General features: G+C 48.2%; 48 protein-coding genes, 1 tRNA gene and 2 pseudogenes (1 of these 51 running past the window's edge). 34 read left to right on the top strand and 17 right to left on the bottom strand.

Annotation, left to right across the window (positions count from 1 at the left end; genetic code table 11):
• The 12 genes and pseudogenes from HGP28_RS13925 to HGP28_RS13870 form a co-directional block, all read left to right on the top strand.
• Nucleotides 1-159 carry the final stretch of a DUF294 nucleotidyltransferase-like domain-containing protein gene (locus HGP28_RS13925; RefSeq protein WP_168837083.1) on the top strand. It extends 1,698 nt beyond the left edge of the window, so only the last 159 of its 1,857 coding nucleotides appear in the window; its start codon lies beyond the left edge, outside the window; its stop codon occupies nucleotides 157-159.
• A gap of 47 nt (nucleotides 160-206) precedes the next feature.
• Nucleotides 207-842 (top strand): 3'-5' exonuclease, encoded by a 636-nt coding sequence (locus HGP28_RS13920; RefSeq protein WP_168837082.1) that lies wholly within the window; start codon nucleotides 207-209, stop codon nucleotides 840-842.
• A 303-nt stretch (nucleotides 843-1,145) separates the two neighbouring features.
• Nucleotides 1,146-3,095 carry an acetate--CoA ligase gene (gene acs / locus HGP28_RS13915; RefSeq protein ID WP_168837081.1) on the top strand — a complete coding sequence of 650 codons (1,950 nt, stop codon included), beginning with the start codon at nucleotides 1,146-1,148 and terminating at the stop codon, nucleotides 3,093-3,095.
• A 391-nt stretch (nucleotides 3,096-3,486) separates the two neighbouring features.
• The gene (gene aroQ / locus HGP28_RS13910; RefSeq protein ID WP_168837080.1) at nucleotides 3,487-3,951 is read left to right on the top strand and encodes a type II 3-dehydroquinate dehydratase; all 465 of its coding nucleotides are present in this window, start codon (nucleotides 3,487-3,489) and stop codon (nucleotides 3,949-3,951) included.
• Nucleotides 3,952-4,007: 56 nt separating this feature from the next.
• Nucleotides 4,008-4,472 (top strand): acetyl-CoA carboxylase biotin carboxyl carrier protein, encoded by a 465-nt coding sequence (gene accB / locus HGP28_RS13905; RefSeq protein ID WP_168837079.1) that lies wholly within the window; start codon nucleotides 4,008-4,010, stop codon nucleotides 4,470-4,472.
• A gap of 14 nt (nucleotides 4,473-4,486) precedes the next feature.
• Nucleotides 4,487-5,830, top strand: coding sequence for an acetyl-CoA carboxylase biotin carboxylase subunit (gene accC, locus HGP28_RS13900; RefSeq protein ID WP_168837078.1), 1,344 nt, complete (start codon nucleotides 4,487-4,489; stop codon nucleotides 5,828-5,830).
• A 124-nt stretch (nucleotides 5,831-5,954) separates the two neighbouring features.
• The gene (gene prmA / locus HGP28_RS13895) at nucleotides 5,955-6,851 is read left to right on the top strand and encodes a 50S ribosomal protein L11 methyltransferase (RefSeq protein ID WP_168837077.1); all 897 of its coding nucleotides are present in this window, start codon (nucleotides 5,955-5,957) and stop codon (nucleotides 6,849-6,851) included.
• 175 nt (nucleotides 6,852-7,026) lie between these two features.
• Complete coding sequence (gene dusB, locus HGP28_RS13890) at nucleotides 7,027-7,995, top strand: tRNA dihydrouridine synthase DusB (protein WP_168837076.1); 969 nt, start codon at nucleotides 7,027-7,029, stop codon at nucleotides 7,993-7,995.
• A 22-nt stretch (nucleotides 7,996-8,017) separates the two neighbouring features.
• The gene (gene fis / locus HGP28_RS13885) at nucleotides 8,018-8,314 is read left to right on the top strand and encodes a DNA-binding transcriptional regulator Fis (RefSeq protein WP_000462885.1); all 297 of its coding nucleotides are present in this window, start codon (nucleotides 8,018-8,020) and stop codon (nucleotides 8,312-8,314) included.
• A gap of 212 nt (nucleotides 8,315-8,526) precedes the next feature.
• Nucleotides 8,527-9,186, top strand: a complete 660-nt coding sequence (locus tag HGP28_RS13880; protein WP_246225726.1) for a 2'-5' RNA ligase family protein — start codon at nucleotides 8,527-8,529, stop codon at nucleotides 9,184-9,186.
• A gap of 59 nt (nucleotides 9,187-9,245) precedes the next feature.
• Nucleotides 9,246-10,181, top strand: a pseudogene (locus HGP28_RS13875) (CorA family divalent cation transporter); the annotation flags it as partial.
• A gap of 342 nt (nucleotides 10,182-10,523) precedes the next feature.
• A complete protein-coding gene (locus HGP28_RS13870; RefSeq protein ID WP_168837073.1) occupies nucleotides 10,524-12,164 on the top strand; it encodes a methyl-accepting chemotaxis protein in 1,641 nt (546 codons plus the stop codon).
• Here the strand turns inward: HGP28_RS13870 and zntR are convergent.
• A complete protein-coding gene (zntR, locus tag HGP28_RS13865) occupies nucleotides 12,161-12,559 on the bottom strand; it encodes a Zn(2+)-responsive transcriptional regulator (RefSeq protein ID WP_168837072.1) in 399 nt (132 codons plus the stop codon). The two genes, HGP28_RS13870 and zntR, sit on opposite strands and share 4 nt — an antisense overlap.
• 446 nt (nucleotides 12,560-13,005) lie before the next feature.
• On the opposite strand from zntR, the gene purH reads away from it, so the two are divergent.
• A complete protein-coding gene (gene purH, locus HGP28_RS13860) occupies nucleotides 13,006-14,598 on the top strand; it encodes a bifunctional phosphoribosylaminoimidazolecarboxamide formyltransferase/IMP cyclohydrolase (protein ID WP_168837071.1) in 1,593 nt (530 codons plus the stop codon).
• Between the two features lie 289 nt (nucleotides 14,599-14,887).
• Nucleotides 14,888-16,180: a phosphoribosylamine--glycine ligase gene (purD, locus tag HGP28_RS13855; RefSeq protein WP_168837070.1), complete on the top strand. Its 1,293-nt coding sequence runs from the start codon at nucleotides 14,888-14,890 to the stop codon at nucleotides 16,178-16,180.
• Between the two features lie 54 nt (nucleotides 16,181-16,234).
• On the opposite strand, the gene HGP28_RS13850 is transcribed toward purD, so the two are convergent.
• The gene (locus tag HGP28_RS13850; protein ID WP_168837069.1) at nucleotides 16,235-16,930 is read right to left on the bottom strand and encodes a DUF1481 domain-containing protein; all 696 of its coding nucleotides are present in this window, start codon (nucleotides 16,928-16,930) and stop codon (nucleotides 16,235-16,237) included.
• A gap of 43 nt (nucleotides 16,931-16,973) precedes the next feature.
• A complete protein-coding gene (hupA, locus tag HGP28_RS13845) occupies nucleotides 16,974-17,246 on the bottom strand; it encodes a nucleoid-associated protein HU-alpha (RefSeq protein ID WP_168837068.1) in 273 nt (90 codons plus the stop codon).
• 257 nt (nucleotides 17,247-17,503) lie between these two features.
• Between hupA and HGP28_RS13840 the strand changes: the two genes are divergently transcribed.
• A complete protein-coding gene (locus tag HGP28_RS13840) occupies nucleotides 17,504-18,697 on the top strand; it encodes a hemolysin family protein (RefSeq protein WP_168837067.1) in 1,194 nt (397 codons plus the stop codon).
• Nucleotides 18,698-18,782: 85 nt separating this feature from the next.
• Here HGP28_RS13840 and HGP28_RS13835 read toward each other — a convergent pair whose 3' ends face one another.
• Nucleotides 18,783-19,370, bottom strand: a complete 588-nt coding sequence (locus tag HGP28_RS13835) for a YjaG family protein (RefSeq protein ID WP_168837066.1) — start codon at nucleotides 19,368-19,370, stop codon at nucleotides 18,783-18,785.
• Between the two features lie 66 nt (nucleotides 19,371-19,436).
• On the opposite strand from HGP28_RS13835, the gene HGP28_RS13830 reads away from it, so the two are divergent.
• Nucleotides 19,437-20,363 (top strand): D-2-hydroxyacid dehydrogenase, encoded by a 927-nt coding sequence (locus tag HGP28_RS13830; protein ID WP_168837065.1) that lies wholly within the window; start codon nucleotides 19,437-19,439, stop codon nucleotides 20,361-20,363.
• Nucleotides 20,364-20,599: 236 nt separating this feature from the next.
• On the opposite strand, the gene pyrE is transcribed toward HGP28_RS13830, so the two are convergent.
• Nucleotides 20,600-21,241 (bottom strand): orotate phosphoribosyltransferase, encoded by a 642-nt coding sequence (gene pyrE / locus HGP28_RS13825; protein WP_168837064.1) that lies wholly within the window; start codon nucleotides 21,239-21,241, stop codon nucleotides 20,600-20,602.
• 165 nt (nucleotides 21,242-21,406) lie between these two features.
• Nucleotides 21,407-22,123, bottom strand: a complete 717-nt coding sequence (gene rph / locus HGP28_RS13820) for a ribonuclease PH (RefSeq protein WP_168837063.1) — start codon at nucleotides 22,121-22,123, stop codon at nucleotides 21,407-21,409.
• Between the two features lie 417 nt (nucleotides 22,124-22,540).
• Between rph and HGP28_RS13815 the strand changes: the two genes are divergently transcribed.
• The 4 genes and pseudogenes from HGP28_RS13815 to HGP28_RS13800 all read left to right on the top strand — a co-directional run.
• Nucleotides 22,541-23,407, top strand: coding sequence for a YicC/YloC family endoribonuclease (locus HGP28_RS13815; RefSeq protein ID WP_168837062.1), 867 nt, complete (start codon nucleotides 22,541-22,543; stop codon nucleotides 23,405-23,407).
• Nucleotides 23,408-23,723: 316 nt separating this feature from the next.
• Entirely contained in the window at nucleotides 23,724-24,737 is a 1,014-nt protein-coding gene (locus HGP28_RS13810; RefSeq protein ID WP_168837061.1) for an HNH endonuclease domain-containing protein, read from the top strand.
• Nucleotides 24,737-25,324 carry a class I SAM-dependent methyltransferase gene (locus tag HGP28_RS13805; RefSeq protein ID WP_168837060.1) on the top strand — a complete coding sequence of 196 codons (588 nt, stop codon included), beginning with the start codon at nucleotides 24,737-24,739 and terminating at the stop codon, nucleotides 25,322-25,324. Before HGP28_RS13810 ends, HGP28_RS13805 begins: the two co-directional genes overlap by 1 nt.
• A gap of 32 nt (nucleotides 25,325-25,356) precedes the next feature.
• Nucleotides 25,357-25,824 (top strand): annotated as a pseudogene (locus HGP28_RS13800) (IS5 family transposase); the annotation flags it as partial.
• 123 nt (nucleotides 25,825-25,947) lie between these two features.
• On the opposite strand, the gene HGP28_RS13795 reads toward HGP28_RS13800, so the two are convergent.
• Nucleotides 25,948-26,733 carry a DUF726 domain-containing protein gene (locus HGP28_RS13795; RefSeq protein WP_168837058.1) on the bottom strand — a complete coding sequence of 262 codons (786 nt, stop codon included), beginning with the start codon at nucleotides 26,731-26,733 and terminating at the stop codon, nucleotides 25,948-25,950.
• A gap of 623 nt (nucleotides 26,734-27,356) precedes the next feature.
• On the opposite strand from HGP28_RS13795, the gene HGP28_RS13790 reads away from it, so the two are divergent.
• Nucleotides 27,357-28,499, top strand: coding sequence for a flagellin (locus tag HGP28_RS13790; RefSeq protein WP_168837057.1), 1,143 nt, complete (start codon nucleotides 27,357-27,359; stop codon nucleotides 28,497-28,499).
• Between the two features lie 355 nt (nucleotides 28,500-28,854).
• Complete coding sequence (locus tag HGP28_RS13785; protein ID WP_168837038.1) at nucleotides 28,855-32,400, top strand: hypothetical protein; 3,546 nt, start codon at nucleotides 28,855-28,857, stop codon at nucleotides 32,398-32,400.
• A gap of 296 nt (nucleotides 32,401-32,696) precedes the next feature.
• On the opposite strand, the gene HGP28_RS13780 is transcribed toward HGP28_RS13785, so the two are convergent.
• From HGP28_RS13780 to HGP28_RS13760, 5 genes are all read right to left on the bottom strand, one after another.
• Entirely contained in the window at nucleotides 32,697-33,590 is an 894-nt protein-coding gene (locus tag HGP28_RS13780) for an ABC transporter ATP-binding protein (protein WP_168837056.1), read from the bottom strand.
• Nucleotides 33,587-34,477 (bottom strand): ABC transporter ATP-binding protein, encoded by an 891-nt coding sequence (locus tag HGP28_RS13775; RefSeq protein WP_168837055.1) that lies wholly within the window; start codon nucleotides 34,475-34,477, stop codon nucleotides 33,587-33,589. The genes HGP28_RS13780 and HGP28_RS13775 overlap by 4 nt, the downstream gene beginning before the upstream one ends.
• 33 nt (nucleotides 34,478-34,510) lie before the next feature.
• A complete protein-coding gene (locus HGP28_RS13770; protein WP_439333864.1) occupies nucleotides 34,511-36,304 on the bottom strand; it encodes an extracellular solute-binding protein in 1,794 nt (597 codons plus the stop codon).
• 276 nt (nucleotides 36,305-36,580) lie between these two features.
• Nucleotides 36,581-37,624, bottom strand: a complete 1,044-nt coding sequence (locus tag HGP28_RS13765) for an ABC transporter permease subunit (RefSeq protein WP_168837124.1) — start codon at nucleotides 37,622-37,624, stop codon at nucleotides 36,581-36,583.
• Nucleotides 37,625-37,636: 12 nt separating this feature from the next.
• On the bottom strand, nucleotides 37,637-38,662 hold the full coding sequence (locus HGP28_RS13760) for an ABC transporter permease subunit (protein WP_168837054.1): 1,026 nt from the start codon (nucleotides 38,660-38,662) through the stop codon (nucleotides 37,637-37,639).
• A gap of 364 nt (nucleotides 38,663-39,026) precedes the next feature.
• On the opposite strand from HGP28_RS13760, the gene gmk reads away from it, so the two are divergent.
• The 6 genes from gmk (at nucleotide 39,027) to HGP28_RS13730 (ending at nucleotide 46,896) form a co-directional block, all read left to right on the top strand.
• A complete protein-coding gene (gmk, locus tag HGP28_RS13755; protein WP_168837123.1) occupies nucleotides 39,027-39,650 on the top strand; it encodes a guanylate kinase in 624 nt (207 codons plus the stop codon).
• Between the two features lie 101 nt (nucleotides 39,651-39,751).
• Nucleotides 39,752-40,024 (top strand): DNA-directed RNA polymerase subunit omega, encoded by a 273-nt coding sequence (gene rpoZ, locus HGP28_RS13750; RefSeq protein ID WP_168837053.1) that lies wholly within the window; start codon nucleotides 39,752-39,754, stop codon nucleotides 40,022-40,024.
• 43 nt (nucleotides 40,025-40,067) lie between these two features.
• On the top strand, nucleotides 40,068-42,188 hold the full coding sequence (gene spoT / locus HGP28_RS13745) for a bifunctional GTP diphosphokinase/guanosine-3',5'-bis pyrophosphate 3'-pyrophosphohydrolase (protein WP_168837052.1): 2,121 nt from the start codon (nucleotides 40,068-40,070) through the stop codon (nucleotides 42,186-42,188).
• A gap of 203 nt (nucleotides 42,189-42,391) precedes the next feature.
• On the top strand, nucleotides 42,392-43,084 hold the full coding sequence (gene trmH, locus HGP28_RS13740; protein ID WP_168837051.1) for a tRNA (guanosine(18)-2'-O)-methyltransferase TrmH: 693 nt from the start codon (nucleotides 42,392-42,394) through the stop codon (nucleotides 43,082-43,084).
• Between the two features lie 90 nt (nucleotides 43,085-43,174).
• Nucleotides 43,175-45,253 carry an ATP-dependent DNA helicase RecG gene (gene recG, locus HGP28_RS13735; protein WP_168837050.1) on the top strand — a complete coding sequence of 693 codons (2,079 nt, stop codon included), beginning with the start codon at nucleotides 43,175-43,177 and terminating at the stop codon, nucleotides 45,251-45,253.
• 251 nt (nucleotides 45,254-45,504) lie between these two features.
• Nucleotides 45,505-46,896, top strand: a complete 1,392-nt coding sequence (locus HGP28_RS13730; RefSeq protein WP_168837049.1) for a uracil-xanthine permease family protein — start codon at nucleotides 45,505-45,507, stop codon at nucleotides 46,894-46,896.
• A 44-nt stretch (nucleotides 46,897-46,940) separates the two neighbouring features.
• On the opposite strand, the gene envZ is transcribed toward HGP28_RS13730, so the two are convergent.
• Entirely contained in the window at nucleotides 46,941-48,275 is a 1,335-nt protein-coding gene (gene envZ, locus HGP28_RS13725) for a two-component system sensor histidine kinase EnvZ (RefSeq protein ID WP_168837048.1), read from the bottom strand.
• A 349-nt stretch (nucleotides 48,276-48,624) separates the two neighbouring features.
• Nucleotides 48,625-49,344, bottom strand: a complete 720-nt coding sequence (ompR, locus tag HGP28_RS13720) for an osmolarity response regulator transcription factor OmpR (protein WP_168837047.1) — start codon at nucleotides 49,342-49,344, stop codon at nucleotides 48,625-48,627.
• A 278-nt stretch (nucleotides 49,345-49,622) separates the two neighbouring features.
• Between ompR and greB the strand changes: the two genes are divergently transcribed.
• Together greB and HGP28_RS13710 are read left to right on the top strand one after the other, a co-directional pair.
• Complete coding sequence (greB, locus tag HGP28_RS13715) at nucleotides 49,623-50,105, top strand: transcription elongation factor GreB (protein WP_168837046.1); 483 nt, start codon at nucleotides 49,623-49,625, stop codon at nucleotides 50,103-50,105.
• Nucleotides 50,106-50,228: 123 nt separating this feature from the next.
• Complete coding sequence (locus tag HGP28_RS13710) at nucleotides 50,229-52,565, top strand: Tex family protein (protein WP_168837045.1); 2,337 nt, start codon at nucleotides 50,229-50,231, stop codon at nucleotides 52,563-52,565.
• A gap of 65 nt (nucleotides 52,566-52,630) precedes the next feature.
• Here HGP28_RS13710 and HGP28_RS13705 read toward each other — a convergent pair whose 3' ends face one another.
• Nucleotides 52,631-53,092 carry an ATP-dependent Lon protease gene (locus tag HGP28_RS13705; protein WP_168837044.1) on the bottom strand — a complete coding sequence of 154 codons (462 nt, stop codon included), beginning with the start codon at nucleotides 53,090-53,092 and terminating at the stop codon, nucleotides 52,631-52,633.
• A gap of 147 nt (nucleotides 53,093-53,239) precedes the next feature.
• Nucleotides 53,240-54,079 (bottom strand): pimeloyl-ACP methyl ester esterase BioH, encoded by an 840-nt coding sequence (gene bioH / locus HGP28_RS13700; protein WP_168837043.1) that lies wholly within the window; start codon nucleotides 54,077-54,079, stop codon nucleotides 53,240-53,242.
• Nucleotides 54,080-54,217: 138 nt separating this feature from the next.
• On the opposite strand from bioH, the gene HGP28_RS19400 reads away from it, so the two are divergent.
• The 4 genes from HGP28_RS19400 (at nucleotide 54,218) to cysQ (ending at nucleotide 57,328) form a co-directional block, all read left to right on the top strand.
• The gene (locus tag HGP28_RS19400; RefSeq protein WP_168837042.1) at nucleotides 54,218-54,925 is read left to right on the top strand and encodes a phosphoribosyltransferase family protein; all 708 of its coding nucleotides are present in this window, start codon (nucleotides 54,218-54,220) and stop codon (nucleotides 54,923-54,925) included.
• A gap of 151 nt (nucleotides 54,926-55,076) precedes the next feature.
• Complete coding sequence (gene nfuA / locus HGP28_RS13690) at nucleotides 55,077-55,661, top strand: Fe-S biogenesis protein NfuA (protein WP_168837041.1); 585 nt, start codon at nucleotides 55,077-55,079, stop codon at nucleotides 55,659-55,661.
• Nucleotides 55,662-55,929: 268 nt separating this feature from the next.
• The gene (nudE, locus tag HGP28_RS13685) at nucleotides 55,930-56,481 is read left to right on the top strand and encodes an ADP compounds hydrolase NudE (RefSeq protein WP_168837040.1); all 552 of its coding nucleotides are present in this window, start codon (nucleotides 55,930-55,932) and stop codon (nucleotides 56,479-56,481) included.
• A 10-nt stretch (nucleotides 56,482-56,491) separates the two neighbouring features.
• Complete coding sequence (gene cysQ / locus HGP28_RS13680; RefSeq protein ID WP_168837039.1) at nucleotides 56,492-57,328, top strand: 3'(2'),5'-bisphosphate nucleotidase CysQ; 837 nt, start codon at nucleotides 56,492-56,494, stop codon at nucleotides 57,326-57,328.
• Between the two features lie 127 nt (nucleotides 57,329-57,455).
• Here cysQ and HGP28_RS13675 read toward each other — a convergent pair.
• Nucleotides 57,456-57,532, bottom strand: a tRNA-Trp gene (locus tag HGP28_RS13675).
• Between the last annotated feature and the right edge of the window lie 139 nt (nucleotides 57,533-57,671).

Raw genomic sequence — 57,671 nt, 5'->3', positions numbered from 1 at the left:
GACCAAACCGAGCCACCGCAAAACCGCGCAACAGGCAGCCAAAACCACGTTGACCTGCATCAGCTTGATCGTACCCAACGCGATTTACTGCGCCACAGTCTGCATGTGGTGAAAAAATTCAAAGCGTTTTTGGCACACCACTACCACATTCGCGACTAACGCATTGGTGCGATCCCAATGGCGCTCTTTTTTAGAAAAAATTCAACATGAACAAGCTACAACGATATTATTGGTCTTATCGCTTGAAAGGCTCGCCTTATCAAGCGCTGTTTCACGACACCGTGGGCGATGAATGTATCTCACTCGATTGTGAAACCACCAGCTTAAATCCCAAACAAGCGGAGTTGGTTTCTATTGCGGCGACCAAAATTTGTGGTAACCGCATTTTAACCAGTCAATCATTCTCAATCACGCTGCGCGCGCCCCACTCACTCAATGCCGATTCAGTGAAAATTCATCAATTGCGCCATCAAGATTTATCTCAAGGGGTCGATGAATTCACCGCGCTCACTCAGTTACTGGCGTTCATTGGCAATCGTCCTTTGGTGGGTTACCACATTCGCTACGACAAAACGATTTTAGATCGCGCCTTTCGCCGCCACTTTGGTTTTCCGCTGCCAAATCGACTTATCGAAGTGAGTCAAATTTATCACGATAAGCTGGAGCAGCAGCTCCCAAATGCGTATATCGATTTAAGTTTGAGTGCGATATGCCACCATCTCGATTTGCCTTGTCATGAACGCCATAACGCGCTGCAAGATACGATTACCGCCGCACTGATTTTTGTGCGTCTGCGCTATGGCGAGCTACCACCGTTTAGCGCCTCGAAACCCCATCCTTAACCCCCTACGCCGACACACATTCATATACTCAAACAACTTGAAAATAGACTGGCTATTTCGCTGCGTTGTTTGCCTTGCTCTCAGCCCAGTGAGCCGGCTCTGAATCCAGCATCTTGAGGTCACTTGGGTATAGTGACTTGATAACGGCTTGCGGCGCATCTCACACCAGTTCGATTTTCATCCTAAAGTCTAATTGTGCAAATCGGCCTGCTCATCGAGAGTTAGGTCTCGTGTTAAGGAAGCTCAACCGATTTAAGAAGCCCAATCACCAGAAATGAATTGCGCCGGATAAGGAGAAAAAGAATGAGTGAAGCCAACGTGTACCCTGTTAAGGACAATATCAAGGCGCACACCCACGCCGACCACGCCACCTACGAAGCCATGTATCAACATTCGATTACCGATCCTGAAGGCTTTTGGGCAGAACATGGCAAAATCGTCGATTGGATCAAACCCTACACCAAGGTGAAAAACAGCTCATTTGATACCGGACACGTTGATATTCGTTGGTTTGAAGATGGCACGCTCAACGTTTCAGCAAACTGTATTGATCGCCACTTAGCCGAGCGAGGCGACGATATCGCTATCATTTGGGAAGGTGATGACCCAAGCCAAGACAAAACCCTAACATTCAATCAATTGCATCGCGACGTCTCGCTTTTTGCCAATGCACTGAAAGCGCAAGGGATTAAAAAGGGCGATGTGGTCTGTTTGTATATGCCAATGGTTCCTGAAGCGGCCATTGCAATGCTCGCCTGTACTCGAATTGGCGCGGTGCATACCGTCGTCTTTGGTGGCTTTTCTCCCGAAGCCCTTGCTGGGCGAATTATTGATTCCGACGCCAAAATGGTCATCACCGCTGATGAAGGTGTCCGTGGTGGGCGCGCAGTACCGCTCAAAAAGAATGTTGATGCTGCCCTTGCGCATGCCGACGTGACGACCATCGACAGTGTGATTGTTTTTCAGCACACTGGCGGTGACGTTGCATGGCAATCTCATGATGTCTGGTGGCATGAAATCACTGCGAATGTCAGCGAGGTGTGTGAGCCAGAGCCAATGAATGCCGAAGACCCATTATTTATCCTTTATACCTCAGGCTCTACCGGCAAACCCAAGGGCGTGCTGCACACCACTGGCGGATACCTCGTTTATGCGGCCATGACCTTCAAATATGTGTTTGACTATCAACCTGGTGAAACCTTCTGGTGTACCGCCGATGTTGGCTGGATCACCGGTCATACGTATCTGATTTACGGCCCACTCGCCAATGGTGCGAAAACCATTTTGTTTGAAGGTGTACCGACCTACCCAAGCACTGCGCGAATGAGCGAAGTGGTCGACAAACATCAAGTGAACATACTCTATACGGCGCCTACCGCCATTCGCGCGCTCATGGCCAAAGGCGATGAAGCCATTGCAGGCACCTCACGAAGCAGCTTACGCATCATGGGATCCGTCGGTGAGCCGATTAACCCAGAAGCGTGGGAGTGGTATTACAAAACCATCGGCAATGAGGCCTGCCCGATTGTCGATACTTGGTGGCAAACCGAAACGGGCGGCATCCTGATTGCGCCTCTTCCCGGCGCCACAGCCTTAAAGCCCGGCTCTGCTACGCGCCCTTTCTTTGGCGTGCAGCCCGCTTTGGTCGACAACCTCGGCAACATCATCGAAGAGACCGCTGGGGAAGGCAATTTGGTGCTCCTCGACTCATGGCCTGGGCAAATGCGCACCGTGTACGGCGATCATGAACGTTTTGAGCAAACCTACTTTTCTACCTTTAAAGGCATGTATTTTACCAGTGACGGTGCTCGTCGTGATGACGATGGCTACTACTGGATCACCGGACGGGTCGATGATGTTCTTAATGTCTCAGGACACCGAATGGGCACGGCGGAAATTGAGTCGGCATTAGTCTCGTACAGCAAAATTGCTGAAGCGGCGGTGGTCGGGATCCCACACGACATTAAAGGCCAAGCCATCTACGCTTACATCACGCTCAATGACGGCGAATTCCCATCTGCCGAGCTGCACAAAGAGGTTAAAGATTGGGTGCGTAAAGAGATTGGCCCTATCGCCACGCCAGATGTTCTGCATTGGACCGACTCTTTACCCAAAACGCGCTCTGGTAAAATCATGCGCCGTATTTTGCGCAAAATCGCCACTGGCGATACCAGCAACTTGGGTGATACCTCAACGCTTGCCGATCCAAGCGTCGTTGATAAGCTGATTGCCGAAAAAGCCGAACTCAGTTAATTCTCGCGCTTCGCTCAAACAAAAAAAAACCGCCACCGGCGGTTTTTTTGTTTTATCCCAATGCCATCTCAATATACCTCTGCAAGAGCGGTTAGCGCCCAACATCGGTAAAAAACAAACGAAACAGTGGCGTTCTTCATAGAAAAAGGGATTGGATTACAAAAACCAACACCCTTTTTGATAACCGTATTACGCATTTTGTTAACTTGATACAGAAACCGAAGGCAAACTAGAGTGATAAGACCAGTAAAATGCTGCTAATTGCGATGAATTAGCTATAATCGTGAGCGATTTTTTAGTTTTTGCTAACTTTACTAAAAAACCGCTGTGAAAAATCTGTCAATCTGGGAATATATGACTTTCACTCACGATAAAGGAAATTAGCAACACGATGTCTGCAAAATCACGAGTTCTACTCCTTAATGGCCCCAATTTAAATTTACTGGGTTTGCGCGAGCCGACCATCTACGGCAGCACCACATTGGATCAAATTGTTGCGAAATTAACACAGCAAGCCAACGCGCTGGGGTGCGAGCTAAGCCACCTGCAATCCAATCGTGAGTACGAACTGATTGACGCGATTCACGCGGCAATGGGGAACATGGATTTCATCATCATCAATCCCGCTGCGTTTACCCATACCAGCGTCGCACTGCGCGATGCTCTGCTTGGGGTCAACATTCCATTTATTGAAGTGCACCTGTCTAACGTCCACGCTCGTGAACCGTTCCGCCACCACTCCTATCTTTCAGATAAAGCGGTGGGTGTGATCTGTGGACTTGGCGCACAAGGCTACGAATTCGCTCTGTCGGCAGCCGCCAGCGCGCTTAACCGCGCTGATGTGTCGGCACAGTAACCGAATACTCTGCAACCTTTCGGTTGTCTTATTCACAAGATAAAGAGAAACAAAACATGGATATCCGTAAAATTAAAAAACTTATCGAATTAGTTGAAGAGTCTGGCATTGCAGAGCTGGAAATTTCTGAAGGTGAAGAGTCTGTACGCATCAGTCGTCACGGCCAAGTCGTGAGCGCGCCAATGCAATACGCAGCGGCCCCTGCACCAGTTGCCGCTCCAGCACCAGTAGCCGCACCTGCCGCGGCACCAGCAGAAGCGCCTGCGCCTGCAGCCGCTGCGCCAAGTGGTCACGCAGTCCTTTCCCCTATGGTCGGCACCTTCTATCGCTCACCAAGTCCTGACGCTAAAGCGTTTATTGAAGTGGGCCAAAGCGTTAAAGTCGGCGACACGCTATGCATCGTTGAAGCGATGAAGATGATGAACCAAATTGAGTCAGATAAAGCGGGCGTGGTTACCGCTATTCTTGCTGAAGATGGCCAAGCGATTGAGTTTGACCAACCTCTTGTCATCATCGAATAAGCGAGGCTTGCCTTATGCTAGATAAAATAGTCATCGCCAACCGCGGTGAGATTGCGCTGCGTATTTTGCGTGCGTGTAAAGAACTTGGGATCAAAACCGTCGCGGTCCACTCTACTGCCGACCGCGATCTTAAGCACGTACTGCTGGCCGATGAAACCGTCTGTATTGGTCCTGCGCGCAGCATCGACAGCTACCTCAATATTCCACGCATCATTTCTGCAGCGGAAGTGACGGGCGCGGTGGCCATTCACCCCGGTTACGGTTTCCTATCCGAAAACGCCGATTTTGCGGAACAAGTTGAGCGCAGTGGTTTTATTTTTGTCGGCCCAAAAGCAGACACGATTCGTATGATGGGCGACAAAGTTTCAGCCATCACCGCGATGAAAAAGGCTGGCGTGCCTTGTGTGCCTGGCTCTGATGGCCCACTTGATAACAACGAAGCCAAAAATAAAGCACATGCAAAACGCATCGGTTATCCGGTGATCATCAAAGCCTCTGGTGGCGGTGGTGGCCGTGGTATGCGTGTGGTGCGTCAAGAAGCGGATCTCATTCAAGCGATCAGCATGACTCGCGCTGAGGCGAAAGCGGCCTTCAACAACGACATGGTTTACATGGAAAAATTCCTCGAAAACCCTCGCCATGTTGAAGTGCAAGTCATCGCGGATGGCCAAGGTAATGCGATTCACCTTGGCGAGCGCGACTGCTCGATGCAGCGTCGTCACCAAAAAGTCGTGGAAGAAGCACCAGCACCAGGCATCACAGAAGAGATGCGTAAGTACATTGGTGAACGTTGTACTCGCGCGTGTATCGAAATTGGTTACCGTGGCGCGGGTACGTTTGAATTCTTGTATGAAAATGGCGAGTTCTACTTCATTGAGATGAATACGCGCATTCAAGTGGAGCACCCGGTGACAGAGATGGTCACAGGCGTTGACTTGATCAAAGAGCAACTGCGTGTTGCAGCAGGTCAGCCACTTTCTTTCACTCAAGATGACATTAAGATCCGTGGCCATGCGATTGAGTGTCGTATTAACGCCGAAGATCCGGTAACCTTCTTGCCAAGCCCAGGTAAAATTGAACGCTTTCACGCGCCGGGTGGCATGGGCGTCCGTTGGGAGTCGCACATCTATTCAGGCTACAGCGTACCACCGTATTACGACTCAATGATTGGTAAGTTGATTACTTACGGTGAGAACCGTGATGTGGCGATTGCCCGTATGCGTAATGCACTCAGCGAAATGTTCATCGACGGGATCAAAACCAACATTCCATTACAGATGGAAATCATGAAAGACGAAAACTTCCAAGCTGGCGGGACCAATATCCACTATCTTGAGAAAAAACTCGGCTTACAGTAACGAGTCAGCATCGTTATAAGTCTGAAAAAAGCGCTCACCTTGATGAGCGCTTTTTTACGACTGATTACCAAACGCACCAATTCTGCTACACTCTCGCCACTTTCTGTTTTGAAGAGCACACGCCATGCCTTGGATCCAAATTAAACTTAATGCCACGAACGAAAATGCCGAAGCCATTGGCGATATGCTAATGGAACAAACTGGCGCCCTTTCGGTAACATTTTTAGATGCCCACGACACTCCGGTATTTGAACCTTTGCCGGGTGAGACGCGTCTTTGGGGGGATACCGACGTTCTTGCGCTGTATGATGCGCAAGCCGACACCGCATGGGTACTGGGTCAAATCAAAGCCAGCGGCCTACTGACAGACGGTTTTGCCTACAAAGTAGAACAGCTCGAAGACAAAGACTGGGAACGCGAATGGATGGATAACTTCCACCCGATGAAGTTTGGTGAGCGCTTGTGGATTTGTCCAAGCTGGCGTGATGTGCCTGATCCTGACGCGGTCAATGTGATGCTTGACCCAGGCCTTGCGTTTGGTACTGGCACCCACCCTACAACAGCTTTGTGCCTTGAGTGGCTTGAAGGGCTCGATCTCACTGGTAAAACCGTGGTCGACTTCGGCTGTGGTTCTGGCATTTTAGCCATTGCCGCGATCAAACTGGGCGCGGCGCGTGTGATTGGGATCGACATTGATCCACAAGCACTGCAAGCGTCACGCGACAACGCACAGCGCAATGGCGTTGCCGATCAATTAGAAGTCTTTCTCCCTAAAGATCAACCCGCAGGTTTGGTCGCAGACGTCGTGGTCGCCAATATTTTGGCCGAGCCACTGCGCGATCTCTCAGACATCATCAAATCGCTCGTCAAGCCAGCAGGTAAACTCGCAATGTCGGGTGTGCTTGATGTTCAAGCCGAAGGTGTAGCCGGTTTCTACCGTGACCAAATTGAGCTAGACCCTATTGCTGAACAAAATGAGTGGTGTCGAATTTCTGGTCAAAAACGCAGCGAAACCGATTAAGACGCTAAAGAGGCTAAAATGGTGCGCGCCCTTTATTGCGCGCACATTGAGTTAATTGATTGAATTACATCCAAATTAGTAAAACATTCACACAATGCTCAAATATTAGTCTTTTCACACCGAAAAAAAATGCGTAAAATGCGCGCCCTTGCTGGTACTAAGCTGTGAAGACGTTTTGAAAATCGGAAATCATCAACTTAAGAACAATCTTATCGTCGCCCCAATGGCGGGTGTCACTGATAGACCGTTTCGTGAGTTGTGCCTTCGTTACGGAGCAGGAATGGCCGTCAGTGAAATGATGTCTGCCAACCCTAAACTGTGGAAAACGTCAAAGTCAAAGCAACGCATGGTACACGAAGGCGAATCGGGCATTCGCTCAGTACAAATTGCGGGCTCTGATCCTCAGCTTATGGCTGACGCTGCGCAATTTAGTGTTGAAAACGGTGCGCAAATCATCGACATCAACATGGGTTGCCCAGCAAAGAAAGTGAATAAAAAGCTGGCGGGCTCTGCATTACTTCAATATCCGGAGCTGATCGCGCCAATTTTAAAGGCCGTGGTCAACGCAGTGAATGTCCCTGTGACATTAAAAACCCGTACGGGCTGGGACCAAGCGCACATTAACTGTGTCGAGGTCGCCAAATTAGCCGAAGACTGTGGCATACAAGCGCTGGCACTGCACGGCAGAACCAAAGCTTGCATGTACAACGGCGAGGCCGAATATCACAACATCAAAGCAGTAAAGCAGGCCATTTCAATTCCGGTTATCGCTAACGGTGATATCGATAGCCCAGAAAAGGCTAAGTTTGTGCTTGAGCACACTGGCGCGGATGCTTTGATGATTGGACGCCCTGCCCAAGGTCGCCCATGGATTTTTCAGGAAATCCACCACTATTTGGAAACCGGCAACACGATGGCTGAACTGACTGTAAAGGAAGTGAAAACCATTATGCTTGGTCATGTTAAGGCGCTGCATCAATTTTACGGCGACTATTTGGGGCCTCGCATCGCACGTAAACACGTGGGATGGTACCTAAAAGAACATGAGCAGGCGAACGTGTTTCGTCGTACCTTCAACGCTCTAGACGCAGCGCCACTGCAGCTTGAAGCGCTTGAGGGTTATTTTGATAACGTTGCATCATAATTAAAGAAGAGCTAGACCGAATATGTTCGAACAAAATCTAACTTCAGAAGCGCTAACAGTAACGACTGTAACTTCACAAGATCAAATCACGCAGAAGCCACTACGTGACTCTGTTAAAGCGTCTCTTAAAAACTATCTTGCTCAGCTTAATGGTCAAGAAGTCACTGAACTATACGAGTTAGTTCTAGCTGAAGTTGAACAGCCACTACTCGATACCATCATGCAGTACACTCGCGGTAACCAAACGCGCGCAGCGACTATGATGGGCATCAACCGCGGTACTCTTCGTAAGAAACTGAAAAAATACGGCATGAACTAATTAATTTTAGTTAAGTCACTGAATTTAAAGCCCAAACGCCGCGTTCGTTTGGGCTTTTTTTCTATGAAACAGTCTTTGCCGTGCCCCTACAATTTAGACATAAATTAATATTTACTTCTAAAAAATAGCGTCTTAATTTAGGTAAAAAATTCATCGCTCATCCGGCCATGCACATAATTTATGATGCTATGTGGAATCAGTTTCGCCATGCTATGACACATAATAGCGCGCAACTTGATCCTTACTTGAATCACCTCGAACAAGATACACGCCGCGGCATCAGCGCGCTTGCTTATCTCAATCAAAGTGCCTCACCGCTACTGGATGAACTGGCCAAGTTTCAGCAATGTATTCGTCTCATTGAGCCCAACCAATATTTTCATCCTCTTGATGAACTTCACCTCACTGTGCTTTCTATTATTTCATGCATCAGCGATTTGACTATGGACCAACTCGACCTAAACCCCTATAGAGAGATATTTTGGGAAGTCATGCAAAAGAGCCGCCCAATTACCGTTCAATATCGTGGTATTAGCGCTTCATCTAATTGCATTGTGGTGCAAGGCTTTGTCAAAGACGATGCGCTGGAACAGCTGCGAGACACACTGCGGCATGAACTACGTGGGGCGCAGCTTCGCTGCAGTTTTGATACGCGCTATAAGTTAATGACGGCGCACAGCTCGCTCATCCGCTTTAAGAGCCCGCTTAAAGATCCAAGTTGTCTATTTGCAACTTGCCAGCGTTACCGTAGCTACGAATTTGGCTCGCTCGATCTCAACCAATTTGATTTGGTCTTTAACAACTGGTATCAAAATCGTGATTGCACCCACCTGCTGGCTCACTATTCAGCAATAACAACCGCCTCACTGTAAATAAAAATCACCTATAGTGTTGTTAATAAGGATAGTTTTGCATTGTAAGTAGGCGACAAATGGACTTTTTGATCACCCATTGGCAATTTGCCACCGAACCGCCCACAGAGCTTGAGAATAACCCTGTGGGACTGAAAGAGGCTCACTGGTATCACTGCCAGCGTAACGCACCCAGTTTGAGACCATGGCTTGAAAGCCTTGAGGTTCCACAAAGCGTCATCGACAGCTTACTGGCCAAAAATACTCGCCCGATGTTTGAGCAATATGACGAGCATAACTGCTTACTCATTTTGCGCGGTATGAACCTCAACCATAACGCGCACCCTGAAGACATGCCGAGTTTGCGTTTGCTTTACTATCATGGCGCATTGATCTCGGCCCACAAGTTTCCCAGCGAGACCTTGAATGAATTTTGCGCTCAACTCAAAACAGGCAATGGCCCACAAACATTGGAAGCCTTAATGCTGGGCATCATTGATGATCTCAACAAAAATATCGACAGTTACATCACGGAGCTTGAGGACCGATTTACTCATCTCAACAAGCTCTATGCTCTCAATAAATATCTCATGCCGACCCATCAAGCGTTGATCAAAATTAAGCGCTTCACCAAGCCTCAGCAATACGCTCTGGAGGATTTTCGCCACGCAGATCTTGAGCTTTCAAACAATCAGCACCTCAGCTTGCGCCACAGTGTCAGTACCATTACTCGATTAAATGACACGATTGATTTTCTTTTGACCGAAATCGAAATTATCAAAGGCGAAATTCGTGAGTACCACGCTGAAAAAATGAATCGCAACACCTACCTTTTATCGGTGATCGCCGCCGTATTTCTTCCCACCAGCTTTCTCACAGGACTATTTGGCGTCAATTTAGGCGGCATTCCAGGCACTGCGGCTCTGTTTGCTTTTGTGATTTTTTGCTGCGCACTTGGCGGCATTTTTTTGCTCGAGCTTTGGCTGTTGCGCCGCTTGGGCTTTTTGTCCTCAAAGCCGCAAAATCGAATAACGACTCGCGCGCGTCGTAAACCAGAGTCTCAGGCTGAGACTGCCGCCAATTCGCCCAACGAAACAGCAGAGAGAGCAGACAAAAACGATACTATCGACTAAAGCGCTCGTTGAGCATCACCGATTGTCATGCAAACAAAACCGCATGACACACCACTGTGTTAGCGCGATCTCACTCGTCTAAGGTCTTATATACCAAATGGAAGACGCTTTGCTAGATTGAACAGATAAACAAAAAAACACTCAACGTTGTCGCAAATAAATCGGTTGTCCGCTGGTGACATTGAGTCGAATGAGAATCGTGTTCAACGACAGGGAGTGCTTGGTATGTCTATATTTCGCTTACGCCAGTTTAAAATAAAACACCGTCTTTTATTGCTTTCGAGCTTATCGTGCCTGCTGCTGATTGCCCCATTGCTGATGCTGTTGCAAAGCTACCAAAACGACTTAATGCTTGCTAAGCAGGTAAAAACCCAACATTTGGTACAAGTCGCCACTGGGATCATGCGCCATTATCACCAACTTGAATTGGTCGGAGAATTGAGCCGAGAGACGGCGCAACATCTCAGCAAGCAAGCGATAGCGTCGCTGCGTTATGGCGCTGATGATTACTTTTGGATTAATGACATGCAACCTAAAATGGTGATGCATCCGTTTAAGCCGGAGCTCAACGGCAACGATCTGAGTAATAGCCGAGATCCCAATGGTAAAGCGCTGTTTCTTGAAATGGTTCAAGTGGCAAGACAACAAGGTGAAGGCGTGGTGCACTATCAATGGCCCAAACCCGGAGCCTCACAACCTGTCGATAAAGTCTCTTACATCAAACAATTTGCCCCTTGGGGTTGGATTGTTGGCTCGGGTGTTTACATCGATGATGTGAATGCGCTGATATGGCAACAAGTCCAAACCGCATTGGCCATTTTGGTTGTCGCCCTTGTGGCTATGATTGCGCTTGCGCTCATCATTGGGCAAAGCATTACCAAACCTTGCCAAGAAACCGAGCGCGCCCTCGCTGACATTGCTCAAGGTGAAGGCGATCTCACCCGCCAATTACCGATTTCTGGGAACGATGAACTGACCCACATAGCTCAAGCATTCAATCTGTTTACCGAAAAAATTCGTCACATCGTACACCAAATCCAACCGATCACTCACCAAGTGACCCATGCAGCAAACGAGCTCAATCAAGTCGCCGAACATGCTTCTTCACAAGCTCATCAACAGCATGACTCGGTGAATGCGCTGGTCGCCGCAATGGAGCAGTTACACAGCAACAATCAAGCGGTAGCCGAAGCGGCCGATCTCGCTAAGCAAAGTGCTGAGCAAGCCAGTCTGCTCGGCTCAGAGAGCGCCAGTGTTATCGAAAATGCGTCACATCACATGGTCAATCTCTCAAGCACCGTCAGTGAAACCCAACAAAATGTACATGCTTTAGCACAAGATAGTCAGAAAGTGGGGTCAGTATTAGAAGTGATCCGTGGCGTGGCAGAGCAGACCAATTTACTAGCGCTCAATGCCGCCATTGAAGCGGCGCGCGCCGGAGACCAAGGCCGCGGATTCGCTGTGGTCGCCGATGAAGTTCGCACCCTCGCTACGCGCACCAGTGCCAGCACCGATGAAATCGAACAAATCATTGTCAGCTTGCAGCAGCGCGCCAGCAGTGTTCAGACCTCAATGAGTCAAACACAAACTCAAGCCGATGCCACTCAAGCTCAAGCGCAACAAGCGCAGCAATCGCTGAGCCATATTGCGCAGCAAATTGACACGATTCTAGAGCACAATCAGCACATTGCTCATGCCAGTAACGAACAAGCCAGCGCGACACATGCCATTCGTCACAGCTTAAGTACCCTTGCCACCGCCAGTGATGCCAGCACCGCCCAGGCCAATCAAATCAACAGCGCAAGCCAAGCGCTAAAACAGAGCGGCCAACAACTCACCACTCAAGTGGAGGTCTTTAAAGTTTAATCGTCCAACGCCGCCAAAATAGAACAGTGACTGGCACTATGCTCATGACCACAACACGCGTCATTAATTTTGCGTAGTGCCTGTTGAATTCGAGTTAACTCATGGATTTTCTGTTCGATTAGGCTCAATTTCGCCGATGTGATCGCTTTTACTTCGGCGCAACTGTGCGCGTTTGGCTCCAATTTAATGTCCAAAAGTTCGCGAATTTCTTCCAGTGTCAGTCCCAGCGCTTTGGCTTTTAAAATAAAGTGCACTTGAGCTTCGTGCGTTGCATCATACAAGCGATAGCCCGAGGCGCTGCGTTGACTTGGCGTAAGCAATCGCTCTTTTTCGTAATAACGCAATGCTTCTGCCGAGAGACCGCAGCGTTTTGCCAATTCCCCAATTCGATACATCTCATTTCCTCGTTTCTCTATTCCCAAACAACTTGAAGATGCAGGTAGGCGGCAAACGAGCAAATCCTCGCAGCCAAATCCTCGAAGCATAGACACACTATGTGATGAGGTTTTTAGAGCCAGCCAACACCGCTGCGACACCAAGTGGCAGGGGGATAAGTCACCATCCACTTAAACAGATATTTAACCACTTGGTGGCGTTATCGTGCTATTAGCGCTGTTTTCCCAATTAATTTCGTTATGCCAAACGATTGCGCGAGCTTTTTTGTAATAAATTGGTTAGAATACGCGCCATCAAATTTTGTGAACAATTTCACTCTCTATCATAAGCGTGAAACGATTCTCTCTAAAGATCTTTACCAAAGTTGGCCAAGCTATCACAACACATGGGTCCATGTTCGGCTTTGGCAAATGTCTTTAACCATGAATTTGAGGAAGATGGCAGAATGAACAACGCTCGCCCTATTCGCCGCGCGCTGATCAGCGTATCAGACAAAACTGGAATTGTTGAGTTTGCCACCGCTCTGGCTGAGCGTGGGGTTGAACTTCTATCAACAGGCGGCACCGCTCGCCTTCTTGCAGAGCAAAATCTCAAGGTCACCGAAGTCTCCGATTACACCGGGTTTCCTGAAATGATGGACGGTCGTGTCAAAACGCTGCACCCGAAAGTACACGGTGGCGTGCTCGGTCGTCGCGGCCAAGACGATGCTATCATGGCCAAACACGACATTCTTCCTATCGATATGGTGGTTGTGAACCTTTACCCATTTGCGCAAACTGTGGCAAAAGAAGGCTGTACTCTTGCAGATGCGGTAGAAAATATCGATATCGGTGGCCCGACAATGGTTCGCTCTGCCGCAAAAAACCACAAAGATGTGGCGATTGTGGTAAACGCTGGCGATTACCAGCGCGTGATTGCCGAAATGGACGCGAATGATGCTTCGCTGACTTTAGCGACTCGCTTTGATCTTGCCATTGCCGCATTTGAACACACCGCCGCATACGATGGCATGATCGCAAACTACTTTGGCACCATGGTCACCTCCTATGGCGAGAACAAAGAAGGTGACGAAGAATCGAAATTCCCGCGCACGTTCAATCAGCAATTCATTAAAAAGCAAGACATGCGCTATGGTGAAAATAGCCACCAAGCGGCCGCATTTTATGTCGAAGCCAACCCACAAGAAGCCTCGGTAGCGACAGCGCGCCAAATTCAAGGCAAAGCACTCTCTTACAATAACATCGCCGATACCGATGCTGCGCTAGAATGCGTGAAAGAGTTCCTCGAGCCAGCGTGTGTGATTGTTAAACACGCCAACCCATGTGGCGTGGCACTGGGTGAAGATCTGCTGCAAGCCTACAACCGCGCCTATCAAACAGACCCGACCTCCGCATTTGGCGGCATTATTGCGTTTAACCGCGAGCTCGATGCCGCTACCGCCAGCGCGATTGTTGAACGCCAGTTTGTCGAAGTGATCATCGCCCCAAGCGTCAGCGCCGAAGCGATGGACATTGTGGCAGCGAAGAAAAACGTGCGTCTTCTTGAATGCGGCGAATGGCAGCAAAAAACCGACCAATTTGACATGAAACGCGTTAACGGCGGCCTGCTGGTACAAGACCGCGACCAAGGCATGGTGTCACTTGGCGATCTCAAAGTTGTCTCAAAGCGCCAACCCACCGATGAAGAGCTTAAAGACGCGCTGTTCTGCTGGAAAGTGGCTAAATACGTCAAATCGAACGCCATTGTTTACGCCAAAGGCGACATGACAGTGGGTGTGGGCGCAGGGCAAATGAGCCGCGTCTACTCGGCAAAAATTGCAGGTATCAAAGCGGCAGACGAAGGTCTGCAAGTGGAAGGCTGCGTCATGGCATCGGATGCGTTTTTCCCATTCCGCGACGGTATTGACGCGGCAGCAGACGCGGGGATCAAATGCGTGATCCAGCCAGGTGGCTCGATGCGTGATGACGAAGTGATTGCCGCTGCCGATGAACATGGTATGGCGATGATCTTTACGGGTATGCGTCACTTCCGTCACTAATTTCCTCTTCGTATTTGGCACTGTGGCGTCGTTAGCGGCTTTTGCCCCACCCCGGTCACATAGCAGACTATGCTCCCGGGGATGGGCTCAATTGCTGCCTAGCCACATCACCAACTACTTTGAGTAAGACTTATAATTTTTTTGTTTTTTTAAATATTCCGATATTTGAAAATGCATAGAGCGAGTCAGTGGCTTTAAGTTCAAGGAAAAAGCGCGCAGTTTATAAACATAAATGAGCACTTTTGACGCAGAAATTAAGATACTGATGACGCTATAAGGATTTTAAAACATGAAGGTATTGATTATTGGTGCAGGCGGTCGCGAACACGCACTTGGTTGGAAAGCGGCGCAAAACCCTAACGTCGAGAAGATTTTTATCGCGCCCGGTAATGCGGGAACGGCGCTTGAGCCAAAACTTGAGAACGTCAATATCGCGGTAGAAGACATTGCGGGTTTGGTCGCATTTGCGCAAGAAAACGCCATTGAACTGACCATTGTTGGCCCAGAAGCGCCGCTAGTCCTAGGAGTGGTTGACGCGTTCCGCGAGGCCGGATTAGCGATTTTTGGCCCTACAGCGGCAGCGGCGCAGCTGGAAGGCTCTAAAGCGTTTACCAAAGACTTTTTGGCTCGTCACCAGATCCCAACTGGCGCTTACGCTAACTTCACCGAAATCGAGCCTGCGCTGGCTTACGTGCGTCAGCAAGGCGCACCGATTGTAGTCAAAGCCGACGGCCTTGCAGCCGGTAAAGGTGTGATTGTCGCCATGACGCTGACAGAAGCGGAAGACGCTATCAAAGACATGCTGGCAGGCAACGCCTTTGGTGAAGCAGGTAGCCGCGTGGTGATTGAAGAGTTCCTTGATGGCGAAGAAGCCAGCTTCATCGTGATGGTTGATGGCGAGAATGTACTGCCAATGGCCACCAGCCAAGATCACAAACGTGTGGGTGACCAAGACACAGGTCCAAACACTGGCGGCATGGGCGCGTACTCGCCAGCGCCCGTTGTGACACCTGAAATCCATAATCGCATCATGGAAGAGGTGATCTACCCAACCGTGCGCGGTATGGCGGCTGAAGGCAACCCTTATACAGGTTTCCTATACGCTGGCCTGATGATCGATCAAGACGGCACGCCAAAAGTGATCGAATACAACTGCCGTTTTGGCGATCCAGAAACCCAGCCAATCATGATGCGCATGCAATCGGATTTGGTTGAACTCTGTTTTGCTGCCATCGAGCAAAAGCTTGATAGCGTTGAGTCACAGTGGGATCCCCGTGCCGCGATTGGCATTGTGCTGGCAGCAGGCGGTTACCCTGGTGACTACAACAAAGGCGATGTGATTTCAGGTTTGCCTCAAGTTGAAACCGAAGGCGAAAAAGTGTTCCACGCAGGAACCGAAAATCGTGACGGTGATATCGTGACCAACGGTGGCCGCGTTCTGTGTGCCACGGCGCTAGGCAACAGTGTGTTAGAAGCGCAGCAGCGCGCTTACGCATTGGCGAAAGGTATCGACTGGAATGGCGCGTTTTATCGCTCAGACATCGGCTATCGCGCGATTGCTCGTGAGCAACAAGCCGATTAGTTTGAGGCTTCTTCTTAATCAAAAGGCGCGTCATGCGCCTTTTTTATGCCAATATTAATCGTCTAGTAATTGCGGCCTTTCAATGCAATCAACATCACCTTCGGCCAATTGTAATAAGGTGCGTATTGCGAGTCGGTCTGCTGCCGCGGAGCCAACAAAGGCGACATAACTGTCAACACTCGCTAGACGCGTAATCACGAAACTCGGCAAGGTTTGATTGAACTCCAAGCCGTTATAATCGCGCCCATCGCAGGTTTCAAAGGTCTCTCCATCCCAATAACCTTGCACCAAACTCTGACCCTCTCGAGCTTGCGCTTTTGTCGCACTGACGATGGTTTGAGCTTCGGCTTGATAGCGCTCGAGCTGCTGAGGTTGCAACGGCAAAATTTTATTGCCCAGACGATATGACTGATACACCGCCTCGCCCGCAGGATTAAAACGAACGTGAATGCGATAACGCTGGATCTCTTGCGCGGGAAGATGCTGTTCGCCTTCGCGAACCAGTTCTCGTAACTGCCCCTGACGCCATCGATATTCACTTTGATACCAGCCATAATCACCTGCGGTGACATAGTCGGCCGCACTTGCTGGCATGTTCAGTTGTTCGGTTAACCAATAAAAGCTGGTCGCATCCCCTGCAGCGTAGCCAGCAGAGTAGTGCGTAAATTGAGTCAAAGTGGGACTAGGAGAAGAGGAGCAAGCGCTCAATACCAGAGTGGCAGTACAAAGAATAAAACGACGAAATGGCATGATAGAATGCACCGAGGAACAAATGACCTCGGCGCAGTGTAACTTAGTTCACTGAATCTTTCAGTGCTTTACCCGCCACAAATGCAGGAACGTTCGCTGCTGCGATTTGAATTTCCGCACCAGTTTTTGGATTACGACCAGTGCGAGCTGCACGGTGGTTTACTTTGAACGTACCAAAACCAATTAGTTGAACCTGATCACCTGATTTCAAAGTGTCAGTTACGCCTTCAAGCGTTGCTTCTAGAGCCGCTTTTGCTTGAGCTTTAGAAAGATCCGCTTTCTCTGCGATGAAGTCGATTAATTGGGTCTTGTTCATTAGGTTTCCCTTCTTGATAGGTTATCGAATTGAGACCACTCTAAAGCATAAATGCCCCATCTGGCAAAGGTTTGTCGCGTGTGAACGGTTTTGATGACGCACTTTTCGCCACAATATGAGTAATAACTCACAATTTGTTACCGATTACTCGTCATTAAGACTTGTATTCATTTCGTATTAGACCAATTTATAGCAGGCCTGAGCGGTGTTATCATGCGCCGTCAGACGACGTCTTATTTCATAAATCAAGGGCTATTATGCTACTGCTCGCTATTTACATCACCATCGCGATTGGTGTTTCTTTCATCTGTTCCGTGCTCGAGGCTGTGTTACTCAGCATCAGCCCCGCTTATATTGCTCAACTGAAACAGCAAGGCCATCCTGCGGCAGAGGCGCTGGGGAAACTGAAAGCCGACATCGACCGCCCATTGGCATCGATTTTGACCCTCAATACCATTGCCCACACCATAGGCGCGGCCACCGCAGGTGCGCAAGCGGCGGTCGTGTTTGGCAGCGAGTGGCTTGGCGTGTTCTCTGCGGTACTCACTTTGGCCATTTTGGTGCTCTCTGAAATCGTACCTAAAACCATTGGAGCCACTTATTGGCGTCAACTCGCCCCCTTTTCAGCCGTAGCATTGCGCTGGATGGTTTGGGCTCTGACTCCTTTTGTTTGGTTTTCCGAGCAGATCACCAAGCGTCTCGCGCGCAATCACGAACAGCCTAAAATGCGCGATGAGCTTTCAGCAATGGCCATTTTGGCTCGTGAAAGTGGTGAGTTTGCCGAAGGTGAGTCAAAAATTCTGAGTAACCTTCTTGGTATTCAAAACGTGCCTGTGACTCAAGTCATGACGCCGCGCCCAGTGGTGTTTCGCGTCGACGCGACCATGACGATTCGCGAATTTCTTGAGCAGCATAACGACACGCCGTTTTCACGTCCGCTGGTCTACGCAGAGCAAAAAGATAACATCATTGGCTTTGTGCACCGTCTTGAGCTGTTCAAACTGATGCAAGCGGGCAGTGGCGATAAACAGCTTGGTGCGGTTATGCGCCCAATCCACGTCATGCTCAACAATTTGCCTCTGCCAAAAGCGTTTGAACAGATGATGGCGCACCGCTTGCAATTGGCGATGGTGGTCGACGAATACGGTGATGTTCAGGGGATTGTTACCCTAGAAGATATCTTTGAACACTTGACGGGCGAAGAGATCATCGACGAAGCCGATAAGAGCACTGACATGCAAGAGCTGGCGTTTGAACGTTGGGAGAAGTGGAAAAAGACCCACGGCATGATTGAAAGCCGCGATGACGATGAGGAAGAAGAAGGCCCATACACCGTCGCGCATATCGATACTGACCAGAGCGTTGATGGTTCCGCTGAAACCGGCAAAGACACAAACGCTAGCGATGATTCACAAGCTGATAAGCCGAATTCTACTGAGCCGAAAGCCTAATCGTTAAAGCTCTATATGAATGTCATAGTGATAACAAAAGGGATGCCTAGTGCATCCCTTTTTCAATATCGATTTAAAAAAGCGATTAAAGCTCAATACCAATATTGCTGATAAGCTCATCGCGCAGCTCAGCACGCAGGTCTTTGATAAGCTCTATATCGCGCTCTGTTGCTTCACGCAGCGGTCGAAAAATAGCCCACTGCACATCCCACTCTTCGCACACCGCTTCATTGGCCTTTTGATTCTCATTAGTGATAGGCTCAGCGCCCTGCGCTTCTTCCAAGTCGGCGACGGTTTTGACCGATTGTTGGCTCACCTTAATTACAGAGTCAAACAGATAGTCACGGTCAAGCAGGCCATGCAGCATAGTCGATAACGCCTGACACGCATCCATAGCAGGGTAAACCAAGTAGATATCGTATTCATCAGCGCTAGGAAACAGCGCTTCGAGTTTCTCAAGCTGACGTTCAAAGTTCACTTTGGCGGTTTTTACCGTCAAAATTTCCCACACGCTGTCCAAAATATCGCGATAGACGCGGGGTTCGGCAAATTCCGTGTTGTCACAAAACATGGCATAGTTAGGGTACATGCGTTCACACAAGCACGCCATGAAGGTAATGTGTTGCCAAGGTTCCAGTTTTTCGAGACGGACCTGCAGTGGATTGTTAAGCATAAGCACTCGATGATTGCGTTAAAAAACAGCGGAAGTGTACTTGATTCGTCACAGGGAAAAAAGCCAATGCCACACTCGACTCACAAGATTTTCATCGCCACAGACAGCAATTCGCTGTATCGCGACTTATTTCATGCCAGTGCATTACCGGGGCTTGAAGAAACTCAGCTCGCCAGTGAGGCCAACATTATTCTGGCCGATCCACCACGCATTGCGCCGCATTTGCATCAATTTTCCGCACTAGCCTGGTTGCAATCTACCTACGCTGGGGTCAATGCGCTACTGCAGCCCAATGCTCGTCAAGATTATCTGCTGACCAATGTGCGTGATATCTTTGGCCCTTTAATTGCGGAATACGTGCTCGGTTACGCCATTGCCCACTACCGCCATTTGCCCCAGTACGCAGAGCAGCAACGCCGAGGAGCTTGGCTCCCAATGCCGTATCGCTCGTTACAAGGCGAAACACTGTTAATCTTAGGAACGGGCAATATTGCTGTCCAACTCGCCCATGTTGCCAATGCGTTTGGCCTGCGTGTACTTGGGGTAAATCGCACCGGCGCTATGGCGCAGCCGCACCCCTTTGCCGAGGTCTTTTCTCTCAGCGAATTGCCACAGGCGATTGGCCAGTGTCAGTTGCTGGTCAATACACTACCAAGCACGCCCCAAACTCAAAATGTGCTCAACCGTGAGACACTGAAACACGCACAAAATATTTTGCTATTTAATGTCGGGCGTGGTGACGCGCTAAACGACGATGATCTTTTAGCTGCCATTGCAGCTCACTCTGTCCAACACGCCTACCTTGATGTCTTTCATTATGAGCCACTTGAAACGCAGCATCCATTTTGGAGTTCACCTAGCGTGACATTAACGCCGCACATTGCTGCCATCAGCTCACCAGAGCAAGTGTGGCAGCAGTTTTGCGACAATTACCAACGCTTTTGTCTTGGCGCGCCGCTCAAACACCTTATTGACTTTGCGCGAGGCTATTAGGTAACACGAACTATACCCAAACAACTTGAAGTTGCAGGTAGGCGGCAAGCGAGCAAAGCCTCTGAGCATAGACGAGCTATGTGATGAGGTTTGTGAGAGCCAGCCAACAACGCTGCAACTTCAAGTGGAAAGGGTATAAACCCAATAAAAAAACCGCTGAATCTCGTGACTCAGCGGTTAGGCTGTTAACTCGCTATCGCTTAAGACTAAGCGATGGCTTTTAAGCAAAAGGACAATTAAATTCCGTACTCGGCGCGGTACGCTTTAACCGCAGCAAGGTGCTCTGCGCTGTCGCCACGCTCTTCCAAAAAGGCAATCAAATCGCCCAGACTGACAATCGAAATCACCGCACAGCCGAAATCGCGTTCCACTTCTTGAATCGCCGATAGCTCGCCTTTGCCTTTTTCCTGACGGTCAATGGCCACCAGCACACCCGCTAAATCTGCGCCATTGGCTTGAATAATTTCCATCGATTCACGAATTGCGGTGCCAGCGGTGATCACATCGTCCACCAGCATGATGCGCCCTTCCAACGCGCTTCCAACAAGGTTGCCACCTTCGCCATGATCTTTGGCTTCTTTACGGTTAAAGCAGTAAGGGGTATCAATCTCATGATGATCAGCCAGTGCGACTGCGGTGGTGGTTGCGATTGGGATCCCTTTGTAAGCGGGGCCAAATAACACATCAAACGCGATACCAGAGTCGGCCAGCGCCGCCGCATAGAAACGCCCCAGACGCGCCAAATCGCGGCCAGTATTAAACAGACCAGCATTAAAGAAATACGGACTCTTACGGCCAGATTTCAAAGTAAACTCACCAAACTTCAATACCTGCTTTTCTAAGGCAAACTCAATAAACTCACGCTGGTACGCTTTCATCTTCTCTCTCTTCTTTTATGATACTAAACACCAAAACACCGCACGTTGGCTCGCACTCGCAGCGTTTCGCTGTATAGGTGGCACCTGTTATGACGCGGCGCATCCACCCGTCAAATTTCATCAGGCAAAAAAATAGCCCCTACATCGTAGGAGCTATTCAAAAAATTAATTTTCTAGCGACGCCTTCTGCGCCGCGACAATCTCGTTAATACCGGTTTTCGCGCAATCCAACAACGCCATCAGTTGCTCGTGAGTGAAAGGCTCACCCTCAGCCGTGCCTTGGATTTCGATCATGCGGCCATCTTCGGTCATCACCACATTCATATCGGTATCGGCGTTAGAATCTTCAACGTATTCCAAATCACACAAGATTTCATCGCCCAAAACGCCGACAGAAACCGCCGCAACATGGCCTTTCATCGGGTTCTTTTTCAACTTACCGTTGTCGATTAAGTATTGGAATGCATCCGCCAATGCCACGCTAGCACCACTAATCGATGCGGTACGCGTACCACCGTCGGCTTGAATCACATCGCAATCCACGGTGATCATAAATTCACCCATGGCTTGCAAATCCACCACAGCACGTAAGCTACGAGCGATCAAACGTTGAATTTCCATCGTGCGACCACCTTGTTTGCCATTGGTCACCTCACGACGCGTACGCGAATGCGTTGCACGTGGCAGCATGCTGTATTCTGCCGTCACCCAGCCTTTGCCCTGTCCTTTCATCCAGCGCGGCACGCTCTCCTCGACAGTGGCGTTACAAAGCACTTTTGTATTGCCAAACTCCACCAACACTGAACCTTCAGCATAAGCAGTATAGTGACGAGTCATTTTGATTGGGCGCACTTGATCCGCAGCGCGATTGTTTGGACGCATAAATGGCTACCTTTAGCAGGGGAAACGTTTGGTTGGCGCAAGATTATATAAGAATTGTTGTTTTGGTGCCAGAGCGCTCGCTCTCTTATACCCAAACAACTTGGAGTTGCAGGTTGGCAAACAAAGCCTCTGAGCATAGACGAGCTATGTGATAAGGTTTGTGAGAGCCAGCCAACACCCCTGCAGCTTTAGGTGGAAAGGGTATATCAAAGGAAGTAGTGACATCCCTGTGATTGGGCGATATGCCTTAGATTGAATTATGCTAGTATAGCCGAACGTTTTTAGTCCGTTGCCATGTGAACCTCCCTACCCAAACAATTTGGCGGATAACTCGGTGGCAAACGAGCAAAGTCTTCGGGCATCGGCATTCACTCTTAAGCGCGCATCCTCGCCGCTTAAACATCACAGGAACATAGCATGATTTACAGCATGACCGCGTACGCGCGCAAAGAAGTCAAAGGCGACTGGGGCAGCGCCGTTTGGGAGATCCGCTCCGTTAACCAACGCTACCTTGAGACTTACTTTCGCATGCCAGAGCAATTTCGTGCGCTTGAGCCTGTTTTGCGTGAGCGTTTTCGCCAACGTTTGGCGCGCGGTAAAGTTGAATGCAGCCTACGTTTTGAGGCCAATCCAGCCGCTCGCGGTGAACTGAGCATTAATGAAGGCTTGGCGGCGCAAGTGATTAAAGCCGCAGAACAAGTCATGCACATGACAGGCGAGCTAAGCCGCATTAACCCTTTCCAAGTGATGCAGTGGCCTGGTGTAATGGAAACACCAGAGCAAGATATGGATGCGCTTAATCACGCTCTACTGAATGCGTTCGATGATACCTTGACAGATTTCATTGAAGCGCGTGGCCGTGAAGGCGATAACATGAAATCGCTGATCCAGCAGCGTCTTGATGCAATTACCGCAGAAGTGGTCAAAGTACGCGCGCGTATGCCTGAAATTCTTGAGTGGCAGCGCGAGCGCTTGCTGAGTAAATTTGCCGATGCGCAAGTGGAATTAGATCCTGCGCGCGTTGAACAAGAGTTGATTTTATTGGCGCAAAAGTCCGATGTGGCTGAAGAGCTTGACCGCCTCGACTCTCACGTCAAAGAGACCAACAATATTTTGCGTAAAGGTGGCGCGGTCGGCCGCCGTCTTGATTTCATGATGCAAGAATTCAACCGTGAATCTAACACGTTAGCATCGAAATCCATCAGCACCGACATCACCGCTTCTGGCGTTGAGCTTAAAGTGCTGATTGAGCAGATGCGTGAACAAATTCAGAACATAGAATAAGGTTTCATACCGTTCCTCACTGCTCACAACAAACACTTAAAGCCCCGTTTTATGGGGCTTTTTTTGTTTATGGCGTTCTAGTTTGTTTCCTGTAGTATCACCCTAAATGGTGACAAGGGTGGTGACTCAGGAGGCTTATTATCGTGAGTGGTTAAGGAAAAAAGATCTCATGGGCAGAGAATTTCGAAATCTCGTAAAAAAATGGGAGAAATCCCAAAGTTACACGTTTTCATAATGGGCTAGTGTTAAAAGGCAAAGTGTCATTTTTCTGTTATTTTAACCACTCTCAATCAATTGATGTTCAGATGGATAAAATATGGATTTTTATGAAGTAGAACCCACGAATGATAACTGTTGGAGAGCCGTTATCTTATTTGGCAAAAACGTAGCTTCATACAAATTTGCTCTAGCTCATTCCCTCATCGATTTGCACGCGCAATCAAATGACTTAATCACGTTAGAGCAACTTGCCATTCCATTCAGTAAGCACCTCTGTGAGCATTTAGAGCACTCACCAAAGCAGATCACATCCAAATCGAGTAAGTTCATCGAAGCTTGTATTGCTCATAACCAAGGGCAAATCGATGACGATACGCTTATTGGTACGACAGTAAAACTTGGTTTTAACAACGTGATTGATGCTTTTCACAACGTAAATGGTGGAGAGATCGTTAATCGTTTCTTTCTTGACGAGCGCAAGCAAAACAAAGGCATTCGACTAACCGATAATTTCTTTCAGCTTACTGAAAGCCCTCAGTTCCAAAACTTCAAACATGAAACCGAGGCTCGCTGGCGATTGGTTGAGCAAGGTTGGCGAATGGGTGTCGCTCGAAGCCTTATCGCAGTGGAATATGACCCTGAATTAAAAACACTCTTTACCTCAGATAAAGAAAGACGAGTAAACATTACAAGCTGTAGAGACAGCCTAAATGGCTATCAAAAGGGTCGCTGCTTCTATTGCTTCGAGGAGATTAGTATTGATAAAGGTGCGGCGAATCTAGCAGATGTGGATCACTTCCTGCCTTGGAGTGCGAAAGATAACTTTAATAACGTAAATGGCGTCTGGAATCTCGTACTGGCTTGTAAGGACTGCAATCGTGGTGAAAACGGTAAATTTGCTAAAGTACCTTCTATCGAGCTGCTACGTCGATTACACAAACGAAACGAGTATTTTATTAACAGCCATTTACCGTTACGCGAAACTCTTATTCAGCAAACAGGCAAGAGCGAACAGCAGCGTAGCTCATTTCTTCAATCGCAGTACAATGCGGCTAAACAAATGCTTATTCAAGAATGGCAACCAGAAGTACGCGGGATTATCACTTTCTAATGACTATCGAATACTACAACCAAAACGCACAAAACTTTGTTAATGGCACGCTCAATGTAGCTATGGACTCATTGTACGCCCCTTTCGTTAAATTACTGCCAAAACAAGCGCTAATTCTTGATGCAGGGTGCGGCTCTGGTCGTGACACTAAAGCATTCTTAAGCATGGGTTTCAAAGTGGAAGCGATTGATGCATCAAAAGAGATGGTCAAACATGCCACCAGCTATACTGGGATTGATGTCCAGCACAAAACCTTTCAAGAGATTAATGCTACTGAAAAATACGATGCAATCTGGGCATGCGCATCACTTTTACACGTTCCCCGCTCTGGGCTACTCGGCGTATTTACCAAACTAGCCGCATCTCTCAAGGCTGGTGGCGTGTGGTATTTATCTTTCAAGTATGGCAATACTGAGCGAGTTAAGGATGGGCGAACATTTAACGATATGGATGAAAAAGCTATCGAGCTTACCCTAAGCCATATGCCAAATCTAAAGCTGGTGGAGATGTGGACAACCGAAGATGCTCGCCCAGAGCGTGATGAGAGGTGGTTAAATATCATAGTGAAGAAGCATAAAACAGGGTAATCCTATCACCGTACTACTACAGTAAGGACACCCCTTTCAGGCTCAAAAAAACAGGATGGAACCCAACCGACAGGAGCAAGCAATGAGTAAAACGAAGCCTGCTGACAGACACTAATGGACTTCCCTTGGTCATCGTCATTACAGAAGCAAATGTGCATGACATTAAACTGGCACTTGATACCGTAGATAATTGTCAGACAGGAATAAAAAATCTACCGTTAAACCTATGTTTGGATAAAGGTTATGATTCTCAAGGCTTAAGAATCTCATTAATGGATCGACACTTCATCCCTCATGTTCGTTCTCGTGGAGAAGAAAAAATAGAGCTTGAAAACTCAGTAGAGAAAAAAGCTCGTCGTTGGGTAGTTGAACGCTCGCATAGTTGGTTAAATCGTCACAGACGAATTCTGGTGAGATGGGAAAAGAAAATAGAAAACTATGAAGCTATGTTGCACTTAGCTTGTAGCCTCATAGTTTGGAATAAAAACCTATCGGGATAGGCTCTAAGATTCCGTACTGCACGCTGGCTCGCGTTGATCTTTCAGGAATCAGGAAATTGGTATTTGGCTAAGAAAATTGTGAGCGAGCTGATGGTCGTTGACGCTTATGGAACTAGATTACTATCAGATGATATGTTGACCTATTCCTGATTTTTTATACTCCATATGACCGGATACAACGTCCGTTAAATCGACGTTATACACACACCCACTACGCTTGCACACAATAGGGTGTAAGCCTATAGGGCTGTCCGCTTTGAATGTGCCGACCGGATAGAGAGTTTTTAAGACGTAATCTCTACTGGAATGGTAATTATAGATTTTCAACTGGGGGTGTATTTGGAATAACTTTTCCCATGCATTTTCTTTTCCTACCGCTCCTCCGAAAAGCATAGCCATTCTTACCCTGTTTCTGGTTTGCAGATTTTCCAAGCAGTGGAAGATCACCCTTGCACCTAATGAATGCCCCATTAGGATAAAGTTCCCCTTCTGACTGTCGAGATAAGTGGCTAACTGTTCGCCCGCCAGTTTTGCATTTTTCATGGCTTTTCGAAATTCGTAAACGCCAGAGCCAAGCGTAACGCCCGCGTATGCCACGGTTCCTAATTTCAGGTAGGGATTGAGCGTGCTACCTACACTTAAACTCATCCTCATGATACTTTTCTTTGCAACAGAGCGGACTGCCGTTTGGGTTAATGTTCCGGAGCCTACTGTTTTAAAAAGCAGTTTACTAGCCTGGCTAGCCGGCCACTGGCAATGGAGCACTGTCTCAGACTTGTACCTTTCATTTAGTACGTTGAGCCAATCTTTAACATCGATCGTTTTCTCTGATAAAAATCCATTAATCACAATAATGGTGTACATGGCATCCGTGTCACCATGGCGCACCTTCTCAATGTTTATTGTCATAGCTCAATCTTACTACGGGGTTAAATTAATCGAATTTGGCATTCTAAGATCCATTATCGATATATCATTTAGGTGTAATGAATAAAATTTGACCCAAAATCGAGTCGAGAACATCGACGATTACAAAGTTCGAAGCTCGTAAAAGATCAACACCATATTATCATAACCAAAAATCGTTAGTGCCAACGACATCAACTTTTAAGCCACTGCTTCATTGGCACTAGCCAGCTGGTGACAAGAATCAGTTTCAAACAAAATAATAAATTTAACCTAATGTTTTAATTAAATTAAAACTCAAAAACCATTTTCAAATTCAGAATATAGAATAAGGTTTCTGCAAGAAAGACCATTCAAGCCCCGACGCTATGGGGCTTTTCTTTTAAGGCTCTCTTAACCTGATTTATTGCGCCAGCTATGATCTGGTTACAAAACCACCTCACACCAAACGGTCAGAAATCACTAAAGAGTTTCGCTTTCAAGGCGATAACCTTTTCATTATAAGGGCGCTAATTGTTACGCCCATTCGTGATCAGCTTGTTTGTCCCCCCTTTTAAATGAGATGACAGCGTGGTTAGACAGCTGCACCTTCAAGTGATTTAGGTGTATTTCATTGGAATCGTTTGATGACCGTAAATGTTCGCACTAATGTCTCCGCTCTCAATACGCAGCGACACCTTGATAAGTCAGCGACCATTCTGCACGCGTCAACAATTCAGCTCGCCTCCGGTAACAAAATCAATAGCGCAAAAGACGATGCGGCAGGGTTACAAATTGCCAACCGCCTGCACGTGCACAATCGCGGTATCGACGTCGCCGTTCGTAACGCCAATGATGGAATATCCATCGCTCAAATTGCCGAAGGGGCTCTTAGCGAAACCAGCGAAATTTTGCAGCAAATCCGCGAATTATCGCTTCAATCCGCAAACGGAGCGAACAGCGATGATGATCGAAGCGCTTTGCAAGAAGAGGTCAAAACTCTTAACGATGAGCTAAACCGTATTGCCAATAGCACTCGATTTGCGGGCAACCCACTACTCAATGGCCAATTTGCCTCCAAGTCATTTCAAATAGGCACCAATAGTGGCGAAGCCACACGACTTCACCTCAAAGATATGCGCTCGCAAAACTTATTAATGGGCGGCACCGTCAATATCCCTATTTCCAGCGGCAAAGATGAAGATTGGACCCTTGCAGCAGACAGCGTGATGGCGGTAAAACGCCATCACCCATCCGATGCCACACGTGATTTCGCTATCTCTTTTGATTTAAAAGCCGGAGACGATATTGAAGAAATCGCTACTCGAATTAACGGTCAACAGTCGATGATGACGGCCTTTGTCGATGAGCATCGGCGTCTGAATCTCTTTTTTGCTCACGACAATGAGCCTGGCAGTCGTCTCGAAGCATCAGGGGATTTTTTTACCGAGAATGGCCCATACAAATTGCAGATGAAAGGCGTCAATGACCTTGATATCTCAACCGTTGGTGGCGCGCAGCTTGGTATTGCCATGGCAGATGCAGCACTCAAATACGTTGATTCCCACCGTGCAGAATTGGGATCGTTTCAAAATCGACTCACCCACGCGATCAATAACTTGGGTCACATTGATGAAAATGTGCAGACATCAAAAAGCCAAATTCGCGATGCGGATATCGCCAAAAGTGCCGCCATGCACACCAAAGCGCAGATCATTCAGCAATCCGCCACATCGATATTTACTCAAGCCAAACAGACGCCAACCTCAGCAATCGGCTTATTGAAGTAAAGTGTAAGTTCCTTTCACGTACAATCCGTGCCACAGAAAGCGAATTACCTATTTCATAGAATTGCAAATGTATTCGATTACTTTCTCACTCACAGCAAATACCACTATTAACAATAGTGTTTTTCTAACCGCCTGATAATTAAATCAAATAACCCATCATTTAGCGTATTTATTATTACTGTCAATTTCATTCATTTCATAGATTTAACTTAATTGATTGAAATTAAACACAAAATCACAAACACCCCTCTGAATTTAACGCATCTCATTCCGTTTTCCTTAGTTTGGATGTGGTTAACATTTTCTGTTATTTGTTAACGGCTTGATGCGTTTTTTTTACAATTTAGAGGGAACTATGCGCAAATCCAACCTTTCTTTCGCCATTGGCCTTGTGATATCAGGTCTACTGGCTGGCTGTGGCGGCGGTAGCAGCGATGGCAACACACCCGCTAGTGGCAATAACAATGATGTGACCATCACCGGGCTCGATGGCTACTTCTATAACGCGCTTATGTTTATTGATAATAACAATAACCGAGCGTTAGATTTAGACACAGACACCATTGTCGGACTCACCAATAAACAAGGCCAAGCCACCGTTTCTGACGATGAAGCGGGCACTCGTGCGATTCAAACCATCGCCTCTGGCAGCGCGCTGCAACAAACCCTAATTGACGGTGGACACATTGCTGATGGTATCTACACCATAGATATGGACTCTCCCGATCAGTCCGTCGCCGATGAACTTATTTTTCTGGCGCCTGGTGGATCTGACATCGTCTCACCTATCACCGATCTCGTCGTGATTGAAATGGCGCAAGGTAAGACAGAGCAAGAAGCAAAAGATGCGGTGACGGATGCGCTCGGCCTAGAGCAAGGCGCTGATCTCTATTTTGATTTTATTGAAAATTCTGAAGAAAACGACAGTGATGCAGAATTATACATGGTTGCACGTATTATTGCTGATACCAAAGCCGATGCTAAAAAATCAGAACAACAAACTAATTATCAATCGCAAATTATCGATATCGTTAAAATTGCGGCTCAACAAGTGCAGAACACGGTTACAGCGGGTGGCGATATTCGCGACAAAACAATTTCTGCAGTAATTAAACTCGGAGATAATAACCAAACCCCTTCTATTGTCAGCAATTATCGCGTTGAAGTTAATACCAGTATCGTAGAGGCATTACAAAAGGAGCTAAATGAACTAGCGCTCAAAAACAGACAAGATATTAACACTTTCACCACTTCTCAGGACTTAACTCAGTTAGTTACCGATAAAGATATCGACGCGCCAGTCACGCTGCAATTTTATCACCCAAATCATTCATCCGATGCCGAGCAAGCCACTCGCCAAACCTTCTCAGACAGCGTGACAATAGGAGGCATTACCTTTGCTCTCACCAGCGACAATAAACTCACCCTCTCAGGCTCACAGATTGACGCAGACAGTGATATCCGCTTGCTCCTTGTCGCCACAGATCGCAACTCTGAACAACATGAAGTTAAGGATGTGTTGATCCCTTTTAACATCCCTATCAACCAAGCACCGACCATTAACCTAGCCAATCAGGATGCTATTACTGCGGCAGCAAAAGCGTGGCGCTTTACTCAAGGCGTGGCAGCAACACAAACACTTGAACTGGGCGAGCTCTTTAAAGACCAAAATGGTGATGCGCTAGTGTTGTCTGCGCAAATCACCACCACAGGTTTGAGTGTTAACGTTGACGGAACTCTTTTGCAACTCAGCGGCACACCAACCACCGTCGATCAGGTGGGAGTTCTGACAATAAGCGCCAGCGATGGCACGTTAGGCACTGACCTTGTCATTGAACTTAATGCCGTTTCCGACAGTGCGCCGCTAGATAGCGATAACGATGGTGTTATTGATGAAAACGATGCATTCCCCACTGACCCAGATGAAACCAAAGACACCGATGGCGATGGCATTGGCGATAACAGTGATGACGACATCGACGGCGATGGCGTGAAAAATGACGATGATGCTGATCCACAGGACCCCGCTGTCGGGGAGAAAACGCCATCTACCGAGCCAACGACGCCACCAGCGAGTAGCCTAATTGAGTTCCTATCTGGCGCGTCAACACTTTACAGTGTCTATATGGATGAATCCGAAGACATTGAGCAGCTGTTTCTTGAAACGCACAACACCAATGGCTCTATCACCAAGATGGTGGCGCTAGGTAGACTGACATACGCTCATCGTGATTCACCCGAGCAGATTGACATCAGCACCATCTCAGATATTCAGCTCGCCGACTCTGGCTGGGTTGAAGTCGGTGAGTCTTACACTATCGACTTTAGCGATAGCGATAATATTCTCGCTTACCCCACCAGCCATCCTGAGATTCGCTATACCGTTACTGGCGAGTTACGTGATTTAGCGGGCAAAAAAATCGCTGATGAGTCGGAAGAGTGGGAAGCGTTTAAAGACGATGACGCCACCTTCCCAGACGGCGCGCAAGGCGCTCTGCTTGAATTTGTGCCGCAAAAAGATGCGATTTATCTCTGGGATTGGAATGCCCACATGTATGGCGGCGCGTCAGACATCGCTCAATCGCTCGATGAGCTCTTTACTGGCGCATCAGTTGGCCAATCCGGTTCAGTGAATGATTTTACCGCCGTATCAATTGGCCATTACATTGCGGTTGAATTGGTAACAGATGCCAATAACAGCGCTTACTTCTACAAAGTGTATACGTCTGACGACATCAGCTCTAACGTCACGCGAGTCGGTTCAGGGACTTGGGAACGTAAGACGCAAGGCTCTGCAGAGTATGTCACCTTTACCGTGCCAGAAAGTGCACTTTCCGCGTGGGGTGAAGACTTTGGAGAGGATTCGCCGCATATTGTGCTAAGCCAATACGGTGATGATGACAATGTCCAAATTGGTGTGATTGAAACCACGCAACTCAATCGAGGTGATGACCTCAGCTTAATGATGAACGCCGTAGCCAAAAACGCGTTTATCAGCAATGCGGACATTCCAGTCTCGAAATGCGCTAGTGCCAATCAAACGGAAGGTGAGGCGACCGCGGATGACTTTAATCAAGTCATTGAAACCTGCGGCGGTGCAATGGCCATCACTCGCGATATGATTGAAGGTAAAACGCTCCACCGTGTTCGTTTTGATGACACTACGCGCGAGTATGTCTTTAACCGTGGCGGCGTGTTGAACGTGATTCGCTCTGAGAAGAATGATTTTGATTGGCGCTGGCAGTTGCATGACGGCAAAATCCTCATTAGCGAACTGGAGGAGGACGATACACCTTACAACGCCACATGGGCGATGGTGGACAGTGATGGCGAAACGGTGGCCATGGTGATTTTTGAACCTACCATCGCAGATAGCGACATTTCTGCCGATTTGTGGAGTGACACACTGGACTTTGTTGATGAGGATTCCACCGATAGCGATGTTAATGTCAAAGAGTGTTCATCAGCCAATACCGCAGAGGATCTTATTGGTGACTTTACTTTCTTCCTCAACACATTAGAAAGCTGCACCGAAACCGATGAGCGCTTTAGTGCCGACTTCTTTGATCCGAATAAAACCACCGTCATCACGCGCCACAATGGGGAAGTTTATACCCTGTTCCAAGACGAACGTGATGGCTATAACGGAGAGTATCTTGGTGAAGATGACAAAGAGGTTTTTGATATCAAATGGTCGATTAATGAAAGCTATGGCTTACTGGTGATTGACATCTTTGATAGTAATGGCGACCTCGGAGGACGTGACCAATACGCAATCACACAAGCAAATGGCGATACGCTGGCAACCCTTGGGTTCTCGCAGTTCGAGGATATTGACGGCATCGGTGACGATCGTGACGGCGATATTATTACGTCAATTATGACGCTGAGTCACCCTTAATCGAAATTGATGTATACCCAAACAACTGAGAGTTGCAGGTGGGCGACAAACGAACAAAGCCTCTGAACATAGATGAACTATGTGATGAGGTTTGTGAGGGCCTGCCAACAACGCTGCAACTTCAAGTGGAAAGAGTATATTCATTTGATTATTGATACAAAAAAGCCAAGTCATCATGACTTGGCTTTTTATTCATTTCTCGTTGACCGCTTGATACCCAAACCACTTGAAAGCGCAGGCTGGCTTTGCGAGTTGCAGTCAATAACCTCGCCACCTCAAGCTGAACTATGAGAGATTTATAACGATTCCATTTGATGGGCACTATCTTGCGCACCATGCACGTTTGATTCCGCCATCAGTGAGTGCGCCTGCTCCGCTTGGCGTTTGACTTTACGGTATTTCGGATGTGTGATGGGAATGGCAGCGAGAAGCTGCTGGGTGTATTCGTGCTGTGGGTTCGCATATAAGGCTTTCGTTGGGCCTGTTTCAACTACCTTGCCAAAATACATGACCGCGACGCGATCGGAGACGTGTTTTACCACCGATAAATCGTGGGAAATAAAAATCACCGCCAAATTCATCTCTTGTTGCAAGGTTAAGAGCAAATTCAAAATCTGCGCTTGAACCGAGACATCGAGCGCCGACACCGATTCATCGCAAATCAACAGTTTTGGTTTTAATGCGATAGCGCGCGCGATACCAATGCGTTGCCGCTGCCCACCCGAAAATTCATGTGGGTAACGCTGCGCGGCAGAAGTGGGTAGGCCCACTTTTATGAGCAACTCATCAACCCATTGCGCGCGCTCGTTGGCAGTACCAATACGGTGAATTTCAAATGGCTCAGATAAAATCATGCCGATGGTATGGCGCGGGTTTAATGATTCCATCGGATCTTGAAACACAATTTGCATCTCTTTGCGTAACTGACGCATCGCTTTACCGGATAGGCCGGTAATATCTTGTCCCTCAAAAAAAATGCGGCCTTCCGTTGGCTCATAGAGCTTTAAGATAGTGCGGCCAAGTGAGCTTTTGCCACAACCCGATTCCCCGACCAGACCCAAGGTTTCACCCGCATGAACCGAGAGAGAGACGCCATCAACCGCTTTTACCACATAGCCTTTTTTCAATAATCCTTTGCCTGACACAAAGTGCTGCTTGAGGTTCTCTATGCGTAAAATCTCATGACTCATTCGGCCTCTCCCATCAGCGTTACTTGATCGTTAGAAGCAAACATGGCCGCATCGATGGGCTTTATCTCTATCATCTGCTTCGGCTCACTCTCTAGGCTTGGCATCAACCCCAGCAATCGTTCGGTATAAGGGTGTTTGGGGTGGTCAAACAATTCAAAAATCTCGGCGTATTCCACAATACGACCGCCATACATCACCGCGACATCATCACACACCTCAGCCACAACACCGAGATCATGCGTAATGAACAGCATCGCCATACCCGTCTCTTGCTGTAGCTCGTTCATCAAAGCCAAAATCGAGGCTTGCACCGTCACATCGAGCGCGGTGGTTGGCTCGTCGCAAATCAAAATGTCAGGTTTACAGGCAAGCGCCATCGCAATCATCACTCGTTGGCGCATACCCCCTGACAAATTATGCGGGTACTCTTTGAGCCGTTTTTGCGCCTCTGGAATGCGCACTTTTTGCAACATTTCCAGCGCAACCGCTAAGCGTTGTCGGCGATTGAGCTCTGGGCGATGCAGCTCAAGCACTTCACAGATCTGCCGCTCTATCGTCTGCACTGGATTGAGCGCCGTCATAGGATCTTGAAAAATGATCGCAATTCGATTGCCGCGCATGGCGTACATTTCCAAAGGCGGTAATCGCAGCAAATCAGTGCCGCGATACTCAATAATGCCAGCGGTGACTTGCCCATACGGCTTGGGAAGTAAACCCATAATCGACATCGCAGTGACACTTTTGCCACATCCTGACTCGCCGACCAGACCAAGCGTTCGCCCCGCGTGCAAATCAAAATTGACCCCATGCAGTACCGCAACATCGCCATCGTCAGAGGCAAAGCTCACGCGCAAGTCGCGCACGCGTAATATGCAATCACTACTCATACCAGACTCCATCACGCAACCAAGACAAGCGCATTACAATTTATAAGTATCATCAATCACCAACACGGGTGGGTACGATTGCCCTGATTTCATCGCTTTTTCAGTCTCTTTTTTCACAGCATTATCAATCCAAAAGGTCCCATCACCCAATTGCGCGCTCATGAGCACATCTTGAGTCCAGCGCTGCATCGGTTTTTCCGGAAACTTAACCCAGCGCCAATGCCCATAGCGCACATAAGGCACCATATAGCCAGGCACAATTACATACGCATCAGTCACTTTTTGCTGAATTTGATGCCCCAAGGTAACTTTTTTATCCACATCAAATTCAAACCGGTAGGCCATAATCAACTCGTCTAACTCTGGCGTGCTGTAGTTAGTATGAGCATTGGTTTGCGGTTTATTGGTATTGGCAGAGTGGAAGTATTCCCAGTAACTTGGGACTTCTGAGGTTCCCATGGTCAAAAATGCCAATTGGTGCTTTTTCTCAAGCACAAATTTGAACATCGATGAGCCATCAATCAATTTCAGTACCAAATCGAGCCCAGCAAGCTTGGCTTGTTCACGCAGGTAGGCCATGCGTGGCGTATGAACCGCGCTACCATAAACAATTTCAAAACTTAACCGCGTCCCATCTGCATTGGTGCGAATTCCATCGGGACCGATGGTGGTAAAGCCCGCCTTTTCAAAGGCTGCCGCCGCAACTGCGGGGTCAAACGCAGGCGCTTTAGCATTCGGCAACGTATATTTACCATGGCCAAATCCTGTGGGGTTGGGTTGGCGTACATAATCGCCACGCAATACGTTGGTAATCATGCCATCAAAATCTATCGCGTGAGTGATCCCTTGACGTACATTGAGATCATCTAACAGCGGCATCGCCACGTTCATCCACACGCCACCAGCGCCTTGTGGGTACTGGTTGTAACCCCAAAACTTATCGATATAACCGTTTTGGTACGGTTTGCTGTTGGACTTTTCATGCCACAGCTGTGGCAATACCAAAGGAAACGCATCGAGACTGCCTTTTTCAAAGTGCTTTTTCGCGATGTCGTTATCACGGATCACCGTCACGCGCACTTTATCGACGTTATAACGATTCTGATAATATTTGTTGCTATACCCCCACCACTTTTCACCCACATGTTTGAAGGTAATGCTTTTGCCCTTTTTGATTTTATCGACAAAATAGGGCCCGGTGGTGGGTTCGGGTTTGAAGTTGTAATAACGCACATAATCATCGTGAATGCCGTTATTGTTACTGTCTTTTTTCGCATTGGCATAGAAATGCTCTGGTCGAGGCACCATGCCGCCCATGCGCATCAGTAACTCTTCAGCGTTAAATTTCTCAGTGCTGGTGACAGCAAAAGTGAGGTCATCGTACTTGGTAATCGCATCAATGGTTTTGGTGTAATAGTCGTTATACCAAGGCTCCATGATCTCTTTCGAACGGAAAAAGGTCAGCATGAACAGGAAATCATCGGCAGTGACTGGCTCCCCATCAGACCAACGCGCTTTGGGATTTAAACGAAAATAAACGGTTTTCAAATCATCGCCTATCGCCCATTCATTGGCGAGCGCGGGAATAAAATTGAGCGTATCGGGATGACGGCCAATCAGCCCAGGAACATCATCGAGCATCATTCGGCGCAGCCCTGAGTTTGCATCAGGCCCAACTGTGCGTAAGGTTTGTGGAAAGCTTTGAATTGAGGTGCGATAAGTGCCACCTCGCACCGCCGCCGCTGAACCGATTGTGGGATCGTCCCAGTTGCTCTGCCACGTCAAGTTATCTGGTAAGGTGGCTGCCCAGCTAAAATTCGCCAGCATAAGACTGCTCGCGGCAGTGCTCGCAAAAAAGACGCCAAGCCGCATGCGCGCTTGCCACGGTTGCGAAAGCCAATTTCCTATTTTCATTCTGTTATCCTTTTCCGTGTATGCCCGTCCCACCGAAAGTGGCTTGAATCTATACCCTTTCCACTTGAAGCTGCAGGGTTGTTGGCTGGCTCTCACAAACCTCATCACATAGTTAGTCTATGTCCACGAAGTGCTCAGAGGCTTTGTTCGTTTGCCGCCGACCTGCAATTCCAAGTTGTTTGGGTATATTTATACATAACGAGTAAATTTTTTCGGATCAAACGCGCCGCGAATCGCTTCGCCAATAAACGTTACCATCACTAACACCACCACAATAGAACTGACCACCGAGGTGACAATCCAAGGGGAATCGAGGTTAGACTTGCCTTGCTGTAACAGCTCTCCCCAACTGGGTGTGGGAGGCATTAAACCTAGCCCAAGGTAGTCAAGCGCGGTCAATGCGGTGATGTTGGCCGCAATCGTAAAAGGGGCAATCGTGACGATCATCACCATGGTGTTAGGTAAAATATGTTTCAGCAAAATCCGCCATGTCGACGCGCCTAAGGCGCGAGCGGCGAGCACATATTCACGCGCCGATTCTTTGTAGGTCATAGTGCGCATGTACCAAGTGATGCCCATCCAGCCAAAAAGCACATTGATGATCACAAACAGCCCAAAGGTCGGCCTGACCAGCGAAACTAAGATCATAATAACGTATAAAAACGGCACCATTGACCAGACCTCAATTAACCTTTGCACCACCAAATCAAATTTGCCGCCAAAAAAGCCCATTGCGCTGCCAATAACAATACCAATCACAAACGACAGTGCCATCGTCATCAGCGCAAAACCCATCGCAATACGAAAGCCATAAACCAGCCTAGCAAGAATGTCGCGCCCTATCACATCCGTACCCAGATAATGTTTGGTCGCACTGTCTGGCGGCGTGGGAGGATAACCGTGGTTAAAATCCTGTTCAAACGGGTTCCACGGCACCAATGGCATCACGACGTAATTGCCATTGTTCTCATGACGAAACGTCTGCTGCAGCTCGCGATAATTGGCTTCGCCTGCCGCCATTTGACCAAACTCACTGCCTAAGCGCACATCCGTAAAGACCGGAAAGAAATACTCACCTTGGTATTTCACCACTAGCGCTTTGCTGTTAATCAAAAGCTCGGCCACCAAAGAGAGCACTAATAAAGCAGACAGAATAAGAAACGACCAGTAACCGCGCTTGATCGCCTTAAAATTACGTATTTTTTTCTGTGTCAGTGGACTGAGCTTTGCCATTAATTCCATCAATTAGGCTCCAAATTTCACTCGCGGATCAACCGCGGCAACGCACATATCTGAAATAATATTGCCTAATAACAGCAGTGCGGCATTAATGGCAACAATCCCCATCACCACCGGGTAATCTCGCTCAACAATCGATTCGTAGCCTAATAAACCAATGCCATCGATATTAAAAATCACCTCAATTAAAAACGACCCTGTCATAAAAAAGAGCAACGCATTACCAAAATGACTCGCAACGGGAATAAGGCTATTACGCAGTGCGTGTTTTCTCACGGCGCGGCGAAAAGGAAGCCCTTTAGCGATTGCGGTGCGAATGTAATCTGACGAGAGATTTTCCATCAGATTATTTTTCATCGTCATGGTCAGTACCGCAAAATCCCCAATGAGATAGCAGATAAGCGGTAGCACGGCGTGCCACATAACATCTTTGGCTTGCTGATAAAATGTCTCATAGTCATCAAAGTCATCGCCAACAAAGCCCCCCATCGGAAACCAATCGAGCTGATAACTGAAAAAGGTGATGAGCAAAATCCCCACAACATAGCCCGGCAAGGCATAACCGACAAAAATCATTACCGACGACGCCGAATCAAATACCGACCCGTGCTTGAGCGCTTTGTAATACCCCAAAGGAATTGAAATGAAGTAGCTGATGAAAAAAGTCATTCCACCGTAGAATAAGGAGATGGGCAAGCGCTCAGCAATCATCTGGCTCACCGGCTCGTAATAACGGGTCGACTCACCCAAATCGAGCTGAGTCAGTTTTCCAAGCCACTCGAGATACGCCTCAATCACGGGTTTATCGAGCCCGTAAAAGCGATTTAAATCAGCCAATTGGTCATCCGATAGCGCAAGGTCCCCCCCCGCACTGGTGAGCGCTGAGCCACCATCGGATTGCACTTGCATATTGGCTAACATGCGCTCAACCGGGCCGCCAGGCACAAAACGTGTGATGGCAAAAATCATCACAGTGATCCCTAAAAAAGTGGGGATCACCAGCGCCAAACGGCGTAAAAAATAAGGCAGCATGGGGGTTCATTTCTCCATGTCGGTATGTCCATTCCCTTGGTTGTGTGATTTTGGTTAAAACAATCACATTCAACCAGTTGATCTCTATTAACATTAGCCGATTTTAATGACAATGTTGACTGCGATTTGCATTTCAGTGAGCCACTTCATTACCTGAGCCACAAAGCATAAGTTGCACACTGGCGATCATTTACCAAGCCACGACAGATCCTATAGCAACTTGCTATGGTTCATGCTAATCTTCGCGTCCTTTTTCTGGCGGAAAAAGCGTCACTTTGTTGATGCCACCAAGCCAGTGCTATCATAACTTACCGCGAATGCAATGCGCCGTGGTCAATCTTCAATTCAAATGCGGACCTCAACTATGGGCAAAGGCACTCTATATATCGTTTCCGCGCCAAGTGGCGCCGGTAAATCCAGCTTGATTTCAGCTATGTTAGAGAACAACCCAACCTACGCAATGAAGGTATCGGTCTCTCACACCACTCGCGGAATGCGTCCAGGCGAACAAGATGGCGTTCACTACCACTTTGTCGACAAAGCGGAATTTGAATCGCTTATTGCACAAGGTGCGTTTTTGGAATACGCCGAAGTGTTTGGGAACTATTACGGCACGTCACGTTTATGGATTGAAGACACTCTTGAAAAAGGCGTTGATGTCTTTTTAGATATCGATTGGCAAGGCGCGCGTCAAATTCGCACCCAAATGCCTCAAGCCAAGAGCCTGTTTATTTTGCCGCCATCCAATGAAGAGCTTGAGCGTCGTTTAACCGCGCGAGGTCAAGACAGTGATGAAGTCATTGCTAAACGCATGGCAGAGGCAAAGTCTGAAATTTCTCACTACAGTGAATACGATTACGTTATCGTCAACGACGATTTCGATACGGCCTTAATGGACTTTAAAGCCATTATTCGCGCCGAACGTTTAAAGCAAGATAAGCAAGCGGCGAAATACCACGCCATGCTTAGTACGCTATTGGCGGAATAATTCGCCAATTTCAGGGATACCGTCTGGGATCTAGAATCTAGTAGGCTTAGGCTGTATACTTTCTCGTCATTCAAAAATTTAGTTAACTATTTGGAGTCCTCATGGCACGCGTAACTGTTCAAGACGCTGTTGAAAAAGTTGGCAACCGTTTCGACCTAGTACTGATTGCGGCTCGCCGCGCTCGTCAAATGCAAACTGGCGGTAAAGACGCCCTTGTGCCAGAAGAGAACGATAAGGCGACGGTTATCGCCCTACGCGAAATCGAAGAAGGTCTTATTACAAAAGAAGTACTCGACGCGCGCGAACGTCAAGAACAGCAAGAGCAAGAAGCCGCTGAATTGGCCGCAGTGAGCAGCATTGCTCACGGTCGTTAATCAACGATTAACCACATAGTCAATACACAGTCGGGCCTATAGTTTGTTTCTATTTGATAGCCTCAAAGACGTTGCCCAAGAATACCTTACAGAGCCTCAAATTGAGGCTCTGCGTCACTCTTTTGTGGTAGCGAAAGATGCCCATGAAGGGCAAACCCGCTCAAGCGGCGAACCTTATATTATCCATCCTGTTGCGGTTGCTCGCATTCTTGCGGAAATGCGACTGGATCTTGAAACTCTCCAAGCCGCCTTGTTGCACGATGTCATTGAAGATTGTGACGTCACCAAAGACGATCTTGAAGCTCTGTTTGGACATGCTGTCGCCGAATTGGTTGATGGCGTCTCAAAACTGGATAAGCTGAAATTTCGCGATCGCAAAGAAGCCCAAGCCGAAAACTTTCGCAAAATGGTCCTTGCCATGGTGCAAGATATTCGCGTGATCCTGATTAAACTCGCGGATCGCACGCACAATATGCGTACTCTTGGTGCCCTTCGTCCCGACAAAAAACGTCGCATTGCTCGCGAGACGCTTGAGATTTATGCGCCGCTCGCGCATCGCCTTGGTATTCACAACATCAAAACTGAACTTGAAGAGCTTGGTTTTGAGGCTCTTTATCCCAATCGTTATCGTGTTTTGAAAGGGGTGGTGAAATCGGCGCGCGGCAACCGCAAAGAGATGATCCAGCGCATCCATGGCGAGATAGAAGATCGCTTACAAGAAGTGGGGCTCAATGCGCGCGTTATTGGTCGTGAGAAAAACCTGTTCTCCATCTACAACAAGATGAAAACCAAAGAGCAGCGCTTTCACTCGATCATGGACATCTACGCCTTTCGTATTGTCGTTGATAGCGCCGATACCTGCTATCGCGTATTGGGCCAAGTCCACAGCTTGTATAAGCCCAAACCCGAGCGAATGAAAGATTATATCGCTGTGCCGAAAGCCAATGGCTATCAGTCGCTCCACACGTCGATGGTTGGTCCACATGGGGTGCCTGTCGAGGTGCAAATTCGCACCGAAGATATGGACCAAATGGCAGACAAAGGCGTTGCGGCTCACTGGTCTTATAAAGGCAATGGTGAGCGCACAGGCACAACAGCGCAAATCAAAGCTCAGCGCTGGATGCAAAGTTTGCTTGAATTGCAGCAAAGCGCCGGTAACTCATTTGAATTCATCGAAAACGTCAAATCGGATCTGTTCCCAGATGAGATTTATGTCTTCACGCCAAAAGGCCGCATTGTCGAATTGCCTGTTGGCGCAACGGCGGTGGATTTTGCCTACGCCGTGCATACGGACGTTGGCAATACCTGTGTTGGCGCGCGAGTCGATCGCAACCCTTATCCACTCAGTAAGGCGCTGCGTAATGGCCAGACCATTGAGATCATCAGCGCGCCGGGGGCCAGACCCAATGCGGCTTGGCTTAACTATGTGGTAACGTCACGAGCACGAACCAAAATTCGTCAAGTGCTGAAAACCATGCGCCGCACAGAGTCAGCGACCCTTGGCCGCCGCTTACTTAATCACGCACTTGGTGATGCGTCGCTCAGTGATATTGCACCGAGTAATATTGCTCAGGTACTGGCCGATCTTAAAATGGAGACGCTGGACGACTTACTCACCGCCATTGGTCTTGGTGAGTTAATGAGCATCGTGATCGCTCGCCGTCTGTTAGGCGATGCCGATGAGTTAACCGAAACGGAAAACAAAGATGGCTCACCACGTCAAAAACTGCCGATTCGCGGCTCAGAAGGCTTGCTGTTGAGCTTTGCCAACTGCTGTCACCCGATCCCAGATGACCACATCATTGCGCATGTCTCTCCGGGACGTGGTTTAGTGGTGCACCGTGAAACCTGTCCTAATGTGCGTGGCTACCAAAAAGAGCCTGATAAATACATGACCGTCGCTTGGTCAGACGATTTCGATCAAGAGTTTATTGCTGAGCTGCGTGTCGAGATGCAAAACCGTCAAGGCGCTCTGGCGGAACTCACTAATGTGATTTCCAAAACAGGTTCAAATATTCACGGCTTATCGACGGAAGAGCGTGATGGGCGTTTGTATTCGGTCGTCGTTTTGTTGACCACCAAAGATCGCGTTCACCTTGCCGGGATCATGCGTAAAATTCGCGTTATGCCGACCTGCTTACGTGTGCGTCGCCGTAAAAACTGACCTTTCGATAAAAACAATTCCAGCAGATCATGTATACCCAAACAACTTGAAATTGCAGGTAGGCGGCAAACGAACAAAGCCTCTGAGCATAGGTAGATATGTGATGAGGTTTGTGAGAGCCAGCCCCATCTTGTTAACGAACGCCTTGCAACTTCAAGTAGAACGGGTATAGATTTGCTGGGATTAGCCTTATTTGGTGCACTATGAATCTTGAACGTTACCAACGTATCCTTGATGTCCTGACTCAGCGACAAACCGACCTTACGCTCTGCTTAGATGAAGTCCATAAACCCAACAATGTTGCGGCGGTGATCCGCAGTGCTGATGCTGTTGGCCTACATAAAATTCACGCAGTATGGCCTACCGATCAGATGAAGACACTCGGTCATACCTCCGCGGGCGCGCGCAACTGGGTAGAAGTCGACACTCACCCCACCGTAAGCGATGCGATTGCGACGCTAAAAGATCAAGGTATGCAAATCTTGGTCACCAATTTGTCTTCAACCGCTGTCGACTTTCGCGACATCGATTATACCAAGCCAACAGCGATTATCTTAGGCAGTGAGAAAATAGGTGCCTCAGAAGAAGCAAAAGCGCTCGCCTGCCAAGACATCATCATTCCTATGGTTGGCATGGTACAGTCACTGAATGTCTCTGTTGCCAGCGCCATCGTGTTGTACGAAGCGCAGCGCCAACGCGCCGCTGCCGGCTTTTACCAACGCAAGCATAGCGCACTCGATGAGGAGACCATTAACCGCATTTTATTTGAACGTGGTCATCCCGTGCTGGCCAAAGTGGCCAAACGCAAAGGCTTACCTTATCCCAAACTGGACGGTCAGGGGCAGATCATCGCAGAAGCGGCATGGTGGCAGGAAATGCAACGCACTGAGCGGTAAATATCGACACGCGGCGCAAAATCCACCTGTACAAAAACACAGCCAAGTGATTAACTAGGGCTATGAACGTTTGGCGCTTTTAGGCTTTCCATGTCCCAACTGTTATCGGCGATCTCTCTCACTTCACTTAGCGGTGTTGGTGCAAAAGTCGCCGAAAAATTGCATAAAATCGGTCTTGAAACGGTACAAGATCTGCTCTTTCACCTTCCGTTGCGCTATGAAGATCGCACTCGAGTTTACCCCATCCGCGCGCTGCACGCTGGTCTTTGGGCTGCCGTGCAGGGCACGGTGATGCATTGCGACACACACTTTGGTCGCCGTAAAATGCTGACGGTCAAACTCAGTGATGGCAATGGCTCGATTGCGCTGCGTTTTTTTAATTTTACCGCTGGGATGAAAAATCAATTTGCCGAAGGACGACTGGTGCACGCGTATGGGGAAATCAAGCGTGGTATGCACGGTTTGGAAATCGTGCACCCGGATTACCGTTTTGGCGAGGCGTCAACTGATGAGCATAGTGAGTCATCACTCACTCCGGTATACCCGACAACGGAGGGCTTACGCCAGCTAACTTTGCGTAATCTTTCCGAGCAAGCGTTAGAACTGCTTGATAAGTCGGCCGTCACAGAGCTACTGCCGCCGGGTTTGTACAATCATCAAATCACACTGGCCCAAGCACTGCACACCATTCATCGTCCACCGCCAAACATTGATCTCTCACTATTTGATCAAGGTCGTCATCCAGCGCAGCAACGTCTGATTATTGAAGAGCTGTTAGCGCAAAACCTGTCGATGCTTGACGTTCGCAGCCAAGGTCAACAAGAAGCAGCTCTGCCACTTGCGGCCAACGACGAGTTAAAAAATGCGCTGCTAAGCCGCTTACCCTTTACCCCCACTCAAGCTCAAGCGCGCGTTGTCGCCGATATTGAAACCGATTTAACTCAGCCGCATCCAATGATGCGACTTGTTCAAGGCGATGTGGGATCGGGCAAAACATTAGTCGCAGCCTTAGCCGCCACGCGAGCCTTAGTCCATGGTCATCAAGTGGTGCTTATGGCCCCCACTGAACTCCTTGCCGAGCAACACGCCATCAATTTTGCCAAATGGTTTGAACCTCTGGGCATCTCAGTCGGATGGTTAGCCGGAAAGCTCAAAGGGAAAGCTCGAGAAACCGAATTAGCGCGTATTGCCAGTGGCGAAGCCAAAATGATAGTGGGCACTCACGCTCTGTTTCAGCAAAACGTCTTTTTTGACCACTTGGCGTTAGTGATCATTGATGAGCAGCATCGATTTGGTGTCCACCAGCGTTTAGAACTGCGTGAAAAAGGGGCCAAAAATGGTGCCTACCCTCATCAGCTCATCATGACGGCAACGCCGATCCCACGTACCCTTGCTATGACGGCGTATGCCGATTTAGAAACTTCCGTGATTGACGAGTTACCGCCAGGTCGAACGCCAATCCAAACCGTCGCGATTCCCGATAGCAAGCGAGAAACGATTATTTCTCGCGTGCGCGATGCTTGCCTCAATGAAGGAAAGCAAGCGTATTGGGTCTGTACCTTAATTGATGAGTCTGAGGTTTTAGAGGCTCAAGCCGCCGCCGAAATTGCGGAGGAGCTCACGCGAAAACTACCCGAGCTCAACATCGGCCTAGTGCACGGACGAATGAAACCGGCCGAAAAACAAGCGGTGATGGAAGCGTTTAAGCAAAACCAACTGCACCTATTGGTGGCGACCACGGTAATTGAAGTGGGTGTCGATGTGCCAAATGCAAGCCTAATGATCATAGAAAACCCAGAGCGCCTTGGTTTAGCCCAATTGCACCAACTGCGTGGGCGTGTCGGTCGAGGCTCAGTTGCGAGTCACTGCGTGCTGCTTTATCACGCCCCCTTATCCAACACCGCACAAAAACGCTTAGCCGTGCTACGTGACAGTAATGACGGCTTTGTCATCGCACAGCGCGATCTGGAAATTCGCGGCCCGGGTGAGCTGCTGGGCACCAAACAAACCGGATTAGCCGATTTTAAGATTGCCGATCTGGTGCGCGATCAAGCCTTAATCCCTGAGGTGCAGCGTTTGGCCCGTTATCTTCACCAACAATACCCAAAAGAAGCCAAAGCGATTATCGACCGCTGGCTTGGTGAAAGACACATTTACGCCAAGGCATAATCTTTATACCCAAGGCACGTTAAGCTGCGCAGCAAAATTTGATCCTGCGCATTCTTGGGCGCGTTTGTGCTAACCATGAAAGGCAAACGTTTGCTTTTTATCTAAGGCTCCCTATAATTGCCGCCAAAATCTTCAGGCATATCGCCAAAACCACAGCGTAAACTTCTGATTAACAGCAATCACAGATGAAGCAGTTTACCTGAACCCGAACTCCCATTCAGCGAGTCACGGGACATGCTTAGGAACCTCACATGAGTCAAAAACGCCAATCTGAGTTGGTTTATCAACTCAACGATCGTCCACCACTACCACAAACCCTGTTTGCCGCTTTGCAGCATCTGCTCGCCATGTTCGTGGCTATCATCACGCCATCGCTGATTATCTGCCAAACTTTAGGCGTGCCTGCTGAGCAGACCAATACGATTGTCAGCATGTCGCTGCTAGCATCGGGTATTTCGACCTTTATTCAAATTCGAACCTTTGGCCCTATTGGCTCTGGCTTACTTTCACTTCAAGGCACCAGCTTTAACTTTTTAGGCCCGATCATTGCGGCAGGTTTGTCACTCAAAGCCGGGGGCGCCAGCGTTGAGGCTATGATGGCCGCGATTTTTGGTACTATTTTACTGGCGTCATTTTCTGAGATGCTGCTGTCGCGTGTACTTGCACACGCACGTCGTGTGATCACACCGCTGGTCTCGGGCATTGTGGTGACGCTTATCGGCCTGACATTAATTCAAGTGGGACTGGTCTCCATCGGTGGCGGGTACGGCGCCATGGCCGATGGCACCTTTGGCAGTCTCGATAAACTCGCATTGGCAGGGACAGTACTTGCGATCATCGTATTGCTAAACCGCGCTAAAAACCCTTACCTTCGCATTGCTTCAATTGTGATCGCAATGATTATCGGCTACGGCATGGCATACGCGATGGGCATGGTAAATCATACACCGCGCGCCGAAAGCGCTTGGATTGCGCTACCAACACCAATGCAATTTGGCATCAGCTTTGAATGGTCACTGTTTATTCCATTGGTACTCATTTTTATGATCACGGCGCTGGAAGCTATTGGCGACATTACCGCAACCTCTGAGGTTTCTGGTGAACCAGTCAAAGGGCCGATTTATATGAAGCGCCTCAAAGGTGGCGTGCTAGCGGATGGCATCAACTCAGCCATCGCGGCCATCTTTAACAGCTTTCCAAACTCCACCTTCAGCCAAAACAATGGGGTAATTTTGCTCACTGGCGTGGCCAGTCGTTATGTGGGTTATTTTATCGCGGGCATGCTAGTGCTACTTGGCCTGTTCCCTGGTGTCGCGGGTTTTGTACAGCAAATTCCAGAGCCTGTGCTTGGCGGGGCGACAATTGTGATGTTTGGTACCATTGCTGCGGCAGGTGTGCGCATTATTTCTCGAGTTGAGATCGATCGCCGCGCCATTTTGATCATGGCGCTGTCGTTTTCAATGGGTCTTGGCATTGCTCAAAAACCTGAAATTCTGCAATTTATGCCTGACTTTATTAAGAATATTTTCTCAACCGGGATCGCCGCTGGCGGGATCACGGCGATTGTGCTGAATCTATTGCTGCCTGAAACACTGCGCGACGATGAAGAGGCGCGCAGCGAAGAAACAACGGCAATCAATTAATCGCCGATGAATGAAGGGAAAACCGCTCCTATCTGAGCGGTTTTTTATTGCTGTTTTTTCCCTAGTGAGCGGCCACGATAACGCGCACTTTGGACCGGAAAGCTAATTTGCACCTGCAATCCACCTTCGCGACGATTATTGACCATAAGTGAGCCTTGATGCTGACTGACGATGCGCTTAACAATTGCCAATCCAAGACCGGTTCCTTCACTACCACGAGCCGTATCACCACGCGTAAAAGGCTCAAACAGACGGCCAATTTGCGAAGGCTCAATGCCAGGGCCATTATCCTCAACACACAGCCATACTAATTGATTGTCGGCGGTCATCCCTGAACTGACTTTTACCCAACCATCACCGTAACGCAACGCGTTAACGACAAGGTTGGTCAAGGCTCGTTTGATAGAAATCGGGGCGCCAAAGGCAGGCTTTATCGTATCGTTTAGTGCGGTGACAATCGCAACGTCATAGCTGCCTTCTGCCGCGACCACTTCACCTGCGATGGCGTTGAGATCCACCGAATTAAAGTGAGTGCGATCAACCGGTTTTAGATAATCCATAAACTGGCTGATGATCTCGTTACACTCTTCAGTATCACTGATAATGCCTTCCGCAAGATAACTGTCCTCAGGCGACATCATTTCTGTTGCCAGTCGAATACGGGTCAGTGGCGTTCGCAAGTCATGACTAATACCGGCCATCAGCAGCGCGCGATCTTCTTCAAGCGCTTGAATGTCGCGCGCCATTTGATTGAACGCCTTGGTCACCGCGCGAATTTCGCTAGCGCCTTTTTCTGGCAGCGGCGCGGGGATTTCACCACGTCCAACCTCTTTTGCCGCTGACTCAAGCGCGCTCAAAGGCCGATTTTGTAATCGAATAAACAACCACCCTCCTGCAATAATAAGCAGTGCCATCAATAAGCTATTGCGAAACAGAGGTGCAAAATCTTCTTCTTGCAACTCTGATAGCGGCACGCGAATCAAAGCATCTGGTAGTGCATCGGTGTGCATCCACAAGATGTAACTTTCATTACCCAACAACAATCGAACATCGGTCGGCTCGCCCAACTCTTGAGTCATCTCTTCACTCATTAAATCAATCGACATCGCGCGGTGGTACTCTTCAAGCGCTTTGCCATCAGCCGGGTGAATAGTGACTCCCAGCTCTTCAAGCAGCTGCCGGCGCAACACGTCATCGTCTTTAATGTCGTTATCGTCTCGAAGCACCAAGTGCAGTTCGTGAGCCAAAATTTTATTGAATTGTTGTAGGCTCGGCATGAGCGCGTAATGAAACACCGCAAAATAGGAAAACGCTTGGCTGGCGATCAACAATGAAATGAGCAAAAGAATGGATTGAGTAAATGAGCTACGAAAACGCATGGCCATTGTCTTACTAGAAGTAGAGAGATCACTAGGGTCTGTTGACCTTTCGTGCTGAGTTTTGCAGCCGTTTGTGGGAAATGTCTACAAGACAGAGGCTTTGATGTGTAGTCAACCTACAAGCCGATAACGCAGTAGAAATGAAGCACAACGGCTGCCCGAAGGGTTCGGCTAAAATCGTTTTATGCTTTGTTAAGACATCTTTGCTTAGAATGACTAAGCTGCAAACGCCTTGTCGCGCCGAATACGATTTTTGCTCGAACACAATTTCATCTCGAAAGGTCAACAGACCCTAATGCCTACGCCAGCAAATGCACTTGCCGTGCAGGCATCACTTTCGATAAATGAATTAAACCTCTTTTCCATCGGGAACAAATACATAACCGAGTCCCCAAACGGTTTGAATATAACGCGGTTTACTGGGATCTTCCTCCAACATGCGGCGTAAACGCGAGATCTGAACGTCAATCGAGCGTTCCATTGCTGAATATTCGCGACCACGCGCCATATTCATTAATTTATCACGCGACATCGGCTCTCGAGCATTGGTGACCAGAGCTTTAAGCACGGCGAACTCGCCCGAAGTCAGTGGCATCGGCTCGCTACCACGAAACATTTCCCGCGTGCCCAAATTGAGGCGAAACTCGCCAAACTCGACAATGGTTTCCTCTGCACTCGGCGCGCCGGGTAACTCAATGGTTTGTCGACGTAGCACCGCTTTAATTCGCGCCAACAGCTCACGAGGATTAAACGGTTTCGGCAAATAGTCATCGGCGCCCACTTCAAGGCCAACGATGCGGTCCACTTCATCGCCTTTGGCGGTTAGCATTAGGATCGGTAGCATGTTGTTTGCGTTGCGTAGACGACGACATATCGACAGTCCATCCTCGCCCGGTAACATCAAATCCAACACCATTAAATGGAAATTTTCTCGCGTGAGGAGCCTATCCATCTGCTCACCATTGGCAACACTGCGCACTTGAAAACCTTGTTCAGACAAGTAACGCTCCAGCAGCGCGCGCAAACGCGCATCATCATCCACGACTAATATTTTGTAATTTTCTTGCATCGAATCATCCGCCTTTAGTGACTGCGCCCTTTTATACCCAAATGACTTCAAGATAATGACTTCAAAATAGAGGTAATGGCCCGCTCCGCTGAGCCATTGCCAATGTAACATCCTTCTAACCCGCGAGACACAAAGAATTGTTAGTGATTATTACGTGAAATAGAGACCAAAAATGGACAATCACCGACAAAAATGGCGCACAATCGTGGTGAAGACCTTCTCGAAGTCAGCGCCCTTCGCTACACTGGCTCAGATTGAATGACCAACGTTGACCCTTGATGAAAACCAACCTAATTACCCGAGAGGGATACAACAAGCTCAAAACCGAGCTGGATTATCTGTGGCGTGAAGAACGCCCAGAAGTCACCAAAAAAGTCACTTGGGCCGCCAGTCTAGGCGATCGTAGTGAAAACGCTGATTATCAATATAATAAAAAACGCTTACGCGAAATTGATCGCCGCGTTCGCTATCTGCGCAAACGTCTTGAGCAAGTGAAAGTGGTCGATTATGCGCCACAACAAGAAGGTCATGTCTTTTTCGGCGCTTGGGTCGAAATTGAAAATGACGCCGGCGATATTAAACAATTTCGCATTGTCGGCCCGGATGAAATTTATGGCGATGCGAAAGGGTACATCTCTATCGACTCCCCTATGGCGCGCGCTCTACTGAAAAAACAAGTGGATGATGAGTTTGTCGTGCGCACACCAGAAGGTGACAAAGAGTGGTTTGTAAATCAAATCCGCTACCCAGACGCGCCTTAATCATCGAAATGACATAACCTTAACTAAGTCCCTATCGCACCAATTGTGTTTTTGCAGAACGCTCGCATTGCTAGCGCGATGCTTCGATATACTCAGCACCACCTCAACAAAAGAGAACCACGGATGAGCCAAACTATCTGTCATGTGATTGCCCAAGAGCTAAATGTTCGCCCTGAGCAAGTCACTGCTGCTGTAACCCTAATTGACGATGGCAACACCGTGCCATTTATTGCTCGTTACCGTAAAGAGGTGACGGGCGGCTTGGATGATACCCAACTGCGTACTTTGGATAGCCGATTGAGTTATCTTCGTGAGCTGGAAGAGCGTCGCCAAACCATTTTGAAATCAATTCAAGATCAAGGCAAATTAACTGCGGAACTTGAACAAGCTATCTTATCAACCGACAGCAAAACCCGTCTTGAAGATCTCTATCTGCCGTATAAACCTAAGCGTCGCACCAAAGGACAAATCGCCATTGAGGCGGGTCTAGAGCCGCTGGCAGAGACATTGTGGCAAGATCCAAGCCACCAGCCTGAGGCACTTGCTGAACGTTATTTCAACCCAGATCATGGCATTAATGATGCTAAATCAGCGCTTGATGGTGCACGTGCGATCTTAATGGAGCGTATGGCAGAAGATGCAGATCTATTAGATAAAATCCGTCATTATCTAACCCGTAATGCCGAAATATGTGCGCGAGTGGTCGCTGGCCAAGAGCACGCTGGTGAAAAGTTTAGCGACTATTTTGATCATCATGAGCCAATCAGTAAAACCCCCTCTCATCGCGCTTTGGCGATGCTGCGTGGACGCAATGAGGGCTTCTTGACGCTGTCATTAAATGCTGACCCTGCGCAGGAAGAAAGTGTCCGTCAATCTTATTGTGAGACGCTTATTGCCGACCACTACAAGGTGACACTCTCACAAGCCCCAGCGGATAATTGGCGTAAACAGGTGATCAGTTTTGCATGGCGAATAAAAATTTCCATGCATATGGAAACCGAACTGATGTCGACGATGAAAGAGCGTGCTGAAATCGACGCCATAGAGGTTTTTGCGACGAACTTAAAAGATTTGTTGATGGCTGCGCCTGCTGGCCCTCGCGCCACTCTTGCACTTGATCCCGGCCTGCGCACAGGATGTAAAGTCGCCGTTGTCGACAGTACCGGAAAAGTCCTTGCGACCGATACCATCTATCCGCACGCACCACAAAAGCAATATGACAAAGCGATGCACAGTGTTGTGGCATTGATTAAGCGTCATCAGGTGGATCTTATTGCGATAGGTAATGGCACGGCATCACGTGAAACAGACGCCTTTGTCGCCGATTTAATTCAGCGCGATAACCTTAAAGTGCAAAAAATTATGGTTAGTGAGGCTGGCGCTTCCGTTTACTCGGCGTCAGAGTTGGCCGCGAAAGAATTCCCGAATATGGATGTGTCATTGCGCGGCGCCGTCTCTATTGCGCGTCGCTTGCAAGATCCGCTGGCCGAATTGGTGAAAATCGATCCTAAATCCATCGGTGTCGGTCAATATCAGCACGATGTTAGCCAAAGCCATCTTGCCAAACGACTGGACGCCGTGGTTGAAGATTGTGTTAACGCCGTAGGGGTTGACGTCAATACCGCTTCGGCCGCGCTGCTTACTCGCGTTGCAGGTTTGTCCACCACATTGGCACAAAACATTGTGAACTATCGTGATGAACATGGTCGATTTGACGCGCGCAGCACGCTTAAGAAGGTACCGCGCCTTGGGCCTAAAGCGTTTGAGCAGTGCGCCGGTTTTTTACGCATTATGGACGGAAAAAACCCACTCGATGGTTCTTCGGTTCACCCGGAAGCGTATCCAGTCGTTAAAGCGATTGCCGAGCAAAACCAGCGTGATATTCGCTCACTCATTGGTGATTCCAGCTTCTTGCACCAGCTCAAAGCGCTCGACTATACCAGTGCTGATTTTGGCTTACCAACCGTCACTGACATCATTAAAGAGCTTGATAAGCCTGGGCGCGATCCTCGCCCTGAATTTAAAACTGCCACCTTTGCTGAAGGCATTAACGAAATTAAAGATCTTGAGCCAGGTATGATCCTTGAAGGCGTGGTGTCTAACGTCGCAAATTTTGGTGCGTTTGTTGATATTGGTGTGCACCAAGATGGCTTGGTTCATGTTTCATCGTTATCGGATCGCTTTGTTTCCGACCCACGCGAGGTCGTAAAAGCAGGCGATATCGTGAAAGTGAAAGTGATGGAAGTGGATGTTCAACGCAAACGAATTGGTTTATCAATGCGCCTTAATGACGAGCCGGGCCAAGATAATCGTGTTCAGCGTGGCAGCCAAGAACGCAAGCCAAATGCAAGCCCACGCAGCCATCATAGTAATGCGTCGACACGCAATCGCCGTGATGAGTCGCAAGGAGGCGCAATGAGCGGGGCATTTGCGGCCGCGTTTGCCAAAGCGAAAAAGTAAACTGTGATACTCAACGTATTCAATCACAAAGGGCAGGTTACCTGCCCTTTGTCATTCTAATCGAACTAAAGTACCGCTATCACATCAGAAGGCGTGTTGGGCGCGACCGAATGTCCATAATGGTAACGGATCACAATACGCCGTTTTTCCATCATGCCTTCACGCAGTGCAGCATCAATAATGCGCTTAGGTAACTTAAACCGTATCGTATAACCTGTTCCTTGATGCTGGCTATAACTGTTAAGCGACAGCAATTCAAATAGACGTGCTAGCGGGTCCTCAGGGCTATCGCTGGTTTGAGATGCCACTTCGTCAGTCTGATAATCCGGATGATCGGCAGGATCCCACGCGCCATTACGACGACGTTTTTCATCACTTTGCACTCGCCGCTCTGACTGGCTTGGTGTCATCGCAACGGTCGGTGCAATCGGTGCTTTGATGCGATTTTCTCTTGCGGTCTGTTCGGTGTGAACATTCACCGAAGGCGCAATCAGCGGCGCATTAACCGTTGTCGGTGATACGAGCATAAACGACCCTCAGTCACTTTATTGGCCCTTATTGATAGCTGTGACAAATTTCATCACATCACTCGCCGTTACTCAAAGGCCGTGTAGGTATATGACCTAGCAGTATCGTCAAATTGCTAGGTATATATCGACCAAAATTCGAACAATTTAAGCGTTATTTTGCAATGAGTTTGCCACTAAACGTGCTGGCTCGATTTTCAATGCAAATTGGATAATACGTTCGCAAAACAGTGTGGATTCGGTCATAAAAGGCGCATGAGCAGAGGCTTCAAACATCGACCATTCACTGTTTGGTTGCAACTGCTGAACCTTTGCCGCAATCGCTTTGGGTACGAGACCATCGAGTCGTCCATATACGCGCAATGTTGGCATTGTCAATTGAGCTAATTGCGCGCGCAGATCGAATGTTGCTAACCAGTTTAAACCGCTTGCTAACGCCTCGAGTGTCGGATGGGGTCGAGAGAGCACCGCATGTTTAAGCTGCTTTATATCATGACGAGCGGTCGGGCTTCCTAGTGCTTGCAAGGCGATAAAGCGCTCAATGGTTTGCTGATAATCCTGCGCTAATTGGGCGCTAAACGCTTCAAGCACCTCAGGTTTAATTCCCCGCCAATCATCACAGGCAACAAATTTAGGTGAACTGGCGACGGTAATCAAACCCGCGACACGTTGTGGCTGCATTAGCGCAATTTGAGTCGCAAGCAAGCCGCCAAGTGACCATCCCAGCCATATTGCACGTTGCGGCGCGCCTTGCAACAAAGCGGTTAACGTTCGCTCAAGAATGTTATCATCGATTGGCTTACTCAAACCAAAACCGGGCAAATCGACGCAGTGTAAACGAAAGTGAGGCTTTAACTGCTCAATGACTGGCTGCCAAATGGCACTATTCATTCCCCAGCCATGCAATAGAACCAAATCAGGTCCAGTGCCTTGTCGCTGCCAATGCAAACTTGTGTCTTCGCTCACGCCCACTCCTACCTTAATCATGCATCTTATTTGCGACTATCGCGTTTAATGATGGTAACGCGAAGCGCCCTGTTGAAGATATATCTTAATGACATCAGACGCGTTTTCCAGAGGCATCATGGTTCTATGCATAACGATTTATTAACTAGGGACTCAGACGTGCTAAAGTCTTTCGCTCGACACCAAATTGGGATCTGTGATTTGTGCGGTTTACCTTATACACACGGTATCGCTCGCTGGTGTTTGAGCTGCGCAGAATCATTATTCGATACTGCAATCCACTGCTCTCAATGTGGCTTGCCACTAGGGGAGCCTGCTCAGCAATGTGGCGAATGTCTTAACACACCGCCAAATTGGCAACACTTGGTTTGTCTTGGTGATTATCAAGCACCACTATCTCATTACATTGCCCAACTTAAATATCAGGGTCAATTCCCCGTCGCAAAAGATCTCGCTCAATTGCTGATGATGGCGATAAAACGCACTCAAGTCGATGAGGTATGGCCGGAGGCGCTGATCAGTGTACCAATGCATTGGCGGCGTCGCTGGCGGCGAGGGTATAACCACAGCGACCTTCTTGCTCAATCGTTAAGCAAACAGCTTGTCATTCCTTACATGCCAAAAGCGTTAGTCAAAAACCGAATGACGCCAACCCAACAAGGACAAAATCGTCTTCAAAGGCAAAGTAATCTTCGAGGAACGTTTACCTTTGGGACCTTACCAAGCAACATTCGCCATGTCGCCATCGTCGACGATGTGGTGACAACAGGCAGTACGATCCTTGAAATAACACACCTACTGCATGAGCATGGTGTAAAATTGGTGGATGTCTACTGTTTATGCCGCACGAGCGCAGGCCAGATGTGATCTTGCTAGGTCACGATGTCAGCCGTATTGAGCTATCAATATGATATTCAGCCATTTTGTAACAACTGCGCAAATTGGTGCAAAAGTACTAGCTACTTTTTTTATCACGAGTAAAATAACTATATCCTACAAGTTCACTCAGGTATTTGTCGTGTCGAATATTACCATTACAGAGTCTGCTCAAACTCATTTTGCTAACTTACTTGGGCAACAACCCGAAGGGACCAACATTCGTATTTTCGTCGTTAATCCAGGAACCCAAAATGCAGAATGTGGTGTGTCGTATTGCCCTGCTGAAGCTGTAGAGGCAACCGACACTGAAATGCCATTTACTGGCTTTTCTGCTTACATTGATGAATTGAGCTTGCCGTTTCTTGATGATGCGGAAATTGATTACGTCACCGACAAGATGGGCTCACAGCTGACGTTAAAAGCGCCAAACGCTAAAATGCGCAAAGTCTCAGACGATGCACCATTGATTGAACGCGTTGAATACGCACTGCAAACTCAAGTCAATCCTCAACTTGCCAGCCACGGCGGGCACGTTAGCTTAGTTGAATTGACCGATGACGGTGTTGCTATTGTTGCATTTGGCGGCGGATGTAATGGCTGTTCTATGGTCGATGTAACACTAAAAGAGGGCATCGAAAAGGAGCTGCTACAGCAATTTGATGGCGAGCTAACCGCGGTTCGTGATGCGACTGAGCATGATCGTGGCGAGCACTCTTACTACTAATTCGTTAGGTCCAAGTAACTTGAAGATGCAGCAAACAAAGCTGCGATTTCAAGTTAGATGAGCATAAAGCCGATCATCATTGATTGGCTTTCATTCTATTCTTTCCCTTCGATAGGATCAGAAATAACCTAGTATGCTAATTTTAGGTTTTGGCCAAATAACGGCTAAAACGAAATGACGCTATTTACGATTAACTCGGCCTCTTCACTTTTAACCGCCTATATTTTCTCATATAGTTAATGGAACCTTTTATGCTAGGAGCCTGCTAATGAGCCAACGCCGCCCGCCAGAAATTCTGTCCATTTCAACGGCCGCACAATCAAAGCTCTTTACCGTTCAGTCGCTAGAATTGCGCTTTTCAAATGGTGTTGAACGTACTTATGAAAGGATGAAGCCCAGTAATCGACATGCGGTAATGATGGTCCCCATCACTGAGCAAGGTGATATCTTATTGGTTCGAGAATTTGGAGCAGGTACCGAGCGTTATGAATTAGGCTTTCCCAAAGGCTTAATTGACGAAGGCGAAACGCCAGAGCAAGCGGCTAATCGGGAGCTAAAAGAAGAAATAGGCTTTGGTGCTGAGCGTTTTACCCCGTTAAAACAAGTCGTTCTCGCGCCGTCCTACTTTTCAAGCAAGATGACGCTTTTTATTGCCCAACATCTTTATCCAGAGCAGCTCATCGGTGATGAACCTGAACCTCTTGAGATTATAAAGTGGCCACTAGCACAAGCAGAAGAGTTATTAACTCACGTCGATTTTTGCGAAGCCCGATGCATCGCAGCATTAATGTTAACGCTCAAATACCTTAATTCACAGTAAGGACACTCTCATGCCGATTAACCAAGATCTTTCACCACTCATTCCCAATGTGATTGAAATTGCGCGCTCTGCTGGTCAGTTGATCCTTGATATCTATGAAAAGAAGACTTACGACGCGTTTATCAAGAGCGATGATACGCCAGTTACGAGCGCAGACATTGCGGCGCATAAATTAATTGTTGAGCGTCTTTCTGAATTAACACCTGATATTCCAGTACTCTCAGAAGAAGCAGCCGACATCAGTTTACAGCAACGACAAAAATGGAACCGCTATTGGCTGGTAGATCCCCTCGATGGAACGCAAGAGTTCATTGCTCGTAGCGGTGATTTCGCGACAATTATTGCTCTGGTCGAAAATCATCAACCTGTGATGGGGGTGGTTTATGCACCCGTGTCTGGCGTCACCTACTACGCCTATCAAGGGAAAGGAGCGTGGAAAATCCCTGATATGGCCGATAACGTCAAAATTCACACGCACCAACATGAGCAGGTCGAGCAAAGTATTGCCATTGCCATTAGTCGCCGACAAGATATTAATCGAATTACTAATAAGCTAAGCCCAAACTGGAACTATGAGCTTATTCCACTTGGCTCTGCGGCTTTAAAAGCGTGTCTAGTCGCAGAAGGGGCTGTCGATTGTTACCTTAGGCTCGGACCGACCGGAGAGTGGGATACTGCGGCAACCCAGTGCATTGTCGAAGAAGCAGGAGGGCGTATTTTAAGCACTTCATTGACGCCACTTTCCTACAATGAAAGAGATACGTTAGAAAACCCAAATTTCATAGTTCTAGGTGACGAATCTCTTCCATGGAAAGAGATCTTATTACCACAAAACACTAGCGTATAAATTTATTAAGGCCTCAACAAAAGGCTTTATCAGCATCATCCGCTTTTGCTTAGGAAAACATTCGATAAGATAAACGCTATGATTCAGAATACAAAAAAGCCTCAGCATTTCTGCTGAGGCTTAAATATGGCAGGGGTGGAGAGATTCGAACTCCCAACACGCGGATTTGGAATCCACTGCTCTGCCAATTGGAGCTACACCCCTGTTGATTCATCATTAACGATAAATCTCAGATTTGAAAAGACCTCGCCATCAGCGAGGTCTCAAATAAGTGGCGGAGCGGACGGGACTCGAACCCGCGACCCCCGGCGTGACAGGCCGGTATTCTAACCAACTGAACTAC

It is taken from the genome of Vibrio agarilyticus (assembly GCF_012641465.1).
Taxonomy (GTDB): domain Bacteria; phylum Pseudomonadota; class Gammaproteobacteria; order Enterobacterales; family Vibrionaceae; genus Vibrio; species Vibrio agarilyticus.
This window is presented reverse-complemented; position numbering and strand designations above follow the sequence as displayed.

What these genes read in the sequence shown, in the direction of transcription:
- recG (WP_168837050.1), top strand. Translation starts at nt 43,175, where the DNA reads ATGTCCCAACTGTTATCGGCGATCTCTCTCACTTCACTTAGCGGTGTT.
- HGP28_RS13880 (WP_246225726.1), top strand. Translation starts at nt 8,527, where the DNA reads ATGACACATAATAGCGCGCAACTTGATCCTTACTTGAATCACCTCGAA.
- HGP28_RS13765 (WP_168837124.1), bottom strand. Translation starts at nt 37,624, where the DNA reads ATGGCAAAGCTCAGTCCACTGACACAGAAAAAAATACGTAATTTTAAG.
- HGP28_RS13830 (WP_168837065.1), top strand. Translation starts at nt 19,437, where the DNA reads ATGCCACACTCGACTCACAAGATTTTCATCGCCACAGACAGCAATTCG.
- accC (WP_168837078.1), top strand. Translation starts at nt 4,487, where the DNA reads ATGCTAGATAAAATAGTCATCGCCAACCGCGGTGAGATTGCGCTGCGT.
- hupA (WP_168837068.1), bottom strand. Translation starts at nt 17,246, where the DNA reads ATGAACAAGACCCAATTAATCGACTTCATCGCAGAGAAAGCGGATCTT.
- HGP28_RS13760 (WP_168837054.1), bottom strand. Translation starts at nt 38,662, where the DNA reads ATGCTGCCTTATTTTTTACGCCGTTTGGCGCTGGTGATCCCCACTTTT.
- rpoZ (WP_168837053.1), top strand. Translation starts at nt 39,752, where the DNA reads ATGGCACGCGTAACTGTTCAAGACGCTGTTGAAAAAGTTGGCAACCGT.
- envZ (WP_168837048.1), bottom strand. Translation starts at nt 48,275, where the DNA reads ATGCGTTTTCGTAGCTCATTTACTCAATCCATTCTTTTGCTCATTTCA.
- trmH (WP_168837051.1), top strand. Translation starts at nt 42,392, where the DNA reads ATGAATCTTGAACGTTACCAACGTATCCTTGATGTCCTGACTCAGCGA.
- HGP28_RS13870 (WP_168837073.1), top strand. Translation starts at nt 10,524, where the DNA reads ATGTCTATATTTCGCTTACGCCAGTTTAAAATAAAACACCGTCTTTTA.
- accB (WP_168837079.1), top strand. Translation starts at nt 4,008, where the DNA reads ATGGATATCCGTAAAATTAAAAAACTTATCGAATTAGTTGAAGAGTCT.
- HGP28_RS13805 (WP_168837060.1), top strand. Translation starts at nt 24,737, where the DNA reads ATGACTATCGAATACTACAACCAAAACGCACAAAACTTTGTTAATGGC.
- HGP28_RS13780 (WP_168837056.1), bottom strand. Translation starts at nt 33,590, where the DNA reads ATGAGTCATGAGATTTTACGCATAGAGAACCTCAAGCAGCACTTTGTG.
- ompR (WP_168837047.1), bottom strand. Translation starts at nt 49,344, where the DNA reads ATGCAAGAAAATTACAAAATATTAGTCGTGGATGATGATGCGCGTTTG.
- aroQ (WP_168837080.1), top strand. Translation starts at nt 3,487, where the DNA reads ATGTCTGCAAAATCACGAGTTCTACTCCTTAATGGCCCCAATTTAAAT.
- prmA (WP_168837077.1), top strand. Translation starts at nt 5,955, where the DNA reads ATGCCTTGGATCCAAATTAAACTTAATGCCACGAACGAAAATGCCGAA.
- nudE (WP_168837040.1), top strand. Translation starts at nt 55,930, where the DNA reads ATGAGCCAACGCCGCCCGCCAGAAATTCTGTCCATTTCAACGGCCGCA.
- HGP28_RS13850 (WP_168837069.1), bottom strand. Translation starts at nt 16,930, where the DNA reads ATGCCATTTCGTCGTTTTATTCTTTGTACTGCCACTCTGGTATTGAGC.
- purH (WP_168837071.1), top strand. Translation starts at nt 13,006, where the DNA reads ATGAACAACGCTCGCCCTATTCGCCGCGCGCTGATCAGCGTATCAGAC.
- HGP28_RS13920 (WP_168837082.1), top strand. Translation starts at nt 207, where the DNA reads ATGAACAAGCTACAACGATATTATTGGTCTTATCGCTTGAAAGGCTCG.
- HGP28_RS13730 (WP_168837049.1), top strand. Translation starts at nt 45,505, where the DNA reads ATGAGTCAAAAACGCCAATCTGAGTTGGTTTATCAACTCAACGATCGT.
- HGP28_RS13785 (WP_168837038.1), top strand. Translation starts at nt 28,855, where the DNA reads ATGCGCAAATCCAACCTTTCTTTCGCCATTGGCCTTGTGATATCAGGT.
- pyrE (WP_168837064.1), bottom strand. Translation starts at nt 21,241, where the DNA reads ATGAAAGCGTACCAGCGTGAGTTTATTGAGTTTGCCTTAGAAAAGCAG.
- fis (WP_000462885.1), top strand. Translation starts at nt 8,018, where the DNA reads ATGTTCGAACAAAATCTAACTTCAGAAGCGCTAACAGTAACGACTGTA.
- HGP28_RS13770 (WP_439333864.1), bottom strand. Translation starts at nt 36,304, where the DNA reads ATGCTGGCGAATTTTAGCTGGGCAGCCACCTTACCAGATAACTTGACG.
- bioH (WP_168837043.1), bottom strand. Translation starts at nt 54,079, where the DNA reads ATGATTAAGGTAGGAGTGGGCGTGAGCGAAGACACAAGTTTGCATTGG.
- HGP28_RS13835 (WP_168837066.1), bottom strand. Translation starts at nt 19,370, where the DNA reads ATGCTTAACAATCCACTGCAGGTCCGTCTCGAAAAACTGGAACCTTGG.
- HGP28_RS13810 (WP_168837061.1), top strand. Translation starts at nt 23,724, where the DNA reads ATGGATTTTTATGAAGTAGAACCCACGAATGATAACTGTTGGAGAGCC.
- HGP28_RS13840 (WP_168837067.1), top strand. Translation starts at nt 17,504, where the DNA reads ATGCTACTGCTCGCTATTTACATCACCATCGCGATTGGTGTTTCTTTC.
- HGP28_RS13775 (WP_168837055.1), bottom strand. Translation starts at nt 34,477, where the DNA reads ATGAGTAGTGATTGCATATTACGCGTGCGCGACTTGCGCGTGAGCTTT.
- purD (WP_168837070.1), top strand. Translation starts at nt 14,888, where the DNA reads ATGAAGGTATTGATTATTGGTGCAGGCGGTCGCGAACACGCACTTGGT.
- HGP28_RS13710 (WP_168837045.1), top strand. Translation starts at nt 50,229, where the DNA reads ATGAGCCAAACTATCTGTCATGTGATTGCCCAAGAGCTAAATGTTCGC.
- HGP28_RS13790 (WP_168837057.1), top strand. Translation starts at nt 27,357, where the DNA reads ATGACCGTAAATGTTCGCACTAATGTCTCCGCTCTCAATACGCAGCGA.
- acs (WP_168837081.1), top strand. Translation starts at nt 1,146, where the DNA reads ATGAGTGAAGCCAACGTGTACCCTGTTAAGGACAATATCAAGGCGCAC.
- cysQ (WP_168837039.1), top strand. Translation starts at nt 56,492, where the DNA reads ATGCCGATTAACCAAGATCTTTCACCACTCATTCCCAATGTGATTGAA.
- gmk (WP_168837123.1), top strand. Translation starts at nt 39,027, where the DNA reads ATGGGCAAAGGCACTCTATATATCGTTTCCGCGCCAAGTGGCGCCGGT.
- zntR (WP_168837072.1), bottom strand. Translation starts at nt 12,559, where the DNA reads ATGTATCGAATTGGGGAATTGGCAAAACGCTGCGGTCTCTCGGCAGAA.
- greB (WP_168837046.1), top strand. Translation starts at nt 49,623, where the DNA reads ATGAAAACCAACCTAATTACCCGAGAGGGATACAACAAGCTCAAAACC.
- HGP28_RS13795 (WP_168837058.1), bottom strand. Translation starts at nt 26,733, where the DNA reads ATGACAATAAACATTGAGAAGGTGCGCCATGGTGACACGGATGCCATG.
- HGP28_RS13815 (WP_168837062.1), top strand. Translation starts at nt 22,541, where the DNA reads ATGATTTACAGCATGACCGCGTACGCGCGCAAAGAAGTCAAAGGCGAC.
- rph (WP_168837063.1), bottom strand. Translation starts at nt 22,123, where the DNA reads ATGCGTCCAAACAATCGCGCTGCGGATCAAGTGCGCCCAATCAAAATG.
- HGP28_RS13705 (WP_168837044.1), bottom strand. Translation starts at nt 53,092, where the DNA reads ATGCTCGTATCACCGACAACGGTTAATGCGCCGCTGATTGCGCCTTCG.